Source organism: Actinokineospora sp., from assembly GCF_052390155.1.
In the GTDB taxonomy this organism is placed as follows: Bacteria; Actinomycetota; Actinomycetes; order Mycobacteriales; family Pseudonocardiaceae; genus Actinokineospora.
Map to the genome: position 1 here is coordinate 1 of NZ_JBQTHF010000022.1, position 55,521 is coordinate 55,521.

Sequence of the window (55,521 nt, forward strand, 5' to 3'; positions counted from 1 at the left end):
ATGGGGCATCGGGTCGCGGTGCTGAAGGACGGGTTGTTGCAGCAGTGCGACACTCCGCGTGCGTTGTACGACAGTCCGGCCAACGCGTTCGTCGCGGGTTTCATCGGCAGCCCCGCCATGAACCTGCTGGAGCTGCCGGTCCGAGGCGACGCACTGCGCATCGGCGACGCCGACATCCCGCTGCCGCGCGACACCGTCGCGGCCGTGCGCGCGGGCGGCCTGGACACCGTCACCGCGGGCATCCGCCCCGAGTCGCTGAGCCTGGCCACCGCGGGCACCGAGGGCGGGTTCGACCTGGTGGTCGAGCTGGTCGAGGAACTCGGCGCCGACGCGCTGGTGCACGCCACGATCGCGGGCTCCCCCGGCGAGCGGGTGGTCATGCGCGTCGACGGCCGCACCCCGCCCGCGCTGGCCCAGACCGTCACGGTCACCCTGCGCCACCCCGAGGAGATCCACCTGTTCGACCCGCGCGACGGCGCGCGCCTGGTCTGACCCGTCCGGCCCGGTACCCCCCAGGGGTTCCGGGCCGGATCTCAGTCCGCGGGCCGGGCGGCGCCGGTCGAGCCGCGCACCACCAGCTCCGGCATGAACACGTATTCCGCGTGCGGCGCCGGATTGCCGGTGACCTCCTCCAGCAGCGCGTTCACTGCGGCCTGCCCCATGGCGTCCACCGGCTGACGCAGCGTGGTCAGCGGCGGGTCGGCGAACACGATCAGCGGCGAGTCGTCGAAGCCGACCACCGAGACGTCGCGCGGCACGTGCAGCCCGCGCTGCCTGGCCGCCCGGATCGCGCCGAACGCCATCAGGTCGCTGCCGCAGATGATCGCGGTGCAGCCCTTGTCTATCAACGCGTTCGCCGCCGCCTGCCCACCCTCCACAGTGAACAGCGAGTGCTGCACGAGCTGCTCGGCCTGCTCCGCGGACAGCGGCAGCAGGGTGCGCATGTGCTGCACGAAGCCCTCGATCTTGCGCACCACCGGCACATACCGGCGCGGCCCGACGGCAAGGCCGATCCGCTCGTGGCCCAACTCCACCAGGTGGGTCACCGCGAGCCGCATCGCCGCGCGGTCGTCGGTGGAGACGAACGGCGCCGACACGTGCTCGGTGTAGCCGTTGATCATCACGAACGGGACGCCGCGCCCGGCGAGCTTGACGTAGCGGTCCATGTTCGCCGTCGAGTCCGCGTGCAGCCCGGAGACGTAGATGATCCCGTTGACGCCCCGCTCCACCAGCGTGTTGGTCAGTTCGTCCTCTGTGGACCCGCCGGGACTCTGCGTGCACAGCACGGGGGTGTAGCCGTCGCGGGTCAGCACCTGCTCGATCACCTGCGCGAACGCCGGGAAGATCGGGTTGCTCAGCTCCGGGGTGATCAGCCCGATCAGCCCGGCGCTGCGCGCCTGCAGCCGCGCGGGCCGCTCGTAGCCGAGCAGGTCGAGCGCGGCCAGCACGGTCTGCCGTGTGGTGGTGGAGACCCCCGCCTTGCCGTTGAGCACGCGGCTGACCGTCGCCTCGCTGACGCCCGCCTGGGTCGCGATGTCGCTGAGTCTGGCCGTCGGGCCCATCGGGGTCTGCGCCATCAGGACTCCCACCACACCGCCGTGTCCGTGGGCAGCAGCAGGTCGCCACCGTCCACTTGGTACGCACCGGACGCGAGCAATACCGTGCCCGCGAACGGAATCCGCGCCGCGGCGGGGCCCAGGTTGACCGCGCAGGAGAACCCGGCCCGGTCGAAGCGCAGCACCCGCTCGTCGCCGTCGTGCCAGCCGACCCCGCTGCCCGCGCCGAGCGCGGGGTGCGCGCGGCGCAGCCGGAGTGCGGCGCGGTAGAGCGCCAGCGTCGAGTCCGGGTCGCCGTCCTGCGCCCGCACCGACAGCGCCGCCCACGCGGTCGGCTGCGGCAGCCACGGCGTCGAGCCGTCCGGGCCGAAGCCGAGCGAGCTGCCCGTCGACGTCCAGGGCAGCGGCACCCGGCAGCCGTCCCGGCCGCGGTCGGTGTGCAGCGACCGCTCCCACGTCGGGTCCCGCAACACCTCATCGGGCAGATCCAGCACCTCGGGCAGCCCCAGTTCCTCGCCCTGGTAGAGGTAGACCGAGCCGGGCAGCGCCAGCATCAGCAGGATCGCCGCCCGGGCCCGGCGCAGGCCGGTCTCGCCGTCGCCGTAGCGGGTGACGTGCCGGTGCACGTCGTGGTTGGACAGCACCCAGGTGGCGGGCGCCCGTACCGGCACCATCGCGGCCAGCGACTCGGTGATCACCTCCCGCAGCGCGGCCGCGTCCCACTCGGTGGTCAGGAAGTGGAAGTTGAACGCCTGGTGCAGCTCGTCGGGACGCAGGTAGCGCGCGGTGCGCTCGGCGGTCGGCGTCCACGCCTCGGCCACCGCGATCCGCGGCGGGTCGTAGGTGTCGAGGATCTTGCGCCACTCGCGGTAGATCTCGTGCACGCCCTCTTGGTCGAAGTAGGGCAGCGGCCGGGTCTCCAGCAGCCGGTGCTGGTTGGACTCGCCGACGTCGGGCAGGCCGTCCTGTTTGATCATGCCGTGCGCCACGTCGACCCGGAAGCCGTCGACGCCCAGGTCGAGCCAGAACCGCAGGACGTCGTGGAACTCCTCGCGCACCACCGGGTTGTCCCAGTCGAGGTCCGGCTGGGTCGAGTCGAACAGGTGCAGGTACCACTCGCCGGGGGTGCCGTCGGGATCGGCCGCGCGGGTCCACGCGCCGCCGCCGAAGATCGACTCCCAGTCGTTGGGCGGCAACTCCCCGTGCTCGCCAAGACCGGGTCGGAACAGATAGCGCCCGCGCGCGGGCGTGCCGGGGCCGGCGGCCAGTGCCTCGGCGAACCACTGGTGGGCCGCGGAAGTGTGGTTGGGCACGATGTCGACGATGACCTTGAGCCCCAACCCGTGCGCCTCGTCGACCAGCGCCCGCGCGTCGTCCAGGGTGCCGAACGTCGGGTCGACGTCGCGGTAGTCGGCCACGTCGTAGCCACCGTCGGCCATCGGCGAGGTGTAGAACGGGGTGATCCACAGCGCGTCGACGCCGAGGTCGGCCAGGTAGGGCAGCCGCGAGCGGATGCCGGGCAGGTCGCCGACGCCGTCCCCGTCGCTGTCGGCGAAGCTGCGCACGTACACCTGGTAGATGACGGCATCCCGCCACCACTGGCGTCCGGCGTCCCGAGCCATGGCGACCCCCTCTCCGACCGCGGAATCCCTCGCCTCGACGCTAGCAGCGCTTGTCGGATTGCGGAAAGAGCTTGCAATCACATGATGCCCATCGCCTATGGCCCGAATTCCGCGTCCACTGCCCTGTTTGGCCCCTTGACTAGCGACTGTGAGCCGGATCATGCTCGGCTGCACGTGGTTTCAGTTCTTTGCAGCAATCTTGCGTAGCCGAGCTTCCGAGGAGACACCGTGGTCTCGTCACCCCGCTCCCTGCCCCGACGCCTCGCGGCCGCCGCCGTCGCCGTGCTCGCCGCGGGCGCGAGCCTGTCCGTCGGCACGGTCCCGCGGGCCCAGGCCGCCCCGCCGGGCGCGAAGGACGTCACCGCCACCCTGTTCGAGTGGCGCTTCGACTCCGTGGCCCGGGCGTGCACCGATGTCCTGGGGCCCAAGGGCTACGGCTACGTGGAGATCTCGCCGCCGCAGGAGCACATCCAGGGCCCGCAGTGGTGGACCTCGTACCAGCCGGTCAGCTACCGCATCGCGGGCAGGCTCGGCGACCGCGCGGCGTTGCGGGCCATGGTCGACACCTGCCACGCGGCGGGCGTCAAGGTCATCGCGGACGCCGTCGTCAACCACATGTCGGCGGGCGCGGGCACCGGAACCGGCGGACAGGTCTACACCAAGTACAACTACCCCGGCCACTACCAGGACTGGGACTTCCACTCCTGCCGGGCGCCGGTCACCGACTACGGCAACCGGGACAACGTCCAGAACTGCGAGCTGGTCTACCTCTCGGACCTCAACACCGGCAGCGACTACGTGCGCTCCGAGATCGCCGAGTACCTCAACGACCTGGTCTCCCTCGGCGTCGACGGGTTCCGGGTCGACGGCGCCAAGCACGTCTCGGCGGGCGACCTCGCCGCGATCAAGGCGAAGATGCCCAACCCGAAGTACTGGGTGCAGGAGGTCATCTACGGCGGCGGCGAGGCCGTGCAGCCCGAGGAGTACCTGAACAACGGCGACGTGGACGAGTTCCGCTACGCCTACGGCCTGCGGGCGTCGTTCAGCGGCGGCAAGCTCGCCGACCTGAGCCAGTTCGGCGAGGCGTGGGGTTTCGTCCCCGGCGGCAAGGCGCGGTCCTTTGTGGACAACTGGGACACCGAGCGCAACGGCTCGACGCTGAACCGCACCTACGGGTCGACCTACACCCTGGCCAACGTCTTCATGCTCGCCTGGCCCTACGGCTCGCCGAATGTCTACTCGGGATACACCTTCGGCAACCACGACGAGGGCCCGCCCAACGGCGGCAACGTCACCGCGTGCTTCAGCAACGGTTGGACCTGCCAGCACGCTTGGCGCCAGATCGCGAACATGGTCGGGTTCCGCAACGCCGTCGCGGGCACCGGGGTGACCAACTGGTGGACCAACGGCACCAACGCGATCGCGTTCGGCCGGGGCAGCAAGGGTTATGTTGCGGTCAACCGCGAGACCGGCCCGATCTCCCGCACGTTCCAGACCTCGCTGCCCGCGGGCAACTACTGCGACGTCCAGCACGCCGACCCCGGCAGCGGCTGCGCGGGCAACACCTACACCGTCGCGGCGAACGGCACGTTCACCGCCACCGTCGGCGCGGGCGACACGATCGCTCTCTACGTCGGCGCGCCCGGCAGCCAGGCGGGCCAGTCCGGCGCGTCGTTCGCGGTCAACGCGACGACGGCGTTCGGCCAGAACATCTTCGTCGTCGGCAACACCGCGGCGCTCGGGAACTGGGCGCCGGGCAGCGCCGTGGCGCTGTCGTCGGCGACCTACCCGGTGTGGCGCGGCGCGGTCACCCTGTCGCCGGGGACTCAGTTCCAGTACAAGTACCTGCGCAAGGACAGCGGCGGGGCCGTCACCTGGGAGAGCGGCGCCAACCGCGTCGCGACCGTGCCGTCGTCGGGTCTGGTGACCCTGAACGACACCTGGCGGCCCTGACCCCACCGGCCGCGGGCCGCTCGGCGATCCCCCCGGAGCCGGGCGGCCCGCACCACTGTGGACGGACGAGTTAACTGTTAATCGACCGATCCGGTGCGGCAGTTAAGTGTTAACCGGTCGCGCCCGGGTTCTGTGTCGCGGCACCGATTTAACGTCTTGGTTCCCTGCAGTTCGACAAAGGAGCCAAGGCATGCGATTGCGCAGCAGAGTCGTCTCCGCGGTGTGCGGAACGGCATTGGCGGCGACGGCGCTGGCCGTCACCGTCCACAGTGGTGTGTCCCAAGCCGCCCCGGCGAGCGCCGACGAGCCCGGCGCCCCGGTGGCCGCTGTCCGCGGTCTGGCGCGGGATCTCGGCATCTCGGCCGAGCAGGCGCGAACCCGGCTGCACCAGCAGGACCGGGCGCACCGGGTGCTCAAGACCCTGCCCGCGGCGCTGTCCGGGGCGGTCGCGGGCAAGTGGTTCGACGACCGCACGGGCAAGCTGACCCTCGCGGTCACCAGCCAGGCCGACGCCGAGCGGGCGCGGGCGGCCGGGGCCGAGGCCACCCTGGTCTCCCGCGGTCCAGCCGAACTCGACCGGCTGCTCGCCGCGGTCCGCGCGCTCGCAGGCTCGGGTGTCGCCGGGCTCAACACCTTCGGCGTCGACCAGCGCGGCAACGACATCCTGATCACCGTCAACCGGTCCACAAAGGACGCGTCGACCGAGCGGTTCGTCGCCGCGGCCAACGCATTGGGCGGCGTGCGGGTGCAGGAGTCGGACCGCTCGCCCCGCCAGCAGGCCGGTGACGTCCGGCCGGGCAGCCCGTGGTGGCCGGGCGGCGAGACCAACTGCTCCATCGGCTTCTCGGCGACGGATGCCAACGGCGCCAAGCAGATGCTCACCGCGGGCCACTGCACCAACGACGCCAACCAGGCGGCGTACGGCGGCAGCGGCCAGCAGAACCGGCTGGGCACGTCCAATGTCGGCGGCGCGCACAGCGTCAACGCGCGCGAGGGCGACATGGGCGTCGTCGCGGTCACCGAGTCCGGCTGGAACCTGTCGGCGTCGGTGAACACCTGGGGCGGGCCGCCGGTCACCGTGACCGGCTCGGCCGAGGCGCTGGTCGGCGAGGACGTCTGCCACTCGGGCAACACCTCGAAGTGGCAGTGCGGCAAGGTCACCTACGTCAACGAGACGGTCAACTACGGCGGCGGGCTCGTCGTCGAGGGCCTGACGTTCACCACCGCGTGCTCCAAGGGCGGCGACTCCGGTGGCGCGTGGCTGCGCGGCGACAAGGCCGTCGGCCTGCACGAGGGCGGTCCAGCGCAGTGCGTGACCAACCCCGGCAAGGACGACCAGTCCATCTTCCAGCCGGTCAACGAGGCGCTGCGCAAGTGGAACCTCACCCTGTTCACCGGCGGCGGCGGTGACACCGAGGCACCGACCGTCCCGGCCGCGCCGCGCTCGACCGGGCAGACCGACACCACCGTCGCGCTCGCCTGGGACGCGGCCACCGACAACGTGGGCGTGACCGGGTACGAGGTCTACGCGGGCGCGACCCTCGCGACCACGGTCGCGGGCACGTCGGCCACCGTGTCCGGCCTGACCCCGGACACGGCGTACTCGTTCACCGTCCTGGCGAAGGACGCGGCGGGCAACCGCTCCGCGCCCAGCGCGGCCGTCAGCGCCCGCACCAAGCCCGGCGACACGGGTGGTCGGATCTTCAGCAACAGCACCGACTTCCCGATCCGCGACTTCCAGGTCGCCGTGAGCCCGATCCGCACCACCGCGACGGGCGCGGCGGCCAACCCGGTGCGGGTGTCGGTCACCGCGAGCCACACCTGTCTCCAGGACTTGCAGATCACCGTCGTCGGCCCGTCGGGCAGGCGCTATACCCTGCAGAACTACGGCGGTTTCGTGTGCACGCCGTTCCCCGGCACCAAGGCGTTCTCGTTCGTCCCGAACACCGAGCCCGCCACCGGCACCTGGACCCTGCGCATCGGCGACAACGGACCCGGTGACATCGGCGTCCTCGACACCTGGTCGATCACTGTGTGATCGGTGACCAAGGGTCCGGCCTCGGTGCCGCCGTCGCCGGGGCCGGACCCGTCACATGCCCGTGGCGCCGTCGAGGCGTTCGCGCAGCAGGTCGGCGTGCCCGTTGTGCCGGGCGTACTCGGCGATCATGTGCACCAGGATGCGGCGCAGGGAGATCGGCTCCCCGCTGCGGTTGTGCGTTCCGGTGTCGTCGAGCGACGCCGCGGCGACGATCTCGCGCGCCCGCGCGCATTCGGCCGCCCACACCGCGAACGGCTCGGCCGGGTCGCCGTCGAGGATCTCGAAGTCCTGGTCCGGCTCGTCGTCGGTGTAGTAGAGGTGCGGCAGTTCCTCGCCCGCGAACTGCATCCTGAACCACCAGCGCTCCGTGCCCGCGAGGTGGCGCAGCATGCCGTGCAGGCTGAGCCGCGACGGTGGGATGGCCCGCTCGGACAGTTGTTCGGGGGTTAGTCCCGCGCACTTGAGCCGGAAGGTCTCCCGGTGCCAGTCGAGGAACGCGGTGAGGATCTCGCGATCGTCGCCGACCCGCGGCAGGTCGGCGCGGGTGTCGGCCGCCCAGGTCGGCGAGTAGTTCTCCTCGGGTATCTGGTCCATGGCGCGAGCATGCCGCAGCCCACCGACAAGAGTGATATGACCCACCTCGCATGGCAATCACCCAAACTCCCCACCTTCCGCCCCGTACGTTCCCCGTCGACTCTTCGGCCGGTTCACCGCCTCCAGCAACACCGCCGAGCGTGCCCACTCCACCTCCGACAACTCCAATCCCGTGATCTTCCCCAAGTACCTCCGGGCCATGCGTTGCATCTCCTCCACCGACGGCCCCTCTCCCCAAATGCAGGTCTGCTTCTTGCTCACCCGGTTGTGCCGAAACATCACCACGACCCCACAGTCCATGCTCAGCAGAATCGCCAACCGCCGCAAGGCACTGTTCCGAGCGGACATCGCCGACGCCGTCACGACCGAACCCGGCCCACGGGCACGACGAACAGCGCCACCATCTGCCAGACATCACCGGTGGTCATCACGGTGTCCACAGCGAACTCGCGTGAATCACCAAGCTGGGCGCCCCTGGTTCGCCAGGGGCGGGCAAGTCGACCAGTTCCCGGACGACCTCCACGAGGTCGTTGCCGTCCTTGAACCAGACCACTCCGCCGCCGTACTCCTCAGCCACAAGCCGGATAGCCAGGACATGTTTGCGGTCGAAGACGAACACCGCGTCGGTGTACTGCTCCCGGCTGTAACTGGCGGCAATGCCGATCAGGTCGTCGTTGTCAGTCATGAGGTGGAAGTTCCACCCGGCCTCGCGAATGACGACCAGTTCGGCCAACTCCGGGAAACGGGCACAGGCATCTGCTTCGGAGATCACTTCGTGGCTCACCGCCGAACCAACTTGACATCAGTCGCAGCTCCGTCTTCGTTGTCCCGCAAGGCTGTGACCTCCGCCAGAGCTTGCGCGGCCAACCCGACGAAGCGGGCCAGGCTCTGTTCGTTGAACGCCAACTCGAAGCTGTCGGACCGATCCCCGAACATGAAGTCAACATCGTCATGCTCGTGCACGGTGTACCTGATCTCGCAGTCCCGACCGATGGTGACCCACGCGCCAACGCTGAGTGCTGTCCGCACTGTCATTCGCCTCCGAACGCTCCGGTAGATGCCTCTGGCAAACACCCAGCGCCGCAAGCTGCCCGCACTGCTACGGGGAGCAAGTGCGTTTGCTTGTGGCGCTGGTTGCCTTTGATCACCGAAACACTTGATGGGGGCAGTGGGTTACCCTGTGTGTGACGTTGCCACACCCAACGCCACCAGTTGCACGCGTGGGATGGTCGGGTACGTACTGACTGGAAGTGTGGAAGACGAGGACATGGCACGAGAGCCTGAGGCGATCGCCGAGCTACGCCGGTCACTCGGCGTGCAGCTCGCCACCTTCCGGCTGGCCGCCGAACTCAGGCAAGGTCAACTCGGGAAAGTCGCCATCTGTGATCGCACGACAATCGTGCACATCGAGAAGGGCAGGGGTCGGGCCGACGAGCGGTTCTGGCGAATTGTTGACGACGCCTGCGGTGCCAGTGGCGTACTCCTTGCCGCCTACCTGGAGCTAGAGGCGGCGAAAGCCGAGCACGAGCGACGTGAACGCGACCAGCGGCTTGCGTCAGTTCGGGCGAGGGCCGCCGAACTACGCGGCCAACCTGACCGCAGTGCGGCCAACCTGCCTGCCGAGGTAGTCACCAGCGCGCAGCGCGCGGACGTTCCATTGCTGGACAGTTTGCGTAGCGCAGTCTTGGGCCATCTGAATCGAGTCGACCTCGACGGCGAGAACCGACCTCTAGCGACCGCCCAACAAGTAGACGCAAGCATCGAGGAGGCTCATCGCCTGTACCAAATGGCAGACTATGACAGCGTCGCCCGCATACTTCCGTCAATAGTTCGACGGCTGGAAGAACCATCAGGCGGGATCGACATTTCGACGCATCGCAAAACAATTACGTACCTTGTGGCTGCAAAACTGGCGACCAAACTCGGCGATGCCGGCCTGGCGTGGGTCGCCGCCGACCGCAGTGTGCAGCTCGCCACCGAAACTGACCACCAGGGACTCATCGGAGTTGCGAACTACCAGGTGGCCTGCGCCTTGTTGAGCGGTGGCCATCTGGCTGACGCCGAACAAACCGCAAGTATGGCCGTTGAAAAAATCGCAGCTCGGTCACGGGCACTCAGCCAGAGTGTGCAGGAGGCGTCAGCGCAAGGCGGACTAACGCTGTTGTTGGCCGTTATGACTGCTCGGCGCGGTGACGCCCATGCGGCTCATGCCAACTTGCAAGCAGCCCGTCGACTGGCCGCACATGTCGGACAAGACAGCAATTTTCTGTATACGGCTTTCGGCCCCACCAACGTTGCTATCCATGAGTTAGGTGTTCACGTCGCGCTCGGCGACGCACGAAAAGCGCTCCAATTCGGTGAAGTCATTGACACTGACGTGCTGCCGACCGTACTGCGCGGCCGGCGTTCACAGGTGCACCTGGAACTAGGGAAAGCGTCGGTCGACCAAGGCAACGACAGTATGGCGTTGCTACACCTTCTGGAAGCCGAACGCGTCGCCAAACAAGTCGTCTCTCGTAACGCAACTGCGCGAACACTTATCGCAACATTGCTATCCCGTGAACGCAAGAGCGCCATGCCTGGCTTGCGCGCCTTGGCGTCCAGGGCTGAGGTGCTTGTGTGACAGCATCGGTGCGAGTGCTGTACCTCATTATATGTGCGGCCCCACCAAGTCGCTCAATTGATGAGCTTGTCGACCTGTTGCGGCGACAGGGATGGATAGTATGCGTCATTGCCACGCCCCGCGCCGCCAGTTGGATCGATACGGCGGCGCTTACAACACAAACCGGCTATCCCGTTCGTCATGACTACAAGCTGCCGGACGACCCAGATGCCTTGCCGCGAGCCGATGCAATCGCGGTCGTTCCGGCGACGTTCAACACCATAAACAAATGGGCGGCAGGCATCAGCGATACGTTTGCGCTGGGCCTACTCAACGAAGCAATCGGCCTTCAACTACCCGTTATTGTCGTGCCATACGCTAAGCCCACTTTGGCAGCACATCCGGCGTTTGCCGAGAGCTTGCGCAACCTCGGCGAGTGGGGCGTGACCATCCTGCCCAACGAATGTATTCGTCCACAAAAACCACTGCCGCCCAGTGGCACGTTTGATTGGAAACCGGTACTCGATGCGCTGCAATCTGTGGCAGCTCGATAGCCATCGTAAGCCGCACCGTGCTGTCGTTGGCACTGTCTCGGTACTGCTCAAACGCTAGTCAGGCGGCTTCGAATGGGCGGTCACCGCGTTCACCACACTAGAGCCAGTCCTTGCGGCGGAACATGGCGTACAGGCCCCCCGACAACACCACGATCGCCACGGTCGACGCCCAGACCCCCCACGGCTGCTCGGATCCGGGATAGGGCACGTTCTGCCCGTAGAACCCGGTGACGGCGGTCGGGATCGCGATGATCGCGGCCCACCCGGTGACCTTCTTCATGATCAGGTTCAGCCGGTTGCCCTGGATGTTGAGCTGCGTCTCGCGGATCGTGGTCACCAGCTCCCGCAACGACTCCGTCGACTCCGACGCGTGCGCGACGTGGTCACCGATGTCGGCGAAGTACGGTTCCAGTTCGTGGTCGACCACATGGTGGTCGCGCCGCAGCGCGGTCAGCACCTCGCGCATGGGGAGCACGACCCGGCGCAGCCCGCCGAGGGTGCGGCGCACGCGGACCGTGTGCCGCTGCAGTCCCTCGTCGTCCGGGTGTTCGTCGAACACTCGGTCTTCGAGATCCTCCAGGAGTTCGTCCAGCGTCTCGACGGCGTCGAGGTGGCCGTCCACCACGTCGTCGAGCAGGCCGTGCAGCAGCACGCCGACCCGGTCGCAGCGCAGGTCCCCGGTGTCCCACCGGGTGAGGACCGGGTCCATGTCGAACCCGTCGTGCACCGTGACCAGGGCGCGTTCGGTGACGAACACGCCCAGCTCCGTGGTGTGCAGCGCGCCCGACCCGGGGTCGACCCGGACGGCGTAGGCGGTGAGGAACAGGTGTTCGCGGTAGTGGTCGAGCTTGGGCCGCTGCCTGCGCTGGCGGGCGTCCTCCATGGCGAGCCGGTGCAGGCCGAGCTGATCGCCCACCAGGGTGAGGTCGTCGTCGCCGGGTCCGCGCAGGTCGACCCAGGCGAGCGCGGCCGGGTCCGTGAGCCGGTCGGCCAGTTCGCCGATCGGGAAGTCCTTTTCGGACAGTTCGCCGTCGCGGTAGAGCCGGGTCCTGGTCACCCGGACCGTCGCAAAAGGACGGTGTACAGGGTCAGGCCGGGGCCGAAGGCCAGTGCCATCACCAACTCCCCGGTCTGTACGGCCAGTGTCCGCAGGACGAGCAGCACCGTCGCGGACGAACAGTTGCCGTGCTCGGCCAGCACCGCCCGCGACGGGGCCAGCGCCGCCGCCGACAGGCCGAGTTCGAGCTGCACGGTGTCGAGGATACGGGGCCCGCCCGGGTGCACCGCCCACCCCGCGACGTCGGCGATTCCCGCGCCGTGCCGGGCCAGGGTCTTCTCCACCACCGGCCGCACCCGGGCGGCGAGCGCGTCGGGCACCCGGGCGGACAGGCCCATTCGGAAGCCGTGGTCGGTGATCTGCCAGGTCATCAGCTCGCGGGTGTCGGTGTCGGTGTGCGCGGCCACGTCCAGCACCGTCCAGCCCGCCTGCCCCGGCTCGACCACCACGGCCGCCGCGGCGTCGCTGAACAGCGCGTGCGCCACTATCTGCGCCGGGTCCGCGCACGGCGGCTGCACGTGCAGCGACGTCAGCTCCAGGCACACCAGCGCGGCGGGTTGTCCATGGGCGACAACGAAATCGGCCACCGCGCCGAGGCCGGGCAGCGCGGCGTAGCAGCCCATGTGGCCGATCACCAGCCGCTGCAACTCGGCGGGCAGGCGCAGCGCCGCGGCGAGGGCGATGTCGAGCCCGGGGGTGCCGTAGCCGGTGCACGACACCACGGCGAGCAGGCCGAGCCGGTCGGGGGACAGGTCCGCGTCGTCGAGCGCGGCGGTCAGCGCGCGCAGGGCCAGGGGAGGCGCCTCCTCGGCGTAGCGACGCATGCGGGCGGCGGTGGACCAGCCGGAGATGTCCTCGACGCGCGGGTCGACCACCGTGTGCCGCGTGCGCACGCCCGCGCCCGCGAACACCCGCCTGGCGAGCGCGCTGTCGCCGAAGTGGTTGCTGAAGTGCCCGTCCCACAAGGCATCCTGGCGCACCGAGGGCGGCATCGCCGCGCCGATCCCGGTCACGTGCGCGCCTACCACCGCGGCACCGGGGCGTCGCCGTCCGGGTCGCCGCCGAGCGCGGCCACGCCCAGCCAGTCGGCGCACACGTCCGAGGTGGCGGGCTGCAATGCGCCGCAGCGGGCGTCGCGGAAGATCCGTTCCAGCGGGTGGCCGCGCCGGGTGGCCGAGGTGCCCGCGGCCTCCAACATCGCCCCGGCGACCTCGGCCGCGGTGTCGCCCGCGAGGAGTTTCGCCCGCCACACCCACCGGTTGGTCTCCGGCGTGCCGGGCGCGTCGGTGACCCGGCGCGCCGCCTCGGCGACCACCAGATCGGCCGCCGCCACCGCCGCGTCCGCCCGGCCGACCCTGGCTCGCACGGCGGGCAGCGCGTGCAGGCCGCGCTCGCGCAGGTGCTCGACGGCGGCGTCGATCGCGGCCCGCGCCACGCCGACGTAGACCGCCGCGTACGAGGCGACCAGCCACTGCGGCATCACCTGCGCGATGAGCAGCGCCAGGCCCTCGATCCCGCCCAACAGGGCCGCCGCGGGCACCACGGTGTCGAAGTGCACGTCGTGGCTGCCGGTCGCGCGCATACCCAGCGAGTCCCAAGTGGACTCCACGCGGACACCGTCGCCCGCGGGCACCAGGAAGTAGGAAACCTTTGGCTCGTCGGCACTCGCCGCGTCCCGGGCCGCGACGAGGTAGGCGTCGGCGTGGCCCGCGCCGGACACGAACGCCTTGCTGCCGACGATCCGGTAGCCGCCGTCCACCCGGTGGTAGCCGGTGCGCACCAGGGACAGCCGCGCCCCGATCCCGCGCTCGCTCATCGCCGCCGCGTAGAACGACCCCGCCGCCGCGTCGGCGAGCATCCGGTCGCGGGCGGCGGTGAACCCGTCGCCGAGTTCGCGCACCAGTTCGTCGGGCAGGTGCGCCAGCGCCCCGGTGACCGAGGCGTGCATGTTGAACACCAGCGCGGTCGCCCCCGCGCCCGCGCCGAGCACGGTGGCGACGGCGGCGTAGTCGGCGAACGTCGCCCCACACCCGCCGAGCCGGGCAGGCGTCATCAGCCCGAACAACCCTGCGGCGCGCAGGTCGGCGAAGTCGGCCGCCGGAAAGGACCCGTCGCGATCGTGGTCGGCCGCGCGGGCGGCGAACTCAGGGGCCAGGGCGCGCGCGGTGTCGAGCGCGCCGGTCCGGTCGAGGGTCAGCATCGGCTCTCCTTCACACCGATCCCCTGGAACAGGACGGCGGTCGTCGGGACGGACACCATGCGCACGTCCGCGCGGCGGCGCAGCGCCCAGCGGGCGAGGTCGAGCGCGGCGGGCCGGATTCCGCGCAGCCGCAGCGGCACGCCGCCGCGCGCGCACTCGCGGACCAGCAGGGACCGGTCCACCAGCAGCGCCGGATCGTGCACCCCGCGCGGCACGCCCGGCAGCCGCTCCGCGACGGAGATCGCCAGCACCCGGCTCAACCGGGTGTCGGCGAGCGTGTCGAGTACCAGCAGCCCACCCGGCCGCAACAGCGCACAAGCCTGAGCAACGGTGCGGGCCAGGTCCGGCACGTGCTCCAGGATCTCGCCCGCGACCACCACGTCCGCGCTGCCCGCGCGCAACGGCACCGTTGCGACGTCGCCGCGCACCGCCAGCACCCCGTGGTCGGCCGCCTGCCGCAACGCCGCAGCGGACAGGTCCACCCCGATGTGCCGATATCCCTTGCCGGAGATGTGCGGGGCGAGCAGTCCCGCGCCACACCCGAGGTCCACCAGGACCGCCCCCGGCCGCGCGGCGGGCGGAATGAGCCGCGCCCGAGCCGCCGCGAGCCAATGCAGCATGGCGAAGGCCCCCCGCGGCCGCCACCACTCGTCGGCCAGGTCGTCGTAGAGCGCCGGGTCGTTCGGAACGACCTTCGCGCCACGGGCCATGCTCCGAGGCTGACACACTCCGGCCCACCCGGCATGCCGGCACCCGGACAGCCGGGCGTCGTCCGGCGGGCGCCCGGCCGGGTCCGGCATACTCCGGGCCGTGTGGCAGACGGGTTCGGCGCTCATCCGCACCGCCCACCCCCAGGCCGCGGCGGGGGTCACGGTGGTCGCGGCGGCGCTCTCGGCGAGTCTCGGGCAATCCGCGGCCGGGGTGGTCGCCGTCGTGGTCGCGGTGTTCGCGGGGCAGTTGTCGGTCGGCTGGCTCAACGACCTCGTCGACGCCCCGCGCGACGCGCAGGTCGGTCGGGCGGGCAAACCGCTGGCGGCGGGGGAGATCTCGGCCGGTGTGGTGCGGGCGGCCGTCCTGGTGTCGGCGGTGGTCGCCGTCGGGACCTCGGTCGCCTCGGGTTGGCAGGCGGCGGTCGCGCACACGGTCGCGCTGATCTCGGCGTGGGCCTACGACCTCGGCGTCAAGTCGACCGTCTGCTCGGTGGTCCCGTTCGCGGTCTCGTTCGGCCTGCTGACCGCCTTCGTCACGCTCGGCCTGCCGGTGTCCGCGCTGCCACCGTGGTGGCTGGTGGCCACCGCGGCACTGCTGGGCAGCGCCGCCCACTTCGCCAACGTCCTGCCCGACCTGGACGACGACCGCGCCACCGGCGTCCGTGGCCTGCCGCACCGCCTCGGTGCCACGCGCTCCCGGGCGGCCGCCGCCGTGCTGGTGCTCGCCGCGTCCGGCGCGCTGGTGGCCGGGCTGCCGCGGGGGGCGTTGCCGTTGGGGCTGGCCGGTCTGGTGGTGGCCGCCGTGGTCACTGCCTGCGGTCTGGCACTCGGGCGGCGCCCGGGTTCACGGGCCGCCTTTCACGCGATGCTGCTCGTCGCCGTGCTCGACGCGGCCGTGCTGGTGGCCGCCCGGTTCGGGTGAGCCGGGTCAGGGCAGGCGGGCCAGTTCGCCCGCGTCGAGGTGCAGGTCGGCCGCCTCGGCCGAACTGCGGATGCTCTCCGGGCGGGACGAGCCCGGGATCGGCACCACCTGCGGCGCCTTCGCCAGCAGCCACGCCAGGCACACCTGCTGCGGGCTGACTCCACGCTCGGCCGCGACCTCGGCGAACGGTCGGAACCGGCTGCCCAGCGCGGCCGCGTCGCCGATGCCGCCGAGCGGGCTCCACGGCAGGAACGCGATGTCCAGTTCCGCGCACAGGGTCAATTCCGGCTCACTGCCGCGGAACGCGGGCGAGAACTGGTTCTGCACCGCCGCCAGCCTGCCGCCGAGGATGTCCTGGGCCTGCCGGATCTCCGCCGGGTCGAAGTTCGACACCCCGGCCAGCCGGATCTTGCCCTCGTCCAGCAGCTCCGCCAGCGCGCCAACCGAGTCGGCCACCGGCACCGCCGGGTCGGGCCGGTGGAACTGGTAGAGCCCGATCGCCTCCACGCCGAGCCTGCGCAGCGACGCTTCACACGCCGCGCGCAGGTATTCCGGCCTGCCGTCGAGCGCCCAGCCGCCGCCCGTGGTCCGGGTGTGGCCGCCCTTGGTGGCGACCAGGACGTCGGTGTCGCCCTTGAGCGCCTCGGCGATCAGCTCCTCGTTGTGCCCGAAGTCGGTGTCGTCGAACGAGTAGGCGTCGGCCGTGTCGATCAGCGTCACCCCGGCGTCGACGGCGGCGCGCACGGTGGCCAGCGCGCGCTCGCGATCGGGACGGCCCGCGATGGACAGCGGCATCCCGCCGAGCCCGACCGCGCTGACCTCGACACCGCCGATGAGTCGTGTTCGCATACCGCGATCCTGCCACGGGGCCGCCGAACCGGCCGAGGTCAGAGCTTGCGGGGCCACGCGGCGCGGCGCAGGGCGACCGTCAGGGTGTGCGTCGCGGGCTCCACCTCGGCCAGGTACTCCGGCAGCGCGTCCGGGTCCGCGGTCGAGTCGGCGGCGGGCGCCGGTCCGGCGGTGATCCAGCGCAGGCCCGCCATCGCGGTGGCGACCTGACGCCACCAGTCGTTGATCTCCTTGCCGACCTGCTCCTCGGCCGCCGCCGCGGCCTTGATGTCCTTGTCCGTCCGGGCGACCTCGCCGACGAGTTCGGTCATCCGGCGCCGTTCGTGGTCGGTGTGGCGGCGGGCCGCCTGGTGCGCGGTGTCGAGCAGCGCGCGGTACCGCGCGGCGGGATCGGCGGTCACGGGGCGTCCAGGGCGGTCGAGGTGTCGAACGGGATGAGCACGTCCGGCCTGCTGTGCGTGGTCCGGTCGAAGAACACGGCGCGGTGCGGGCGGGGCGACCAGTCGACCACCTGGCCCGCCGCCAGCGTGATCAACTCGGCGCCCTGCACGTCGAGGGCGATCCACGCGCCGACGTCCTCGGTGCCCGCGAAGCCCAGCGTCTCCTTGAGCCTGCCCACGCCGCGCCACCAGCCGATGGTGTGCACGTGGTGCGCGGGGCCGTTCTTGAGCAGCGACCGCAGCCGGTCCAGGCCGCTGGTCATCGCCGGGGGTTCCTTGCGCTCCAACCAGCGGTGCGCCGCGTCGACGCCGTAGAAGAACACGTAGCGGGGCCGCTCGGCGGTCTCGGCGGTCAGCGCGGCGATGTCCTCGCCGGTGCGCAGATCGACCGAATGTCCAGCGGCGGCAAGGAAATCCGCCAGCCGACGGACCCGGTCGGCCAGTGCGGGCACCGGGCACCACAGGCTGAAATCACATTCGCCCGGGGCGTGCACCCTGGCCAGGGCCAGCGCCGAACTGTCCATTATGGACAACGCATCGGCGGTCGCGGTGCCCAGGACCGCGAGGTTGCGACCCGGCATCGGATGCAGCGCCAGCCCGGCCGACCGGTCGGCGACATCGATGATCTGCCCGAGGATCGGCCCGGTCGGCCGCGCGTAGGCCGCGGCCGAGCGCAGCTCCGGCTGGTGGGCGCCGTCGAACAGCCGCGGCACGGGGGAGGACTGCTCCTCCCACAGCCTGCGCTGCAACGCGTCGAACGTGCCGCGGCTCGACGCGTCCGGGATGTGCGCGGCCTCGTTCCCGTGCGCAACACCGGATTCGTGGTTGAGCACGGCGTGCCAGCGCGGCAGGCTCACCGCCGCGTTGTTCTCGATCGCCAGCACCCGCTTCGCCTTGGGCAACGCGATCCGCAGCGTGCACTGGTCATAGACCGCGGGCTTGCCCCAGAACACCTCGATGCCCGCGACGTCCTGGCTGGCCAGCACCAGGTGGATGCCCTGGGACCGGCCGCGGCGCGCGATGTCCTCCAGCAATGTGGCGGCCTGCTGGGTGATCTGGTCGCGGCCGCCGAACAGCGCCTGGAACTCGTCGATCACCGCGACGATCCGCGGCCAGTGCCCGTGCGGGTCGGCGTCGCGCAGTTCGGCGAGCTTGGTGACCTCCTGGCGCTTGGCCGCGTCCGCGCGCCGGGCCAACTCCTCGGCGAGGAACCGCAGCAGCGCCAGGCCGAACTCCCGGTCGGTGTTGACGTTCACCCCGACCAGCCGCGCCTGCGGCAGCCAGGTCGGGTCCTTGCGGCCGGGGGTGAGCCCGGCGAAGGACACGCCTTCCTTGAAGTCCAACAGGTACAGCTCCAGCTCGGCGGGCGGGTACCGGGCCGCGAGGCCGCCGAGCATGGCGTAGAGCAGGTTCGTCTTGCCCGACCCGCTCGGCCCGGCCACCAGCGCGTGCGGGGTGTTGTCGCCGAGCACGACCTCCACCGGCTCACCTTCGGCGAACCCGACCGGCGTGCGCAGTTCGTCCCGTGAGGACTCCTGGCCGAGCCGCTCGGGCAGCAGGTCGGCGAACGCGCGCGGCCTGCCCCGGCGAGCCACCACGTCGTCGCGGATCGCCGCCGCCGCCGCACTCACCTCGGCGGGCGGCGCGGGCGGGTCGGCCAGCACCACCACGCCGGGTCCGGTCATGCTGCTCGTCGCGTGCTCCGTGTCGAGGAAACCGACTGTCTCCATCGGACTGTCCGCCGACACCGGCACGTCGACCAGCACCAGGTGCACCCCGGCGTCGGGACCGGTACGCGCCACCCGGTTCAGCTCGCGGTGCTGCTCGTCGGCGAGCCGCTCGCCGTTGCCGAACAGCACGGCCACCTGCCACGGCTCGACCCGCCTGCCCGCCGCGACACACGCCTCGCGCAGCGACGTGTGGCCCGCGCGCATCGCGTTGGCGTGCACCTTGCGGATGTGCCCGGCCAGCCGGGCGAGCAGGTCGTCGAGCCGGTCGGGGTCGTGCACCACCATCAGCCCGGCCGCCGTGAGCGGGTGCAGGTTCGGCAGCGGGCCGGTCAGGTGGCCGATGTCCCACAGGTGCAGCCGGACCAGCCCCGGGGTGAACGTGCTGACCATCCGCAGCAGCAGTGACTCCACAATGGAGTCCACGGCCGCGCGGCTGCCGGTGGCCGAGACCAGCCGCAGGTGTCCGGTGTCCAGCAGCGGCACGGCCAGCGGGAACCCGTGCTCCGGCGCCGCGTGCTCGACCAGCGCGGAGCCGATCCGCCACAGCCGCGGCGCGGCGCTGCCCGGGTCGCGGCCGATCCGGCCGAGCCAGTCCGCCCACGGCCGCCCCGCGGGCCCGGGCGCCTCGGCGTCGACCAGCGCGCGCACCGCGGCCAACCCGTCGCGGTTCCAGTCGGCGTAGCTCTCGTCGCGCGCCGCGGTGATCCTGGCCCAGACCTGTTCCAGCGCCGGGTCGCCGAGCCGGTCGAGGATCTCCGGGTCGCGGCCCGCGCGCGCCAGGCCGATCCGTTGCACCCGCTGCTCGAACTCCAGTTGCCGCTTGCCGGTCTCGGCTCGCGTGCGCGCGCCCGCCGCGGCGCCCAGTGCCCGTCCCAGCACGCCGCGCAGGTCGGTGAGGGCCTGCTCGGCGCGCTTGCGGCGCTCGCCCCTGCCCAGCATCCATTGCCTCATCAGGTAGTTCGGCCTGCCGCCCGCCGTGTCGAGCGGGGACGGTCCGGTGACCGCGAGTCCGATCGGGGTACCGGCGCGCTCCGAGATCGTCAGAGCCGGACCGAGTATCCCTCAGCGGCGGTGATGCTCGCGTGGACCGTGGCCTGGGCGGCCGCGAGGGTCTGCAGCGCCTCCGCCAGCAGCCCGTACGCCTGGGCGACATCGGGTTGACCGCTGCCCTGCGTGGCCATCATCAGCGCGCTGCGCGACTCGTCGAGTTGCAGCGCGGCCTGGGTGATCGCGGCGATTCCCGCTTGCGCCTTCTCGGTCGCCACCGCGATCCCGGCACGGATCTCCTCAACGCCAGCCATGGGGGCAGAGGTTAGTGCTGATGATCTCCATCCGCCGCACCGGGTGGGTCCCTCTCAACCGATCGTGTCACCGGCCGAGCTGTGTAGACGAACACGCATGCTCGTGCGGCTTTCGACCATGGACTGTCTCAGGCGCTTCGGATTGACTGGTGCGCATGGACGAGCAGACACCGACACCCGACCCAATCCTGGTGACCGGCGGCACCGGTAAGACCGGCCGCCGCGTCGCCGCCCGACTGACCGCGCGCGGCCTGCCCGTGCGCGTCGGCTCCCGCGCCGCGACCCCACCGTTCGACTGGGCCGAACCGTCGACCTGGGAGCCCGCCGTGCGGGGCGTCGGATCGGCCTACCTCAACTACTACCCGGGCTTCGGCTTCCCCGGCGCCGTCGCGGTCGTGACCGAGTTCTGCGCGGTCGCGGTCGAGGCGGGGGTGCGGCGGCTGGTGCTGCTCTCCGGCCGCGGCGAGGCGGAGTCCCAGGCGGCCGAGCGCGCCGTGCGGGACAGCGGTGCACAGTGGACAGTCGTGCGGGCGAGTTGGTTCAACCAGAACTTCACCGAGGACTTCCTGCTCGACGCCGTGCTGGCGGGCGAGATCGCGTTGCCCGCCGGGGACGTGGTCGAGGCGTTCGTCGACGTCGATGACATCGCCGACGTGGCCGTCGCCGCGCTGACCGAGGACCGGCACGCCCGCGAGGTCTACGAGCTGTCCGGGCCGCGGCTGCTCGGCTTCCACGACGTGGCCGCCGAAATCGCCAAGGCTACCGGCCGTGCGGTGCGGTACGTCCCGCTCTCCACCGGGCAGTACGCCGCCACGCAGCGCGAGATGGGCCTGCCCGCGGACTTCGTGGAGCTGTTCGGCAAGGTCGTCATGACCCTCGACGGCCGCAACGCGAGCCTGACCGACGGCGTTCAGCGGGCGCTGGGCCGCGCGCCGAAGGACTTCTCCGACTTCGCCAGCGAGGCCGCCGAGAGCGGCGCCTGGACCTGATGAGGGGCTTCAGGTCGCCTGCGCGGTGCTCTCGGTCGGCACCCGGTGGCGCAGGTAGTCCTGGGGGCTCATGCCGCGCACCCGCTTGAAGGCGGCGCTGAGCGCGAACGAGCTGCCGTAGCCGACTTTCCTTGCCACGGAACCGATCGTGGCGGCGGGCTCACGCAGCAGGTCGGCGGCCAAGGCCAGGCGCAGGCTGGTGAGGTAGGCCATCGGCGGTTCGCCGACTAGCGCGGTGAACCGGCGGGCCAGCGCGGCCCGGGACACCCCGGTGCGGGTGGCCACGCTCGCCACCGTCCAAGGGTGCGCGGGGTCGTCGTGCAGCATCCGCAGCGCGGCGCCCACCACCGGGTCGTGCTGGGCCCGGTACCACGCGGGGGCGCCCGCGCCGGGGCTGGCCAGCCAGGACCGCAGCACGCTCACCAGGACCAGGTCGAGAATGCGGTCGAGGACCAGCTCCTGGCCGGGCTCGGCCTTGACAATCTCGTTCTCCAGCAAGGAGACCAGCGCACTGTCGCCCGCGTCGACCGGGCGCACCAGCACCGGCGGCAGCGAGTCGAACAGCCGCTGGCCGATCTCGCGCTGGAGCTGGTAGGTGCCGCTCAGCATGATCGTCTCGCCGGAGCTGTCGGCGCCCCAGGTGCGCACGCCGAGGTCTTTGCCGTCGCCGATGTCGCGGCCGTCGACCGTGGTGCAGCGCGGTCCGGGATGGACGATCACCTGCGGCGGCGTGTCCGGTCGGTCCGCGATCGTGTACGGGGTGGGGCCGCGCATGACCGCCACCTCGCCCGGGCGCAGCGGCACCGGCCGACCGTCGTCCGGGATCACCCACGCCTCGCCCCGGGCCATGGTGACCAGCGACAGCGGCGCGCGGTCCTCGATGCGCATGGACCACGGCGGACTCAGGATCGACCGGAGCAGGAAGGCCCCGCGCGCCCGCGGTCCGTCCAGCAGCCCGGCCAGGGTGTCGTCGGCCAGTGTCGGCATACTGCGCAGCGTAGACGTTCGCGCATGGATTCGCGGCGAACAACCATGGACCGTCTGCCCGGCTGTCGGTTTGACTGGTCACCGGATCTCAGGAAGGCGGGGCGGATGACCGAGGTGACGCTGGTGCTCGCGACGATCACGACCGGCTTGATGGCCGGCCTGTTCTTCGCCTATTCCTGCTCGGTGATGCCCGCCCTGCGCGGCGCGGGCGACCGCGAGTTCATCGACGCCATGCGGCGGATCAACCGCGCCATCCAGAACGGTGTCTTCCTGCTGGCGTTCGGCGGCGCGCTGCTGGCAGGCGGCGCCGCCGTGGTGCTGGATCTGCTCGACGGAGCCGGATTCGACCCCCTGACCCCGACCGGCGTCGCGCTGTACGTGGTCACGGTGGCGATCACCTTCGGCATCAACATCCCACTGAACAACCGCCTCGACGCCGCGGGCGACCCGGACCGGATCGCCGACCCGGCGGCGGTCCGGCGTGCCTTCGAGGCGCGGTGGGTGCGGTGGAACACCGTGCGCACGCTCGCCTCCACAGCCGGATTCGCCTGCCTCTGCGCGGCTTTGGCGTCCTAGTCGGGTATAACCCCACGCGATGGCCAAGTGGGATTACCCCGACCGGCCCGGTTCGCGCAGGATTGCCCGTGGGTGAGCACGGACCGCCACAGGAGCCACTCAGTCGATTCCGTGTTCGCCACCGGCCCCGCCACCGTCCAACGCCCTCGGTGGTGGGGTCGGTCGTCGTGTGCGGGTTGAATGGTCGGCATGGACACCGGGGATCTCACCGCCACACCCGAACCGCCGTACTACGCGGTGGTCTTCACCTCCCGCCTCGGCGCAGACGACGAGGGCTACGACGCGGCGGCCGACCGGATGTTCGAGCTGGTCCAGACCACCCCCGGCTTCCTGGGCGCCGACGCGGCGCGCGGGGCGGACCGCGTCGGCATCACCGTCGCCTACTTCCGCGACGAGCCGAGCATCCGCGCCTGGCGCGACGAGCCCGAGCACGCCGCCACCCGGGCTCGTGGCCGGGCGCACTGGTACGACGCGTTCGAGGTACGGGTGGCCAAAGTCGAACGCGCCTACGGTTTCCGCCGTGCTTAGCCGACCGCGGTGAGCAGCCGCTCGACGGTGGGGTCGTCGAGGGACTCGCGGATGCATTGCCACAGCTCCAGATTCGCGGTGGCCCACCGGGAGTAGCTCGCGGCGGCGGCGGGGGAGTAGAAGTAGAACCCGCTGTCGTGCACGCCGCGCTGTTCGCCGACGATCTTGTCCGCCAGTTCGCGCAGACTCACGCCGTTCTCGGCCAGGTACCGGTGGGCCAGCACCACCGGGGTGACCGGCAGCGCCTTGAACAGCGTGTCCGCGTCGCTGAGGGCCTGGGCCTCCAGGGAGATGTCGCGGTGCCTGGTGCGCATCTCCGCCTCGTCCACGAGTGCGTCGACCCAGTCGATCACCGACGGGGTGACGCCAGCGCCCGCGAGGATGGCGCGGCGCAGGCCGCTGCCCTCGGCGGCGGCGGAATTGCGACGCACCAGGTAGTTCACGTCGTGCACCAGGGCCGCGGCCCGCACCACCGACACCTCCGCGCCGTTGCACCGGGCGAACTCGGCGGCCTTGTCCCGGACGAAGCTCACGTGGTGCCACCCGTGGAAGGGCAGCCGCTCGGCGTGGCGCAGGCACAGGGTGCGCACGCGCCCCTCGACCTCGGCCATCGCCTTCGCCGGGACCGCGTCATCGGACGTGGACATGCCGACCCCTCCCGTTCCCCGTGTCTAGAACAGCCGGGTGGGGTGATGGTAATGGCTCTCAGATTCGCCTGGTCAGCTCCTCCAGTCGGGCCTCGACGGGCACGTGCCGGTGCCCGGTGCGGGTGGCGGGGTCGAACGACAGGCTCCACGGGGTGACCGGTCGCGACTTCACCAGAAACGTCATGGTGCCGTCGGCGGCATGGGGGATGCGGTGGAACTCGTCGGCCAGGACCAGCCCGGAGGTACCGACGCCGCACTCCCGGCGCCCGGTGAGGGTGGCCGCGCAGACCAGTCCGGTGTCCCGGTCGACGGTCGCGGTGAACCGCTCGTGCAGGTAGTTCCCGCCCAGGATGACCGTGCAGAAGTGGTAGCGGTGGTTGTGCACCGAGTCGGCGTAGCCGGGCCGCCAGTCGCGCTGCGGTTTGTACTCGTGCAGCCAGAAGGTGAACGGCTCCCGCGCGCGGTCGCGCAGGCACCACGCGAAGTGCGTCGTGGTCTCCCGGGAGCGCTCGACCATCGCGGTGGCCGCCGCCGGGTCCAGGCTCGCCAAGTGCCCGCGCAGCACCGATCTCAGGTCGGGATCGGCCACCCAGGACCCGAAGGTCCGGTGCGCCGCGGCCCAGCGCCGGTCGGCGGTTTCCGTGCCGCGCATCCGGTCGGCTAGCTCGGACAGCGGCGCAACACCGGTTCGCGCGGGCATCAGCTCTCCAGCTCGGCTTTGGTGGAGAATTCCTGTCGGAAGGCGTGAAACTTCGCCTCCAGCGCGTGGAACTGCTCCTCGGACAGGGCGCTGCCGGTCACCTTCGTGAAGTGCGCGAGGAACTCCGCGCGGCTGGTGTCCGGCGTGATCACGAACCGCCGGGCACCGCGCGCGGTGCGCAGGCGGCCGAAGTCGGCGCGCTCCATGGTGTAGATGAACGACCCCGTGGAGAACCGCAGCGTGCGCGGGTAGAGCGACGGCACACCCGCCACGTCGCTGTAGAGGGTGATCCACACGCTGTCGTCGAACATCTCCAGCCGGTCCAGCGGCGGATCGGCGATCACCGTGACGTCGATGGCCGTGCACCGGCCGCGCGCCAGGTACAGCCCGACGAGGCCGATGCGGATCTCCTCGTGCAGGGTGGCCTGGATGCCTTCGTAGTCGGCGTCGACGCCCTGGTTGCGCACCAGGTGCCGGGCCCGGCCGCTGATCGCGGTGCGCTCGCGCGGATCGGCGACGACCGCGCGCACCTCCCACTCCGCGCGCGAGTGCAGCAGCCGCACCGCGGCGTGCCTGCCGGAGAAGCCGCGGAACCAGAACTGCCTGGTGGCACTGAGATCGCGCATCATCAGCGCGTTGAACGCAGGGTCGGGATCGGTGGTCGCCTCGAACACGTGGGTGGGGAAGAACTCCTGGTTCAGCGAGCGGTATTCGTCGGACAGCTCCCGCAGGGCGCGTCTGCTCTCCTCGATCACGGGGCCCACCATCGCCCGCTGTGACGCGCTGGCGGTGATCAGCGTCTGGCCGAACCCGACGACGGCGGACACCATGGTGCCGGTGGCGAGCGCGGTGAGCAGGTTCTTCGCGGTGCCGGGGTCGAGGCCGTCCGCGGCCCACATCGACGAACCCGACACCACGAGCAGGATCAGCAGCAGCAGACCGGTCCGGGTCCAGAACAGCTCCTGGATCGGATGAGTGCGGATGCCCTTGGCGTCCGCGGGCACGGTTGGTCACCTCCTCGGGGCACTCGCTCGGCCGGATGCAAGCAGTGTCCGAGCGGGCGCGCCGAGTTACTTTACGCGCTGTGGTCCCTGCGTGGATTGCGAAATTCGGGTGAGCCCGGGGTCACGGTCGAGCCACGCACGGTGCCGAATAAGCTCGCCGCCATGCGTATTGCGGGGAAGATCACGATCGCGGTGGCGGCGGCGGCGAGCCTGGTCGCGTGCGGCGACTCCGAGCAGGCGGCGCCGAGCGGCGGGGGCGGCGGCACGGCCGTCGAGTGCACCGCCGAGGACATCAAGGTCTCCGGCGGGCTCGACGCCAAGCCGCAGATCACCATGCCCACCACCTGTTCCGCGCCCAAGGCGCTGCTGAGCAAGGATCTCGTCGCGGGCTCCGGCCCCGAGGTCAAGGCGGGCTCGTCGATGCTCACCCACTACGTGCTCGTCACGTGGTCGAACAAGCAGGAGAAGGACTCGTCCTGGAAGCGCGGCGAGCCCTTCCCGCTGGACAACGTCGGCCAGGCCCGGGTGATCGACGGCTGGAACGAGGGCCTCATCGGGATCAAGCAGGGCACCCGCAGGCTGCTGGTCGTCCCGCCGGAGAAGGGCTACGGCCCTGGCGGCAACGGCATCGCGCCCAACGAGACCCTGGTGTTCGTGATCGACGCCGTCGAGGTGACCTGAGCCGGGACGACAGGGATCCACGCGTGACCGACGGTGCGGCGGGCCAGGGCTCGGTCGAGTCCTGGCCGACCGGACGGCTGCTGTCGGTGGCCGCCCGGCTCGTGGAGCACTCCTGGCAGGAGTTTCTCGCCGCCCGCGGGCTCACCCACGCCGGGCTGATCGGGCTGCACCTGCTGGCGGCGGGCCCGCAGTCGCAGCGGGCGTTGGCGCGGGGTGCGAAGGTCACCGACCAGACGATGGGCCGCACGGTGGAACGCCTGGCGCGGGCGGGTTTCGTCCGGCGCGACGCCGACCCGGCCGACCGCAGACGCGTGCTGGTGGCCGTCACCGACGCGGGCCGCGCCCTGCACCAGGAGGTGCTGCGCGCGGAGACCGCCGACCCGGTCCTCGGTGCGCTGCGCGATCACGAGTCGTTCCGGCTCCAGCTTGTCGAGTTGGTCAACGCGCTGGGCGCCGACCGCGCGAACCGGGTCCGGGTGACCGACGTGTTCGACTGACCGTCAGGGCAGCAGCAGCAGTTTCCCGGTGCTGCGTCGGCCTTCCAGGTCCTCGTGCGCCTGCCGGGCCCGCGCCAGCGGATACCGGCCGCCGACCCGGACGTCCAGCGACCCGGCGGCGATCGCGTCGAACAGCTCGCCCGTGCGCCACCGCAGCTCGTCTGGGGTCGCCAGGTGGTCGGCGAGTTTCGGGCGGGTGAGGAACACCGAGCCCGCCTGGTTGAGCCGCTGCGGGTCGACCGGCGGCACCGCGCCGCTCGCCGCGCCGAACAGGGCGAGCGTGCCGCGCCTGCGCAGCACCGACAGACTGGCGTCGAACGTCGTCCTGCCCACGCCGTCGTACACCGCGGCGACGCCCGCGCCGCCGGTCAGCTCGCGGGTGCGGGCCGCGAAGTCCTGCTCGGTGTAGCGGATCACCTCGTCGGCACCCGCCGCGCGCGCCAGCCGCTCTTTGTCCACAGTGGACACCGTGCCGAGCACCCGCGCGCCGTGCGCCTTGGCCAACTGCACCAGCAGCAGCCCGACCCCACCCGCGGCGGCGTGCACCAGCACCGTGTCGCCGACGGCCACCGGATAGGTCGACGTCACCAGGTAGTGCGCGGTGAGCCCCTGCAGCATCGCGGCCGCCGCCGTCTCGTCGGACACCCCGTCGGGCACCGGCACCGCCGAGGACGCCTTGACCACGGCGTACTCCGCGTAGCTGCCCAGCGCGTCCGCCCACGCGACCCGGTCGCCGACCGCCACGTCGGTGACGTCGGCCCCCAGTGCCTCGACCGTGCCCGCGCCCTCCAAGCCGAGCACGACCGGCAGCGGCAGCGGGTAGAGCCCCGTGCGGTGGTAGGTGTCGATGAAGTTCACCCCGGCCGCCGCGACCCGCACCAGCACCTCGCCCGGACCGGGCTCGCGCGGCTCGACGTCGGTGTGGGTCAGGACATCGGGCCCGCCGAGTTCGGACACCAGGACTGCCTTGGGCACGGCACGCTCCAATCTGGACGACACTTCCGCGGTCCCAGCATGCCCCAGTGGGCCCGGTCACGGTCGCACGGTGGGCGGGCGGGCCAGGTTCTAGGATCGTCTGCGTGGCTGACGAGAACACGCAGGTCCCCGCCCCGGCGCTGAAGGCCGCGACCGCCTTCGTGGCGGCCCACGGCAAACCCGCCCGCGCGGTGGTCGAACACCTCGGCCGCGCGGGTGCCCGCGTGGTGCTCGTCGGCGCGGACGGTGCGCTCGGCGACGTGCTCGTGGCCGACCCGGCGACCGGTGCGGCGCTGGTCGAGCGGGTCGAGGGGCTGGAGAAATCCGACTGGGACCGCGAGACGGTGGCCGCGGCCAAGATCGGCGCGGGTCACCGCCGCAGGATGGCCGCCCGCTTCCGGGGCTGAGTCAGGCCGCGAGTGCCCGCTCGGCCTCGGCCGGGACCCGCGGCCGCACGCGCGTGGCGCACCAGAGGTTCGCCGTGGCGACGATCACCGTCATCGCGCCGAGCACGTGCAGCGACACCAGCAGTTCGGGCACACCGGTCCAGTACTGCACGAACCCCAGCGTGCCCTGCCCCAGCACGACCGCGACAAGCACCAGGTAGCGCCGCCACAGGGTCCTGGGTGGCGCCGAGCGCAGCAGGTAGCCGACCGCGAGCAGCATCCCCAGGAAGACGAACAGCACCGCGGCGTGCGCGTGCGCCAGCGTCTGTACCGGCAGGCCGAGCCGCGGGGTCAGCGGGTCGCCCGCGTGCGGACCCGCCCCGGTGACCATCGTGCCGACCAGCAGCAGCGCGCCGAGCACCGCGACCAGGGCCACGAGCAGCCGCGGCAGCGCGTCCGGGCCGACCCGCTCCGCCGGGCCGTCGCCCTCGTCCACCGCGTGGACCAGCAGCACCGCGAGCCAGACCATCACCGCGGACACCAGGAAGTGCACCGCGACGGTCCACCACAGCAGGTCGAGCCGCACGGTGGCGCCGCCGATCAGCGCCTGCAGCGCCACGCCCAGCGGCATCGCCAGCGCGAGGCGCACGTAGTGGCGCCTGCGCGGCCGGTCGAGGTAGGCCAGCGCGAACGCGGCGATGGCGACGAAGCCGACCAGGCCGGTGAGCAGCCGGTTGCCGAACTCGATCCACTGGTTGAGGGCCGCGAACTCGGCGTGGTCGACCGGGATGAGACTGCCGGGGTGGCACTGCGGCCAGGTGGGGCAGCCCAGGCCGGACCCGGTGACCCGGACCACGGACCCGGTCACCGCGATGAGCGCCTGGGTGACTACCACGGCGACGGCCACCGCGCGCTGCGTGCGCACGCCTGCCCCGGGGAGGCGGTCGATCCGGGACTTCAGCGATTCCAACGGCACGCGCCGATCGTAGGCCCGGGCGCTTGGGCCGCTGTTACCGGGCGCGGCCGCTCATCGTGGGCTGTTCAGGGAAAGTGTGGCCATCTTCGCGAACCGCACCCACGCGGCGATCATGGCGCACTACACTTCGCTGTCGGAGGACGAACTCCCCCATCGTCTTCCGCTGAGCTGCCGCCGGACGGGTCGACCCCCCACGATCCGTCCGGCGGTAGCGTTCCCCCACACGGGTGAACCTATCCTTCTCGGGTGGGGGTTTCAACAGTAGTGCAATCGCCCGTACGTGTGCGCGACAAGTGTCGAACGCCCTGGGGAGGGGTGTGATGGACGCCGGGACCACCCTGGCCGACAAGCTCAACCGGCTGGTCGCGACCGTGCATCCGGCGGGCCGCGGCCCGTTCACCAACGAGGAGATCGCCGCCGCGATCCGCGCGGAGCAGGGCGTCGAGGTCACCCACAGCGCGATCTCGGCCTGGCGGCGCGGCACCCGCGACAACCCCACCTTCCGCCACTTGGCCGCGCTGGCGAAGTTCTTCGGCATCCCGATCGGCTACTTCTCCGACGACGCCGAGGCCGCCCGCCTCGACGAACAGCTCGACCTGGTCGCCGCCTGGCGCGACGCCCAGATCCGGGCGATCGCGATGCGCGCGGGGGAGCTGTCCGCGGCAGGCCGCGCCGCGATCCTGGAGATGGCGAACCGGGTGTGCGAGATCGAGCGCGGGGCGGGGAAGCCGCCGGACCGCCGGTGAACAGACCATGAGCGAGCTTGCGAGCGAATCAGTGTTGCAGGGTGTCCGCGTGAGTGCCGCGGACAGACGGGCCTATCGCGCGCTGCGGAAGCGGCTGCGCGGACTGCTCGGCGAGATCGGCGTGCCGCGCCCGTGGGACCTGGCCGAGTTCTGCGACCGGGTGGCGCGCCACCGCGGCCGCCCCATCCACCTGGTGCCTGCCGAACTGCCCCCGGGCGCCCCCGACGGCGCGTGGCTCGCGGGCCCGACCGTCGACGTGATCGTCTATGACGCCGACACCACGATCCTGCGCGCCGAGCACATCGTCTGCCACGAGCTGGGCCACATCCTGCTCGGCCACCGCGGCGCGGGCCTCGGCCCCGAGCTGACCCCCGACGTCTCCCCGGAACTGCTGCACCGCATGGGCGTACTGCACCGCGCGGGCTACGCGGACGCCCAGGAGCAGGAGGCCGAGGTCGCCGCGTCGCTGATCTGGAAGCTGGCGGGCCGCACCCTGGTCGCCCCGCGCCGCGCGCTCGACCCGGCGCAGGCCGAGGTGGTCGACCGGTTCGCCGAACTGCTGGAGCGCGACCGCGATGGCTGAACTCCTGCACTTCGTGGTCATCGGCGTCACCCTGCTCGCCCTCGGTTACAAGAGCGTCGACCTGGTGCGCGCGCCCCGCCCGGGCCTGTGGGCGCTGTGGTCGGCGCTGCTGCTGCTCGCGGTCGCCCTGATCCTGGGGCACGCGCGGGTCGGCGGGCCGATCGACCGCGCCGTCGCGGGCCTGGGCTGGCTTATCCAGCACGAGCTGGTCTTCGGCGGACTGTTCGCCCTGCAAGTGTTCTACGTCTGCTCGACGCACGCGCCGAACCTGGTCCGCCGCGCGGTGCTGGGCCGGGCCGCGGTCGTCGGGGCGGGCGCGGTGCTGCTGCTCGCCGCGTGGGCGGTGAGCCAGGCCGTCGAGGGACCGGACTGGGGGCGCGTCCAGTGGGCGGCGCAACCGTGGGCGGCGGTGGCCAACCTGGCGTTCGTCAGCGGGGTCGCGGTGACCCTCGCGCTCAACGCGCGGCTCACCGCGCACTGGGCGCGGGTGGCCGACCGGCGGTGGCTGCGCCGCGGGCTGCGGCTGGTCACCGTGGGCGGGTGGCTCTCGCTGGGCTGGGCGGCGAGCCGGGCCGCGGTCATCGTGGCCGCCATGGCAGGCGTCCGACTGCCGTGGGACCCGCAGGTGGTCGAGCTGGTGTGGCTGCTGGCCGGGCTGTCCACCGGCCTGGCCGGGATCACGTTGCCCGCGTGGGCGCCCCGCGCGGCCGCGGCCTGGCACTGGCTCGCGCACTACCGGTCCTACCGCAGGCTCGCGCCGCTGTGGCGGGCGCTGCGGGCCGCGACGCCCACCATCGCGCTCGGCTCGCCCGCGCCGTGGTGGCACCTGGAGTACCGGCTCTACCGGCGGGTGATCGAGATCTGGGACGGCCGCGCGGCGCTGCGCGCGCACGTCGACCCCGCGGTGATCGCCCGCGCTGTCCACACTGGTCGCTCGGCAGGTCTCGACGGCGCCGCGCTGGCCGCCGCCGCGGAGGCCGCCGGACTCGTGGATGCCTTGCACGGCAAGCGAATCGGCCGCGCGCCGGTAGCCGAAGCGGCCGGCCGGGCGCGTCGGGGGAGCCGGGTGCTGGCCGACGAGGTGGCGTGGCTGGAGCGGGTCGCGGCGGCAATCCGCTGGCAGCCGGGCCCGGTCGGCGATACGGTCGGCGCCCCAGCCCTCGGTCGAGGAGGATCTCCGTGAATGTCGTCGTGTGGATCGTGCAGGGTGTGCTCGCCGCGGTGTTCCTCGGCGCGGGCGCCATGAAACTCTTCCAGCCCCGGGCCAAGCTGATGGCCGACCCGAAAATGGGCTGGGCGGGCGACTTCTCCGACTCGATGGTCAAGACCATCGGCGCGCTGGAGATTCTGGCCGCGATCGGGCTCGTGCTGCCCTGGCTCACCGGGATCGCAAAGGTGCTCACCCCACTGGCCGCGGTCGGCCTGGTGCTGATGATGATCGGCGCCGTGGTCGTGCACGTGCGGCGCAAGGAGAACGCGGCGGTGCCGCCCGGCGTCGTGCTCGGGCTGCTGGCCGCGTTCGTCGCGTGGGCCCGCTTCGGCGGCGTGGCCTAGGTTTCAGACCAGTTTGGTGGTGCGGGTCGCGAGCAGGCCCGCACCACCGCCCCACGCCAGCAGCGTCACGACCGACTGCCAGGTCGGCGCCGTACCGTCGACGAGCGCGTCGGTCAGTCCCTCGGTCAGCGCCGCGGACGGCAGCAGCCGCACCACGTCGGCCATGCTCGCGGGCAACGAGTCCGCGGCGACGATCACACCGCCCGCGAGCAGCAGCACGAACCACACCACGTTCGCCAGCGCCAGCACCACCTCGGCCTTGAGCGCCCCGCCGAGCAGCACACCCAGCGCGCCGAAGGCCAGCGTGCCCAGCACCACCAGCAGCACCGTCCACAGCAGACCGACCGGCGACGGCGACCAGCCCAGCGGCACCGCCGCGGCGGCCAGCACGAGCACCTGTAGCGCCACCACGACCAGACAACCCAGCACCCGCCCCGCCACCAGCAGCCAGCGGGGGAGCGCGGTCGCGGCGAGGCGCTTGAGGACGCCGTAGCGGCGGTCGAAACCCAGCGCGATCGCCTGCCCGGTGAACGCCGAGGACATCACCGCGAGCGCGAAGATCCGCGGCGTCACCGAGTCGACCCGGGGCTCGGCCATGTCGATGATGTCCAGCAGGCTCAGCCCGACCAGCAGCGTCAGCGGGATGAGCAGGGTCAGCAGCACCTGCTCGCCGTGCCGCAGGGTCAGCGTGGCCTCGGTGCGCGCGTGCGTCAGCAGCATCCGCAGCGGCCTGCCCGGCCCGGGGGCGGGGGTGAAGGTGCCTGGGGCGAACCGCCCGGCGTCGGTCATGGGCGCAGCTCCCGTCCGGTCAGCTCCAGGAACACGTCCTCCAGGCTGCGCCTGCCCACGGTCAGCTCCTCGGCCAGCACCCCCTGCTGCGCGCACCACGCGGTCACCGTCGAGACGACCTGCGGGTCCACCACCCCGGTCACCAGGTACCAGCCCGCGGTCGGCTCGGTCACCTGACAGCCCTCGGGCAGCGCCGCCGCCAGCAGCGCCGTGCCCAGCCCGGCCTTCGCGCGGAACCGGAGCTGCGCCCCGTCCGGCCGCTCGGCGGTCAGCTCGCGCGGGCTGCCCTGGGCCACCACCCGCCCGTGGTCGATGATCACCACCTGGTCGGCCAGCGCCTCGGCCTCGTCCATCAGGTGCGTGGTGAGCAGCACGCTCACCCCGTCCGCGCGCAGGGCGCCGACCAGCTCCCACACCAGCCGCCGGGCCTGCGGGTCCATCCCCGCGGTGGGCTCGTCGAGGAACACCACCTCCGGGCGCCCGATCAGCGCGCAGGCCAGCGAGAGCCGCTGCTGCTGGCCGCCGGAGAGCCGTTTGTACGGGGTGCGGGCCGCGCTCGCCAGGCCGAGTACGTCGATCAGCCACGCCGGGTCGAGCGGATTCGCCGCGCAGGCCGCCACCAGGGTCAGCATCTCGCCCACGCGCACACCGGGGTAGGCGCCGCCGCCCTGGGGCATCACGCCCATCCGGGGCCGCAGCCGCTCGCCGTCGACGGCCGGGTCGATGCCGAGCACGCGCACCTCGCCCGCGTCGCGGCGCAGGAAGCCCTCGCACACCTCGACGGTGGTCGTCTTGCCCGCGCCGTTGGGGCCGAGCAGGGCCAGCACGGACCCGCTCGCCAGGGTGAAGCCGAGACCGTCGACGGCTGTTGTCGACCCGTAACGCTTGACCAGGCCGGACACCTCGACGGCGGGCGCACTCACGACTGGGAAGCCTAGGGCATGGCCTGGGGGGCGCCGCCGGTCACCTTGTCGGCGGGCGCCCGCTCCTCACGCGGCAGGTACCGCCACACCGCCGCGAGCGCGAGCAGGGTGACCGCCGCGGCGCCGATGTAGGTGTAGGGGAGCACGAACACGCGGCCGTCGAAGGTGGCCCCGGTCGGCGCCAGCGCGACCGCCAGCGCGGCGCTGATGAGCATCGCCGCGGTGCGGAACTTCGTGTTGCCCGCCGCCGCGGCCAGTGGCACCGCCGCCCACAGCAGGTACCAGGGCTGCACCGTCGCGCCGAACACGAGCACGGCGCCCAGCGCCACGCCCAGCCCGGTGAGCGGACGCAGCCGCCAGCGGAAGCTGTCCATCAGCAGTTTCGCCGCGATCAGCGGACCGATCACCGCGCCGACCAGCCTGCTGACCGTGATCGCGGCGTCGATGTGGTTGCCGAGGCCGAGCAGGATGCCCATGCCGCCCGCGCCGAAGCCCAGCGCGGTCATCGGCGCCATCCAGCTCTTGATCGTGGCGGCCGTGTTGAGCGTGCTCACCCAGCCGTAGCCCAGCCCACTGCCCAACGACGCCGCGGTGAGCACGACCAGGAACACCACGCCCAGCCCGCCCGCCACGCCGAACAGGTGTTTCCACTTCCCGCCCAGCCTGCGCGCGATCATCACGCCGAGGAACCCCAGCGCCAGCGCGGCCGGGATCTTCACCGCCGCGCCGAGCGTGATCACCGCGGCGCCGATGGCGTACCAGAGCAGCTCACCGCGCTGCCACGGCGGGAACGGCCCGTCCGGGGTCACCCTGGCCATCCTGCTCAGCGCCAGCTCGAAACCGACCAGCATCAGGCCGATCGCCAGCGCCTCGTTGTGCACGCCGACCACCAGGTGGAACAGCACCAGCGGGTTCGCCGCGCCCAGCCACAGCGCGCTCACCGGGCTCACCCCGAACCGCCGCGCCAGCCGGGGCAGCGCCCACACGGCCATCGCCAGCCCGAGCAGTGCCAGCATCCGGTGCGCCGCCACGCCCATCACCACGTGGTCGCCGGTCAGCCAGCTCACCGCCTGGCCCAGGGTGAGGAACAGCGGCCCGTACGGCGACGGGGTCTCCCGCCACATCGTGGGCACGCCCTGGGTCAGCGGGTGGTTGATGCCCAGCGCCTGCGCCGGGCCGACCGTGTACGGGTCCAGCCCGAGCGCCACGATCTCGCTCTGCGCCAGGTAGCTGTAGACGTCGCGGCTGAAGCTCGGCACGGTGAACACCAGCGGCGCGATCCACATGACCAGCGTGCGGGCCATCTGCGGTACCGACACCACCCGCGCGCGACCCGGCCGCGACAGCCTGCCCAGCCCCAGCCAGGCGAGCACGATCATGAACACACCGCTGAACGCGATGGCCAGCGACACCGTGGTCATCCGGCTGAACAGGCCCAGCACCGGGAGCCGGAACACCGGGTTGAACACCGGCGCCGCCCCCGCGCCGAGCGAGCCGACGGCCAGCAGCAGCGCGCCCACCGTGCCGAACCGGCGCACCACGTCGAGCTGTTTGCGCTCGGCGGCGTTCAGTGCCCCCGCCTCGCCGTCGGCCGTGTCCGGCCGCGCCGCGCCGCGCCGTTCCGTCTCTCCCGCCACCACGTTCGGCAGGGTAGTCGTGCGGTTCCCGGGTGAGGGCGGTCACCTCGATCCACCCTGCCTTTGCCGACTCGACCGAAATAAGACACACTTGTGTTGTGAAAAAGACCGCCCCCGCTCCACGCGCCCCGGAGGAGACCCCTGGTCCCTTCGCGGCCGGGCAGCAGGCCGACGGCCGCACCAGACACGGTGTGGCCCGGCTGCTGCTGGAACAGGGACCGGTCAGGGCGACCACGATCGCCGAGGCGCTCCGGCTGAGCCCCACCGCCGTCCGCAGGCACCTGGACGCACTGGTCGCCGACGGGGAGGCGTACACCCGAGACGCCCCCCGCCTCGGCCACCGGGGCCGCGGCCGCCCGGCGAAGCTCTTCCTGCTCACCGAGTCCGGCCGGTCCCGGTTCGGGCACGCCTACGACGACCTCGCGATCTCCGCCCTGCGCTTCCTCGCCGAGAGCGGGGGAGAGCAGGCGGTCCGCGCGTTCGCCGAACGCCGGGTGGCCATCCTGGTCGACCGGCACCGCGGCGCCGTGACCGCACCGGGAAACCCCGCGGCGCGCGCCGAGGCACTTGCCACGGCGCTGTCGCGGGAGGGCTACGCTGCGTCGACGCGCAGTGTCGGCGCGGGGGAGCAGCTCTGCCAGCACCATTGCCCGGTCGCGCACGTGGCCGCGGAGTTCCCCCAGCTCTGCGAGGTCGAGACGGCGGCGTTCGCCGACCTGCTCGGCACCCACGTGCAGCGACTGGCGACCATCGCGCGCGGTGACGCCGCGTGCACGACGCACGTCCCGCTCGCGCCTGCCGGGGACCCCCCGAGTCCGCGTTCCGGCGCCACCGCACCACCCGTTCCGCATGGAGGGAAGGCCCGATGACTGCCGCTGCCGAGCAGCGCACCACCACGTCAGTGCCCCTGTCCCAGGAAGAGACCCTGGACACGTTCGGCCGATACGAATACGGCTGGGCCGACTCGGACACCGCGGGGGCAGGTGCTCAGCGCGGCCTCTCCGAGGCCGTCGTCCGGGACATCTCGGACAAGAAGTCCGAGCCGGAGTGGATGCTGGAGTCCCGGCTCAAGGGGCTGCAGCTCTTCGACCGCAAGCCGATGCCGAGCTGGGGCGCGGACCTGTCGGGGATCGACTTCGACAACATCAAGTACTTCGTGCGGTCCACCGAGAAGCAGGCCCAGTCCTGGGACGACCTGCCGGCGGACATCAAGAACACCTACGACAAGCTGGGCATCCCGGAGGCCGAGAAGGCCCGCCTGGTGTCCGGCGTCGCGGCGCAGTACGAGTGCCTCGCCGGTGACAGTCTCGTGTGGACGGCCAACCGCGGCCAGGTCTACATCAAGGAAATCGAGCCCGGCGACCTGGTCTTCGCCTATGACGAGGATGCTCGACGGTTTGTCGTCGCGCCGGTGAAGGGTGCCGCGCAGACCGACGTCAAGCAGACCTACGCGGTACGGACCACGAGGCGGAGCATTCGGACGACCGACAACCACCCGATGCTCGTGCTCCGAGACGAGCGCAAGCCGGGCAGGCAGCGGGCTCGATTCGTGCGGAGTTGGGTCACCGTCGGAGATCTGCGGCCTGGAGACTTCATCGCTGTTCCCCGTCAGTTGCCCGAGTTCGGCGAAGCGTACGACCTGCCTGAGTTGGTGACCGGCGGCCATCACCTGGAAAGCCCCGTTCATGGCCCGGACAAGTCGACGGTGGACTTGATGTGGTTGCTCGGGTTGTTCATCGGCGATGGAAACCTGCATCTGTCGGCCAAGACCTACCGCGTTCAGTTCGCGATCCCGGCGACGGATGTCGAACTTCGGGCTGAACTCGCCCGAGTGGTGTCGGACTTGTTCGGGCTGTCGGCCATCGAGTCCGACGAGTACCGCGTCGTGGTGAACTCCAAGGCATTGACGGAGTGGATCACCGACCTCGGTTTCGCGGGCCTGGCAATGACCAAACGGGTTCCCGACTGGGTTTACGCCCTTCCGCTCGACCAGCGGCTCGCGTTCCTGGGCGGTTGGGTCGACGCCGACGGGTATGTCGGCCCCCAGCGCAGCGGCTCGGTACTGCTGACGTGCGCGAATCAGGCGCTGATCGAACAAGCCCGGGAACTGGTGGAGTTGTCCGGCTTGCGGGCGGGCGGGCCGTGGTCGTCTACACAGCCATACCGGCACGCACCCGAGCGCATCCAGACGGCGTGGCGGTTGGGAATCAGCGGCGACTTCGAACAACTCGGCTGTCGCAACCCCAAGCGTGTCGAGCGGTTCGGGCGTCGTGTGTATAGCCACAACTCGACCGGCGCGAACGGCACGACGATTCGCGCGCATTGCGACGAATGGCTGGGGTTCGAACGAGTCAAGGCGATCGAGCCGTACGAGATCGAGCCGGTGTACGACATCGAGGTCGACGGCCCGCACAACTTCGTGGCCGAGGGACTTGTGGTGCACAATTCCGAAGTGGTCTATCACCAGATCAACGAGGAACTTGAGAAGCAGGGTGTCATCTTCCTCGACACCGACACCGCGCTCAAGGAGCACCCGGAGCTGTTCGCCGAGTACTACGGATCGGTGATCCCGCACGGGGACAACAAGTTCTCCGCCCTCAACGGCGCGGTCTGGTCCGGCGGCTCGTTCATCTACGTGCCCAAGGGCGTGCACGTGGAGATTCCGCTGCAGGCGTACTTCCGCATCAACACCGAGAACATGGGCCAGTTCGAGCGCACGCTGATCATCGTCGACGAGGGTGCCTACGTGCACTACGTCGAGGGCTGCACCGCGCCGATCTACTCCTCGGACTCGCTGCACTCCGCGGTCGTGGAGATCATCGTCAAGAAGGGCGGCCGCTGCCGCTACACGACCATCCAGAACTGGTCGAACAACGTCTACAACCTGGTCACCAAGCGCGCCAAGGCCGAAGAGGGCGCGACCATGGAGTGGATCGACGGCAACATCGGCTCCAAGGTCACCATGAAGTACCCGGCGGTGTTCCTGATGGGCGAGCACGCGCACGGCGAGGTGCTTTCCATCGCCTTCGCGGGCGAGGGCCAGCACCAGGACGCGGGCGCCAAGATGGTCCACCTCGCGCCGCACACGACCTCGAAGATCGAGTCGAAGTCGGTGGCGCGCGGCGGCGGCCGCACGTCCTACCGCGGCCTGGTCCAGGTCAACAAGCGGGCGCACCACTCGAAGTCCACGGTCAAGTGCGACGCGCTGCTGGTCGACACGATCAGCCGCTCGGACACCTACCCGTACGTCGACATCCGCGAGGACGACGTGCAGATGGGCCACGAGGCCACGGTGTCCAAGGTCAGCGACGACCAACTGTTCTACCTGATGTCGCGCGGCCTGTCCGAGGACGAGGCCATGGCGATGATCGTGCGCGGGTTCATCGAGCCCATCGCGCGCGAGCTGCCCATGGAGTACGCCCTCGAACTGAACCGCCTGATCGAGCTGCAGATGGAAGGGGCCGTCGGCTAAATGACGACAGCACAGCCGATGTCACCTGTCGTGGGATCGCATTCGCACGGTGCCCGCGTTCCCGAGGCGTCTCGCGCCGAGTGGTTCACCTCGTTCGACGTCGCCGCGTTCGAGGTGCCCTCCGGTCGCGAGGAGATCTGGCGCTTCACCCCGATGAAGCGCCTCGCGGGCCTGCACACCGGGGTCGCGGCCACCGGTTCCGTCGCCGTGTCGGTGGACGCCGCGCCCGAGGTCTCCGTGGAGACCGTCGAGCGCGGCGACTCCCGGCTCGGTGTGGCGGGCGTGCCCGCCGACCGGGTCGCGGCCCAGGCGTACAGCTCGTTCACCGAGGCCACCGTGCTGACCGTGGCCAAGGAGGTCCGCGCGTCCGCGCCGACCACGGTCACCGTCACCGGCCCGGGTGCGGGCAAGGTCGCCTACGGGCACCTGCAGGTGCGCGCCGAGCGGTTCGCCGAGGCCGTCGTGGTCCTCGACCACCGCGGGTCCGGCGTCTACGCGGACAATGTGGAGTTCGTCCTCGACGACGGCGCCAAGCTCACCGTGGTGTCCATTCAGGACTGGGCCGACGACGTGGTGCACGTCTCCGCGCACCACGCCAGGATCGGCCGCGACGCGCTGCTGCGGCACACCGTGGTCACCCTCGGCGGCGACCTCGTGCGGGTGTCCCCGACGGTCGCGTTCGCCGAGCGGGGCGGCGAGGTCGACCTGACCGGGCTGTACTTCGCCGACGCGGGCCAGCATTTCGAGCACCGCACGTTCGTCGACCACGCCAAGCCGCACTGCACGTCGAATGTGACGTACAAGGGCGCGCTGCAGGGACAGGACGCGCACACCGTGTGGATCGGCGACGTGCTGATCCGCGCGGCCGCCGAGGGCACCCAGACCTACGAGCTCAACCGGAACCTGGTCCTCACCGACGGCGCCCGCGCCGACTCGGTGCCGAACCTGGAGATCGAGACCGGCGAGATCGCGGGAGCCGGGCACGCCAGCGCTACCGGCCGGTTCGATGACGAGCAGCTTTTCTACCTGCAGGCCCGCGGCATTCCCGAGCGCCAGGCGCGCAGGCTGGTCGTGCGCGGCTTCTTCCACGAGCTGTTGATGAAGATCGAGGTCCCCGCGGTGCGCGAGCGCCTGGAGGCCGCGATCGAGGCCGAGCTGGAAGCTGTCGGAGTATGAGGCCCGCCGGCGAGATGAGCACCGCCGACGTACTTGTCGCCGCGGAGGCGAGATGAGCAGAGCGTGTGCACTGTCCGATCTGGACGACGGCAAGCCGTTCGCCGTCGAGGTCGACGATGTGGCCGTGGTGCTGGTGCGCCAGGGCGATGTCGTGCACGCGCTGCGCGACGAGTGTTCGCACGCCGAACTGTCCCTTTCGGAGGGTGAGCTGACCAGCAGGGGTCTGGAGTGCTGGCTGCACGGGTCGTGTTTCGACCTGCGCACCGGTGCTCCGTCCTCGCCGCCTGCCACGGAACCGGTGGATGTGTTCCCCGTGACGCTGATCGGCGGTGACGTCCACGTGGACGTCTCTGTTTCCACCAACCGCGATACCAAGAACTGACTGCCCAACAGGAGAACGAAGCAGACATGGCCACGCTGGAGATCAAGGACCTGCACGTCTCGGTCAGCACCGACGATGGTCCCAAGGAGATCCTCAAGGGTGTCGACCTGACCGTGCGGGCGGGCGAGACGCACGCGATCATGGGGCCCAACGGGTCCGGCAAGTCCACGCTGTCCTACGCGGTCGCCGGCCACCCCAAGTACGAGGTGACCTCCGGCTCGATCACCCTCGACGGCGAGGACGTGCTGGCGATGGCGGTCGATGAGCGGGCCCGCGCGGGCTTGTTCCTCGCCATGCAGTACCCGGTCGAGGTGCCCGGCGTGTCGATGTCCAACTTCCTGCGCACCGCGGCCACCGCGATCCGCGGCGAGGCCCCGAAGCTGCGGCACTGGGTCAAGGAGGTCAAGGAGTCGATGCGGGAACTCGACATCGATCCCGCCTTCGCCGAGCGCAGCGTCAACGAGGGTTTCTCCGGCGGTGAGAAGAAGCGGCACGAGATCCTGCAGCTCGCCCTGCTTCAGCCGAAGATCGCCATCCTGGACGAGACCGACTCCGGCCTCGATGTCGACGCGCTGCGCGTGGTGTCCGAAGGGGTCAACCGGTTCAAGGAGTCCGGCGAGGTGGGCGTGCTGCTGATCACGCATTACACCCGCATCCTGCGCCACATCACCCCGGATTTCGTGCACGTTTTCGCGGGTGGGCGGATTGTCGAGTCGGGCGGCTCCGAGCTGGCCGACGTGCTGGAGGCCGATGGCTACGTGAAGTACGCCGGTACCCAGGAAGCGGCGGGCATCGCCTGACGTTGTCACTGGTAGAGCGAAGCCAACCCAGACAGGAGGTGCGCGCGTGACCACGGTGACAGCGCCACTGGACGTCGACACGCTGCGGGCCGACTGCGTGATCCTCGGCCGCACGGTGCGCGACGGCAAACGCCTGGTGTACCTGGATTCCGGCGCGACCTCGCAGCGGCCCGGCCAGGTGCTCGACGCCGAGCGGGCGTTCCTGGAGCAGCACAACGCGGCCGTGCACCGCGGCGCGCACCAGCTCGCCGAGGAGGCGACGGACGCCTACGAGGCCGCCCGCGCCCGGATCGCCGGGTTCGTCGGCGTCGCCGCGGACGAGGTGGTGTTCACCAAGAACGCCACCGAGGGCATCAACCTGGTCGCCTACGCCATGGGCAACGCTTCGACCGCTGGCCCCGAGTCGGCGCGGTTCGTGCTCGGCCCCGGCGACGAGATCGTGGTCACCGAGATGGAGCACCACGCGAACCTGGTGCCGTGGCAGCAGCTCGCGCACCGCACCGGCGCCACGCTGCGCTGGTTCGGCGTCACCGACGACGGTCGGCTCGATCTGTCCACTATGGACGAGTTGGTCAACGCCCGGACCAAGGTCGTGGCGTTCACCCATCAGTCCAATGTGCTCGGTACGGTCAACCCGGTCGCGTCGATCGTCGCGCGGGCAAGGGAAGTCGGCGCCCTGACGGTGCTCGACGCGTGCCAGTCGGTCCCGCATTCCGCAGTGGACTTCGCCGCGCTGGGTGTGGACTTCGCGGTGTTCTCCGGCCACAAGATGCTCGGCCCGTCCGGCATCGGCGTGCTCTACGGGCGGCGCGAACTGCTGGGCGCGATGCCGCCGTTCCTCACCGGTGGGTCGATGATCGAGATGGTCGAGATGGCCCGCTCGACGTTCGCCCCGCCGCCGCAGCGGTTCGAGGCCGGGGTACCGATGACGTCGCAGGCGGTCGGCCTCGGCGCGGCGGTGGACTACTTGTCGGTCGTCGGCATCGATCGGATCGCCGAGCACGAGCACGGGCTGACCGTGGCCGCGCTGGCGGGTCTGGCGGAGATCCCGGGTGTCCGGGTGCTCGGGCCGACCCTGGACGCGTCCGGCGAGGTGGCCCAGCGCGGCGGCGCGGTGTCGTTCGTCATCGACGGCGTCCACCCGCACGACGCGGGCCAGGTGCTCGACAACGAGGGCATCGCCGTGCGCGTCGGCCACCACTGCGCGTGGCCGCTGCACCGGCGGCTCGGGGTGCCCGCCAGCATCCGGGCGAGTTTCTATCTGTACAACGACCTCCGCGACGTCGCCGCCCTGCTTGATGGCGTGCGGGAGGCCCGGCGGTTCTTCGGGGTGAGCGGCTGATGCAGTTGCAGCAGATGTACCAGGAGATCATCCTGGACCACTACAAGAACCCGCACGGCCGCGGCCTGCGCGACCCGTACGACGCCGAGTCCTTCCAGGTGAACCCCACCTGCGGCGACGAGGTCACCCTGCGCGTCAAGCTCGACGGCGACTCGGTGGCCGATGTGTCCTATGAGGGGCAGGGCTGCTCGATCAGCCAGGCGTCGACGTCGGTGCTCACCGATCTGGTGGTCGGCCGAACTGTCCACGATGCACTGTCCACTATGGACGCTTTTGTGGCGCTGATCCAGGGCCGCGGCAAGGTCGAGCCGGACGAGGACGTGCTGGAGGACGGCATCGCCTTCGCGGGGGTGGCGAAGTACCCGGCGCGGGTGAAGTGCGCCCTGCTGGGGTGGATGGCTTTCAAGGACGCGGTGGCCCGCGCGAACGGGTCGCCCAACGGAATGGGAACGCGATGAGCGACGAAGCCACCGACGAGATCCAACGCGGCGCCGCGGGCATGCCCGAGTTGGCCCCCAGCGCGGACCTGGCCTCCTTGGACGACCTCGAAGAAGCCATGCGCGACGTGGTCGACCCCGAGTTGGGGATCAACGTGGTCGACCTTGGCCTGGTCTACGACATTCGGGTGGAGGACGGCAACACCGCCATCATCGACATGACCTTGACGTCGGCGGCCTGCCCCCTGACCGATGTCATCGAAGACCAGACCCGAGCGGCCCTCACCGGCGGCGGCCTGGTCCAGGACTTCAGGATCAACTGGGTCTGGATGCCCCCCTGGGGCCCCGAAAAGATCACCGACGACGGTCGGGAGCAGTTGCGCGCCCTGGGCTTCACCGTCTGATCGTCGAACTGATCCCGCGCTGATCCCCAGCGGTGGGCAGCGCCGACTGACCTGATCCAGCCGAACTCCCCGACCACTTCCCGGTCGGGGAGTTCGGCGTTCCCGTGCCTTGTTCTTCCTCTTCTTCAAATTTGGGCCCGATATCCTGCTTTCGCTATCTACTATCAAGATATCGGATAGTTGTCGAAAAGGGAACGACGCACCGTGGAGATACGAGCGAGCAACTACAGAACCGGGGTGGGAACAAGCGCCCGGAGACCGTGGAGCACCACCGTGCCGTATCGGAAGATGCGGCATGCTGCGGCTGATCGCGTGAATCCGGGGCGAGCGCGCCCTACGGCGGTGGCGGCGGTGATCGACTTCTGTTCCCATGGGTGTCGTGCCTCGACCCACGCGTGAGCAACTCGCCGCGGCTCGGGACCGGGCGATCCCCGATGTCCTCGTGCCCGGGCTGGACGTCCTGTTCTGCGGTATCAACCCCGGCCTCTACTCCGGGGCGACCGGCCACCACTTCGCCCGGCCCGGCAACCGGTTCTGGCCCGCCCTGCACCTGGCGGGCTTCACCCCACGCCAACTGCGACCCGAGGAACAGCACCGATTACCAGAGTTCGGGCTCGGCGTGACCAACCTCGTCGCCCGCGCCACCGCCCGGGCCGACGAACTCGACGCCCACGAACTCACCGCGGGCGGCGCGCGGCTGCGGCAAGTGGTGGCCGAGTACGCCCCCCGAACTGTGGCCATCGTCGGGATCACCGCGTATCGGACCGCGTTCGGCGCGCCCAAAGCGGTGGTCGGCCCGCAGCCCGTGCCAATCGGCACCGCCGGAGTGTGGGTGCTGCCCAACCCGAGCGGCCTCAACGCCCACTACCAACTCGACAGCCTCGCCGCCCAGTTCCGAGCTCTCCGCCAGTCCCTGGACCACTCGACCGACTGAGCCCTACCGCGCCGCCACCATCGCCGCGCGGACTCGCCACGGTGCGCGCCGGAACAGCGCGGCCATCGCCGCCGCGGTTCCGCGCACGTCCTCCCGCCCGCTGAGGTACGCCCGCTGCAGATCGTCCGGCAGCGCGAAGAACTCGGCGAAGAACTCCGGCACCCGCTCAGCAGGCAGAGCCAGCAGCGTCCGCAACCCACGTCGCCGCAGTGCGTGCACGGCCCGCGCCGCGGGCGACCACACAGCCGCACGGCCCGCCGCCGACGCGGCGAGCGGGCCGCGGGGGAGTGCGCGGGCGATGGCGTCGGCCACCCGGGGCGCGGTCAGCAGCGCATCGGCCACGCTGTACCCGGTGGCCGGGTGGATCATCCCCGCCGCCACCCCGAACGGCACCGCCCCGCGCCGCCACACCGGGGGCACCGGCACGTCCAAGGCGAACCGCACCCGCTCGACCGTGTCCGCGTCAGCCCGGATACCGGCCGCGGCGAGCCGGGCGATCAGCCGCGACCGCAGCTCGTCCAGCCCGAGACCCGGCCGACGGGCCAGGGACGTCTCCTCCAGCAGGACCCGCCCGCCCGGCAGCGGTACCGCGTAGAGGAACGTCGACCCGCACCACCGCATGAACACCGCCTCACCGGGCGCCACCAGCCCGGCGGCGCTCGCGGCGGGCACCATCAGCCCATACGCGGTCTGCTCCGCCCGGGTCCCACGCGGCGGCCCGCCGGACAGCACCCGCCGGGCGCCGCTCGCGTCGATGACCACCGCGCCCGCCAGGCGTGCGCCCGAGGCGAGCGCCACCGTGGCCCCACGCGGTCCGTACGCCGCCGACACCACCCGATCCATCACGGTCGCAAGTGGACTCCGGGTGAACGCTGACAGCACGGAGTCGTTGTCCAGCACCGCATATCCCCGCGCGAGCGACCTGCCCGCCGCGTGCACGGCCGAGGCAGGCAGCACGGTCGACCCAGGCGGCAGGGCGGCGCACTGGTCGGCCCAGAGTCCGTAGGTCGCGGGCCAGCGCGCGTGCGGGTCCGGGTCGACCAGGGCCGTGTGCAGTCCACGCCGCGCGCACCCATCAGCGACCGCCCACCCGGCAGGCCCAGCCCCGACGACGATCACGTCAACCGATCCCACGCCACGATCCCACCACGCGCGCCCCATCGCGGGTCCCTCCAGGGCCTACTCTCCAGTCCATGTTCGACCACCTCGATGAGCGCGAGTCCCGTCGCGACGCGGCCGCCGGGCCCGCCGACCTCGCCGCCAGCCCGTTCCGTGGCGACCGCGACCGCATCGTCGCCTCGCCGTTCTTCGCGCGGCTCGGCGGTGTCACCCAGGTGGTCAGCGCCAGCGGCTCGGGCCTGCTGCACAACCGGCTCACGCACAGCCTCAAGGTCGCCCAGGTGGGCCGCGCCATCGCGGAGCGCCTGGTGTCCGACCCGGACCTGGCGCGGCTGCTGGACAAGCTGGGCGGCTGCGACCCGGACGTGGTCGAGGCCGCCGCCGTCGCCCACGACCTTGGCCACCCGCCGTTCGGGCACCTCGGCGAGCAGGTGCTCGACCGGCTCGCGCGGCACCGGTTCAGCCTGCCCGACGGCTTCGAGGGCAACGCGCAGAGCTTCCGCATCGTCACCACCACCGACACCCGCGGCCCGCGCGCGGCCGGGCTCGACCTCACCGCCGCCGTGCGCGCCGCGATGCTCAAGTACCCGTGGACGCGGCTGTCGCACCCGGCGCCGCACCCGCGCGCGCTGCCCGACCCGCCGCGCGGCGCGGGTGAGCCGAAGGAGGCGCCGGGCACCGGGTCGAGCAAGTTCTCCGCGTACGTCACCGAACTCGACGACCTGTTCCAGTGCCGCGCGCCGTTCGCGGGCCGCGTCGCCGAGTGGCAGCAGACCGTCGAGGCGTCGGTGATGGACAACGCCGACGACATCGCCTACGCCATCCACGACCTGGAGGACTTCCACCGCATCGGCGTGCTGCAGCACGCGCCGGTGTCGGCCGAGCTCGGCCAGTGGGAGTCCGACCGAGCCGAATTCGCGGCCGAGTCCGAACTCGGCGCGTATCGACGCAGGCCGGGACAGTCGCTGGAGGTGCTCCGCAGGCGCCTGCACGCCCGCGACTCCTGGATCTTCGACGACGACGCGTTCGTCGCCGCGGTGTCGCGGGTGCGCGCCGAACTCGTCGACGACCTGCTGTCGGCGCCGTTCGACGGCTCGGTGGCCGCCGAGCAGGCGTTCGGCCGGTTCTCCGCGGGCTGGACCGCGCGGCTGGTCGCGGGCGTGCACGTGGTGCCCGACCCGCCGACCCGCTCCGGGCACGTGTTGCTCGGCCGCGAGCAGTGGCACGAGGTGCAGGTCCTCAAGTTCGTGCACCGCCGGTTCGTGTTGCTGCGCCCTGATCTCGCCCTCTACCAGCGCGGGCAGGCGCGGCTGCTCACGTCGCTGGTGGAGGCGCTGGACCAGTGGCTCGCCGACCGGTTCGAGGCCGACCGGCTGCCGCGCAGACTGCACGACCTGGTGGAACTTGCCGTCGAGGAGTACGGGTGTCTGGCCAAGAACAGGCCGGACACGCTCATCGGGGCCACGGGTGACGGGCCGGAGGGTTCCGCCGGGGTGCTCGCCCTTGCCCGCGGCCGCGCTGTGATCGACTTCGTCGCTTCACTGACCGACGGCCAAGCCGCGTCCCTGCTGGAGGCCCTGTCCGGCCGCACAGGCCAGTTCTGGTCGGACGCCTTCGTGCTCTGACGCGCTCGGGCGGGGTCCGCGTAGCGTGCGGACATGGGCAAAGCGCGGACGGTCGCGGGCGGCGGGCGGGCCGTCGAGGTGCCGCCGGAGCGGCTGGCGGGCTGGTTCGACCGGTTCGCCGCGCGGCACGGCGGCGTCGTGCGGACCGTGGTCGCCGCCGATTCCGTGCTGGTCGAAGCCGTCGACGGGGCCACGGCGACCACGACGGTGCCGTTCGCCCCGCTGGCCGCCGAGCCGGGGGAGCGGGTCGGGCTGGACGTGACCGCGCTGGCCGACCACCTCGCCGCGCCGCGCCGGGTCGGGCTGCTGCTGGTGCGTCTCGGCGGGCACAGCCTGGGTGTCGCGGAGGCGGGCAAGGTCGTGCTCTCCCGCACCGATCGCCACCTGGTCCACGGCCGCAGCGCCGCGGGCGGCTGGTCGCAACAGCGTTTCGCCCGGCGGCGCGAAGGCCAAGCCCGGCAGGCGCTGGAAGCCGCCGCCCGCGACGTCGCCGACGTGCTCGGCACCCGCGTCGCCGATCTCGACGCCGTCGTCCTCGGCGGCGACCAGCGCGCACTGGACACCCTGCGCGCCGACCGGGGTCTCGCCTCGGTGTTCGCCTTGGCCGAGCCACGCGTGCTCGACGTGCCCGAACCACGCCGCACCGTGCTCGACGACGCCGCGGCGCGCGCTTTCTCGGTCGAGATCGTCGTTCGCGATCCCTGACTCCCAGCTTGCGCACAGCGGGCTCACAGACTCGGGGCGCACAGTCGGGTCATGAGTGACACACCAGTGCCCGGCGACCGCCCGCAGCCGACACAACCGCTGCCCGACGGCGACCAGACAGCTCACGCCGCGGCAGCCCAGCCCGATCCCGCCCACTCGGACCCCGGGGTCGCTCAATCTGATCCCGCTGCCGCCCACTCGAACCGGGGGGAGGCCCAGCCTGATCCCGCGGCCGCGCAAGCAGTTCCCCCGGCGGCCCAGCCGACCCCGGCGGCGGCCCAGTCCGCGCCACCAGGGTCGACCGGCGCCACAGCCGGGACAGTGCGATCAGGACCTCCGGCGGGAGGAAAATCACGGCGCACGGTGAGTCTGCTGGTGGCCGCCCTTGTCGGCGCGGGCCTACTGGTCGGCGGCGGTGTAGCCGGTTACTTCATCGGCGACGCGGGCGACGGCAGACCCGGCCACGCCCGCTACGAGCAGGGCCCGCGCGGTGGCCCACTGATGGACCGCGGCGGCCCCGGCGGCCGACTCGACCGCGGCCCCCGACCCCCGCGCCGCGCCATTCCACAGTCCCCACCGTCGACCTCGCCAACCTCGACCACCCAGCCGACCACGACCCAACCGACCACCACCGGCTGAGCCGACCACCGCCTTGTCGGCCACCCCGAAGTTGTCCACATCCCCCCGAACCATCCACAGAATTTCCCGCACCCCCCGCCCCGACCCCATCGCCGATAGACTGGAGCAGGGCCGACCCCCCGAGGTGGGTGGGGGTCTGCGCGGCGGTGGTTTGAGCGGGCTGAGCGGGTTGAGTAGGCGCGGGTTGAGCGCTGGCCTCGCGGGAACTGGCTCAGCCGAGGGTGCCGGTGGCCAGCAGGCCGCCGTCTATCCGCACCGTCTCACCGGTGATCCAGCTCGCCCCGTCCGACACCAGGAACGCCACCAGACGCGCGACGTCCTCCGGGTTGCCGAGGCGCTTCATCGGGTAGGCGTTGGCCGCCTCCGACTCCCGGTCGGTGTAGAGCGCCTCCGCGAAGCGGGTCTTCACCACCGCCGGGGCGACGGCGTTGACCCGGATGCCGGGGCCGAGCTGCCACGCCAGTTCCTCCGTCAGCCGGATCAGCGCCGCCTTGCTCGCCCCGTACGCGGCGATCACCCCCGACGACCGCAGGCCCGCGACCGACGCGATGTTGACCACCGCGCCGCCGTGTTCGGCCATCCACGCCTTGAACGCGAGCTGCACGAAACCCAGCGCCGCCACCACGTTCGTGTCGAAGATCTTGCGCACGCCTGCCAGGTCGGCGTCCATCAGCGACCCGTAGACCGGGTTGATCCCGGTGTTGTTGACCAGGATGTCGAGCCCGCCAAGTTCGGCCACCGTGCGCTCGACAACCGCGGCCCGGTCGTCGTCGGAGCCGGTGTTCGCCGCGACGGCGAGGACGCGCGCGCCCGGTACGGCGGCGCGGATCTCCGCGGCGGCGGCGTCGAGCGCGTCCTGCTTGCGGGCCGAGATCGTCACGGCCGCGCCGCCGCGGGCCAGTTCGGTGGCGATGGCCAGGCCGATGCCCCGGCTGGCGCCGGTGACGAGGGCGGTCTTTCCGGCGTACTCGGCTGAAGTCATGGGCGGCACTCTAGCTAAGCGCACGCTTAGTTTCGAGTGCGGGCGACGGGTACCGCCGCCGATTGCGTAGACTGGGCGCGTGGTCTTCATCGACTGATGCGCAGGCGGGCTCGCGAGTCACGGCACGCGAGCGGATGACCCCTGCCCACGACCACGCGATCGACGGAGCCTCCACTTGATCACCGCCACTGACCTCGAACTGCGCGCGGGCTCGCGCATCCTGCTCTCCGACACCGCGCTGCGCGTGCAGGCAGGCGACCGGATCGGCCTGGTCGGCCGCAACGGCGCGGGCAAGACGACCACCCTGCGCGTGCTCGCGGGCGAGGGCGAGCCCTACGCGGGTGAGCTGCGCCGCACCGGCGAGCTGGGCTACCTGCCGCAGGACCCGCGTGAGGGCGACCTCTCGGTCACCGCCAAAGACCGGGTGCTCTCCGCGCGCGGCCTCGACGAGCTGCTGCGCGAGATGGAGAAGGCGCAGACGGCGATGGCCGAGCACGTCGACGCGGCCAAGCGGGACGTCGCGGTGCGCAAGTACGGCCGCCTGGAGGAGCGCTTCGCCGACCTCGGGGGCTACGCCGCCGAGAGCGAGGCCGCGCGCATCTGCGCCAACCTCGGCCTGGCCGACCGCGTGCTGCTGCAGCCGCTGCGCACCCTGTCCGGCGGCCAGCGCCGCCGGGTCGAGCTGGCGCGCATCCTGTTCGCCGCCTCCGAGGCGGGCATCGGTGGCGGCGCGGGCACGATCCTGCTGCTCGACGAGCCCACCAACCACCTCGACGCCGACTCGATCACCTGGCTGCGCAGCTTCCTCAAGGGCCACACCGGCGGCCTCATCGTCATCAGCCACGACGTCGAGCTGCTGGCCGACGTGGTCAACAAGGTCTGGTTCCTCGACGCCATGCGCGCCGAGGTCGACCTGTACAACATGGGCTGGCAGCGCTACCTCGACGCCCGCGCGGCCGACGAGAAGCGGCGCAGGCGCGAGCGAGCCAACGCCGAGAAGAAGGCGTCGACGCTGATGGCGCAGGCCGACAAAATGCGCGCCAAGGCCACCAAGGCGGTCGCCGCGCAGAACATGATCAAGCGCGCCGAGAAGCTGGTCGCCGGCCTGGACGAGGTGCGCCAGTCGGACAAGGTCGCCAAGATCCGGTTCCCCGAGCCCGCCCCCTGCGGCAAGACCCCGCTGACAGCCGAGGGGCTGAGCAAGTCCTACGGCTCGCTGGAGATCTTCAGCGGCGTCGACCTGGCCATCGACAAGGGCTCGCGGGTCGTGATCCTCGGTCTCAACGGCGCGGGCAAGACCACGCTGCTGCGCCTGCTCGGCGGCATGGAGAAGGCCGATTCCGGCAGCGTCGTGCCCGGCCACGGGCTGCGGCTGGGCTACTACGCCCAGGAGCACGAGACCCTCGATCACGCGGCCAGCGTGTGGACCAACGTGCGGCACGCCGCGCCGGACACCCCCGAGCAGCAGTTGCGGTCGCTGCTGGGCACGTTCCTGTTCGCGGGCGAGCAACTCGACCAGCTCGCGGGCACGCTGTCCGGTGGCGAGAAGACGCGGCTCGCGTTGGCGGGTCTGGTGTCCAGCGCGGCCAACGTGCTGCTGCTCGACGAGCCCACCAACAACCTCGACCCGGCCAGCCGCGAACAGGTGCTCGACGCGCTGCGCCGCTACAGCGGGGCGGTCGTGCTCGTCACGCACGACCCCGGCGCGGTCGAGGCACTGGAACCCGAGCGGGTGATCCTTCTCCCAGACGGCACCGAGGATCACTGGTCCGCCGAGTACCTGGAACTCGTTCAGCTCGCGTGAAATGGGGCGTTTTCCAGGGATCTTGTATTCAAAGATCACGCTCAGTCCCGAGACCGGTATCTGGTGTGAGCGGGGGAGTTCCGCACCTTTTTCCCATCTCGTCTGGCATTCCGCGCCACCGTGTTCGATCATTGCGGCGGTAGGGGTCATCCGTGGCCCCGCCACTCGCGACGGAAGGCGGACAACGTGGCTGACCTCAAGAAAGGCGCGCGGATCACCGGTGCCACGCGCGACAAGCTTGCCACCGACTTGAAGAAGAAGTACGAGAAGGGCGCCAGCATCCGTGCGCTCGCGGAAAGCACTGGGCGTTCCTATGGATTCGTCCACCGAGTCCTCTCGGAGTCCGGTGTCGCCCTGCGCGGACGGGGTGGGGCGACACGGACCAAGAAGAAGTAGCGGCGCTTGCCCGCCTCAGGGCGAGGGCGGTGGCTCCGGTGCGGTGCCGACATCGGAACCGATCACCGGTCGCGATCCGGTGATCGCACCGGAATCCGGTGTGCCGCTCTCGCTTTCGGGTCGTCGGTCCGCCTCCGCGAAGGCGAGCGCGGCGCCCAGCAAAGCCACGGGATAGACCAGGTAACCCCACCGCGTCGCGGGTGCGAGCGTGATCGCCGCGCCCAGCCCCGTCGCGATGCGCACCGTCGCGGTCGCGGCCGTGCGCGGCGGTCGCAGCACCAGCCAGGCCGTCACCGCGACCGCCGCCAGCGCCAGCAGGATCAGCGCGACGGTGTGTCCGAGCGGGCCGATGCTCGCGATCAGGTGTCCTGGCAACGGACTCGACGCGGGTGAACTCGCCTGGCCCAGCCCGATCGGGAACTTGACCACGTGCTCGACGAAGGCCGCCGGGTCGGCGGCCAGCACCGGCACGACGATCACCGCGCCCACGGCCACCAGCGTGCCGAGGAACACCGCGACGGCGCGACCGCCGCGCCACGCCAGAATCCCGATGCCCAGCACGACGGCGGCGGGCACCGCGGTCAGCTTCATGGTGACCATCACCGCGCAGACGGTGCCTGTCCACAGGGGACCCGCGCGGTAGGCGAGCGCCGCCGCGAGGACGATCAGCGCGAGCACGGCGAGATCGTCGCCCGCGACGGTGAACGTCAGCGCGGTCAGCGGGCTCACCGCGGCCAGGTGCGCGGCCCGCACCGGGATCACCGGCCTGCCGAGCACCCGCCACGCCGCCCACACCGCCGCGCAGGCGCCCAGCAGGAACATCACCCGCGAGTCGGTCAGCGGATGGTCGCCGAGCAGCGCGCGCGGCATGCCGAACACCGTCATCGCCGGGCCGTAGGGCGTGTAGTCGTCGGGGTGCGGCGCGCGGCCGAGCGTCGCCAGGTCGAGATACGGGGTGCCGTCGGCGAACAGCAGGCGCGCGGACCGCTCGATCACCCACACCTCGGGCTGCGCCGGGAACGACCACGGCCACGGCCCCCACACGAACCCGGGCGACCGCTTGAACACCAGGAACAGCAGCGGCGCGACAGTGCCCAGCGCACCCGCGACACCGACCGGCAGCCACCGTGATCCCGCGCCGCGCACCATCAGCCGCAGCGTGAGCGCCGCCGCGGCCAGGTAGCCCGCGCTCGCGAAGTTGCCCCAGACGCGGTAGCCGTAGAACTCCGAGGCGAACGCGGTGAGCAGTGCGAACACCGCGCTGCCCGCGTAGAGCGCGAGGTCGAGCCGCACCGGTTCCCGCCGCATCGCCCCGCCTTCCCATGGCTCCCCGGCCGCAGGCTACCGAGCGCGGGTGTCGGGCGCGCACGGCGGCGTGGGAAGTTCTGGCAGGCGCGCGGCGTTGTACGGGAGTTGGCTCGACGTCAGGGGACTGGAATGGATGGCAATTCGCACCGAGTCATGGCGCGTGCGATGCGGGCGGGCGACGCGCCCAAGGGCTTGGCCAAGGGCACGGTGCGCCGGGTGTTCGCGTTCAGCCGACCGCACCGGGCACGGCTGGTGGTGTTCCTGCTGCTCACCGTGGTGTCCTCGGTCCTCGCGGTCACCTCGCCGCTGCTCGCGGGCCAGGTGGTCAACGCGATCGTCAGCGGCGGTGAGGTGTCCGTGGTGATCTGGCTCGCGCTGGCGATCGCGGGCCTCGCGGTGGTCGGCGCGGCGCTGGGGGTCGCCGAGCGCTGGCAGTCGACCCGGATCGGCGAGGGCCTGATCTACGACCTGCGCCGCGCCGTGTTCGAGCACGTGCAGCGGATGCCGGTGGCGTTCTTCACCCGCACCCGCACGGGCGCGCTGGTGAGCAGGCTCAACAACGACGTCATGGGCGCCCAGCGGGCGTTCACCTCGACGCTGGCGGGCCTGGTCACCAACGTGATCCAGTTGGTGCTCTCGCTCGCGGTGATGCTGACCCTGTCGTGGCAGATCACGCTGTTGGCGCTGGTCATGCTGCCGGTCTTCGTGCTGCCCGCGCGCCGCATGGGCAGGCGGATGGCCGACCTGCAGCGCGAAGCGTCCACGTTGAACGCCTCGATGACCAACCAGATGACCGAGCGGTTCTCCGCGCCCGGCGCCACCCTGGTCAAGCTGTTCGGCCGCCCGCACGCCGAGGCCGACGAGTTCGGCGAGCGCGCGGGCCGGGTACGCGACATCGGCGTCCGCTCCGCGATGGCCACCCGCTGGTTCATGACGAGCCTGCAGTTGGTGTCCGCGCTGGCACAGGCGCTGGTCTACGGCCTCGGCGGCTACCTCGCGCTCAAGGGCGACCTCGCGCCCGGCACGGTCGTGGCACTGGCCCTGCTGCTGACCAGGCTCTACTCGCCGCTGACCGCGCTGGCCAGCGTCCGGGTCGACGTGATGACCGCGCTGGTGTCGTTCGAGCGGGTCTTCGAGGTGCTCGACCTGCCGCCGATGATCACCGAGAAGCCGTCCCCGCGCACGGTGCCCCCTGGCGCGGTCTCCGTGGAGTTCGAGGACGTCCGGTTCGGCTATCCCGCGCCGGACAAGGTGTCGCTGGCGTCGCTGGAGGAGGTCGCCGTGCTCGACCAGCGCGGCGGCCAGGAAGTGCTGCACGGCGTGTCGTTCCGCGCCGAGCCCGGTCGGATGATCGCGCTGGTCGGCTCGTCCGGCGCGGGCAAGTCGACCATCGCCGCCCTGGTGCCCCGGCTCTACGACGTCGAATCCGGTGCCGTGCGACTGTCTGGAGTGGACGTCCGAGACCTCTCGTTCGACGCGCTGCGCGACACCGTCGGCGTGGTGACCCAGGACGGCCACCTGTTCCACGACACCATCCGCGCGAACCTCGCCTACGCCCGCCCCGCGGCCACCGACGACGAGATCCGCGAATCGCTGACCCGCGCCCGGCTCGGCGCGCTGATCGACTCATTGCCCGAGGGGCTGGACACGGTGGTGGGGGAGCGCGGCTACCGGCTCTCGGGCGGCGAACGCCAGCGGCTGACCATCGCCCGGCTGCTGCTCGCCCAACCCCGCGTGGTGATCCTCGACGAGGCCACCGCCCACCTGGACTCCGAGTCGGAGGTGGCCGTACAGGAAGCCCTGGCCGACGCGCTGTCCGGGCGGACCGCGCTGGTGATCGCCCACCGGCTCTCGACCATCCGCGCGGCCGATCAGATCCTGGTGGTCGAGGACGGCCGCATCGTCGAACGCGGCACCCACGACGAACTGTTGGCCGCCGCCGGGCGGTACGCCGACCTCTACCGAACCCAGTTCGCGGAGGCCGCCGCCTAGCGACCCGACCGGGTCCGGTCGGTCTCGCGGGCGATGCGCAGGTCGACCTCGTGCTCGTCCGGGCAGCGGGTGGCGTCGACCGGACAGACGAACTGCGCCTCCGATCGCCACTGCGGGCGAAGCGCGGTGACCTCCTCGACACACATCGTGCAGACCACTTCGGCGGCGGGATTGATCTCCGTGCACTCGGTGCCGCAGAGCGCCACCTGCCAGGACGCGTCGCGGCAGCAGACCAGGTGCACCGTTTCGTCCGGCTTCGCGACCAGCCGGAACTCGCCTGCCGTCATAGCGTCGGAACGGGTCTGGGAGGTGGTGTCCACACGGCACAGGGTACGGTCGGGGTAGTCGCCGAACCACGGAATTTCCTAGATCCAGCCCTCGTTCCAGGTGATCCGGGCGGCGTCGTGGCGGGTGGGGCCCTCAGCCGAGTTGGGGGACCCGGTCGCCGTACTTCGCCAGCAGGGCGGCGTTCGCCGCGTCGCCACCGTCCATATTGGAGCTGCGCCAGAGCGGGAGCGTGGTGCCCTCGGTCGCGGCCTTGTCGTGCACCCGGGCCAGGACCTGGTTCCACAGGTAGGCGTTGCTCAACGTCGACAGCGACGCCGTCACCGGGGCCGACGCCGGGTAGCTCACGTCTCCCGGACCGGTCAGGGTGTCCAGCACGACCGTCGCGTTCACCGCGAGGGTCGTGCCCGCGC

57 protein-coding genes and 2 pseudogenes (1 of these 59 only partly in view) are annotated in these 55,521 nt (G+C 71.5%); 32 read left to right on the forward strand and 27 right to left on the reverse strand.

Annotated elements, in window-relative coordinates; all coding sequences use genetic code 11:
* Positions 1-492, forward strand: a 492-nt coding sequence (locus ACT4N7_RS08100; protein ID WP_444827985.1) for a TOBE domain-containing protein, incomplete at its 5' end; no start/stop codon positions are given.
* 41 nt (positions 493-533) lie between these two features.
* Here the strand turns inward: ACT4N7_RS08100 and ACT4N7_RS08105 are convergent.
* Together ACT4N7_RS08105 and ACT4N7_RS08110 are read right to left on the reverse strand one after the other, a co-directional pair.
* Entirely contained in the window at positions 534-1,577 is a 1,044-nt protein-coding gene (locus ACT4N7_RS08105) for a LacI family DNA-binding transcriptional regulator (RefSeq protein ID WP_444827986.1), read from the reverse strand.
* Positions 1,577-3,178 carry a glycoside hydrolase family 13 protein gene (locus ACT4N7_RS08110; protein WP_444827987.1) on the reverse strand — a complete coding sequence of 534 codons (1,602 nt, stop codon included), beginning with the start codon at positions 3,176-3,178 and terminating at the stop codon, positions 1,577-1,579. Before ACT4N7_RS08110 ends, ACT4N7_RS08105 begins: the two co-directional genes overlap by 1 nt.
* A 228-nt stretch (positions 3,179-3,406) precedes the next feature.
* Between ACT4N7_RS08110 and ACT4N7_RS08115 the strand changes: the two genes are divergently transcribed.
* A complete protein-coding gene (locus ACT4N7_RS08115) occupies positions 3,407-5,131 on the forward strand; it encodes a carbohydrate-binding module family 20 domain-containing protein (protein WP_444827988.1) in 1,725 nt (574 codons plus the stop codon).
* A gap of 190 nt (positions 5,132-5,321) precedes the next feature.
* Complete coding sequence (locus tag ACT4N7_RS08120) at positions 5,322-7,169, forward strand: proprotein convertase P-domain-containing protein (protein ID WP_444827989.1); 1,848 nt, start codon at positions 5,322-5,324, stop codon at positions 7,167-7,169.
* A 51-nt stretch (positions 7,170-7,220) separates the two neighbouring features.
* On the opposite strand, the gene ACT4N7_RS08125 is transcribed toward ACT4N7_RS08120, so the two are convergent.
* The 3 genes from ACT4N7_RS08125 to ACT4N7_RS08135 all read right to left on the reverse strand — a co-directional run bounded on the left by ACT4N7_RS08125 (position 7,221) and on the right by ACT4N7_RS08135 (position 8,726).
* Positions 7,221-7,763, reverse strand: coding sequence for a DinB family protein (locus tag ACT4N7_RS08125; RefSeq protein WP_444827990.1), 543 nt, complete (start codon positions 7,761-7,763; stop codon positions 7,221-7,223).
* Positions 7,764-8,190: 427 nt separating this feature from the next.
* Complete coding sequence (locus ACT4N7_RS08130; RefSeq protein WP_444827991.1) at positions 8,191-8,547, reverse strand: hypothetical protein; 357 nt, start codon at positions 8,545-8,547, stop codon at positions 8,191-8,193.
* Positions 8,544-8,726 (reverse strand): hypothetical protein, encoded by a 183-nt coding sequence (locus ACT4N7_RS08135; protein ID WP_444827992.1) that lies wholly within the window; start codon positions 8,724-8,726, stop codon positions 8,544-8,546. The genes ACT4N7_RS08130 and ACT4N7_RS08135 overlap by 4 nt, the downstream gene beginning before the upstream one ends.
* Before the next feature lie 289 nt (positions 8,727-9,015).
* Here ACT4N7_RS08135 and ACT4N7_RS08140 point away from each other — a divergent pair, with 289 nt between their 5' ends.
* Complete coding sequence (locus ACT4N7_RS08140; protein WP_444827993.1) at positions 9,016-10,386, forward strand: helix-turn-helix domain-containing protein; 1,371 nt, start codon at positions 9,016-9,018, stop codon at positions 10,384-10,386.
* On the forward strand, positions 10,383-10,919 hold the full coding sequence (locus ACT4N7_RS08145; protein ID WP_444827994.1) for a flavoprotein: 537 nt from the start codon (positions 10,383-10,385) through the stop codon (positions 10,917-10,919). The genes ACT4N7_RS08140 and ACT4N7_RS08145 overlap by 4 nt, the downstream gene beginning before the upstream one ends.
* 97 nt (positions 10,920-11,016) lie before the next feature.
* On the opposite strand, the gene ACT4N7_RS08150 is transcribed toward ACT4N7_RS08145, so the two are convergent.
* From ACT4N7_RS08150 to ACT4N7_RS08165, 4 genes are read right to left on the reverse strand one after another with little or no spacing between them, the layout of a single operon-like run.
* Positions 11,017-11,976: a magnesium transporter CorA family protein gene (locus ACT4N7_RS08150; RefSeq protein WP_444827995.1), complete on the reverse strand. Its 960-nt coding sequence runs from the start codon at positions 11,974-11,976 to the stop codon at positions 11,017-11,019.
* Positions 11,973-12,989, reverse strand: a complete 1,017-nt coding sequence (locus ACT4N7_RS08155; RefSeq protein ID WP_444827996.1) for a type III polyketide synthase — start codon at positions 12,987-12,989, stop codon at positions 11,973-11,975. The genes ACT4N7_RS08150 and ACT4N7_RS08155 overlap by 4 nt, the downstream gene beginning before the upstream one ends.
* An 8-nt stretch (positions 12,990-12,997) precedes the next feature.
* Entirely contained in the window at positions 12,998-14,176 is a 1,179-nt protein-coding gene (locus tag ACT4N7_RS08160; protein WP_444827997.1) for an acyl-CoA dehydrogenase family protein, read from the reverse strand.
* Positions 14,170-14,886: a methyltransferase domain-containing protein gene (locus ACT4N7_RS08165; protein ID WP_444827998.1), complete on the reverse strand. Its 717-nt coding sequence runs from the start codon at positions 14,884-14,886 to the stop codon at positions 14,170-14,172. The genes ACT4N7_RS08160 and ACT4N7_RS08165 overlap by 7 nt, the downstream gene beginning before the upstream one ends.
* 100 nt (positions 14,887-14,986) lie before the next feature.
* Between ACT4N7_RS08165 and ACT4N7_RS08170 the strand changes: the two genes are divergently transcribed.
* Entirely contained in the window at positions 14,987-15,808 is an 822-nt protein-coding gene (locus ACT4N7_RS08170) for a UbiA family prenyltransferase (RefSeq protein WP_444827999.1), read from the forward strand.
* A 6-nt stretch (positions 15,809-15,814) separates the two neighbouring features.
* Here the strand turns inward: ACT4N7_RS08170 and ACT4N7_RS08175 are convergent, their stop codons facing one another.
* The 4 genes from ACT4N7_RS08175 to ACT4N7_RS08190 all read right to left on the reverse strand — a co-directional run bounded on the left by ACT4N7_RS08175 (position 15,815) and on the right by ACT4N7_RS08190 (position 20,128).
* Positions 15,815-16,657 (reverse strand): aldo/keto reductase, encoded by an 843-nt coding sequence (locus ACT4N7_RS08175; protein ID WP_444828000.1) that lies wholly within the window; start codon positions 16,655-16,657, stop codon positions 15,815-15,817.
* A gap of 38 nt (positions 16,658-16,695) precedes the next feature.
* Positions 16,696-17,058, reverse strand: a complete 363-nt coding sequence (locus tag ACT4N7_RS08180; protein ID WP_444828001.1) for a hypothetical protein — start codon at positions 17,056-17,058, stop codon at positions 16,696-16,698.
* A complete protein-coding gene (locus ACT4N7_RS08185) occupies positions 17,055-19,766 on the reverse strand; it encodes an FtsK/SpoIIIE domain-containing protein (RefSeq protein ID WP_444828002.1) in 2,712 nt (903 codons plus the stop codon). The genes ACT4N7_RS08180 and ACT4N7_RS08185 overlap by 4 nt, the downstream gene beginning before the upstream one ends.
* Positions 19,767-19,867: 101 nt before the next feature.
* On the reverse strand, positions 19,868-20,128 hold the full coding sequence (locus tag ACT4N7_RS08190) for a hypothetical protein (RefSeq protein ID WP_444828003.1): 261 nt from the start codon (positions 20,126-20,128) through the stop codon (positions 19,868-19,870).
* 155 nt (positions 20,129-20,283) lie between these two features.
* Here ACT4N7_RS08190 and ACT4N7_RS08195 point away from each other — a divergent pair, with 155 nt between their 5' ends.
* Complete coding sequence (locus ACT4N7_RS08195; RefSeq protein ID WP_444828004.1) at positions 20,284-21,117, forward strand: NmrA family NAD(P)-binding protein; 834 nt, start codon at positions 20,284-20,286, stop codon at positions 21,115-21,117.
* 9 nt (positions 21,118-21,126) lie between these two features.
* On the opposite strand, the gene ACT4N7_RS08200 is transcribed toward ACT4N7_RS08195, so the two are convergent.
* Complete coding sequence (locus ACT4N7_RS08200) at positions 21,127-22,104, reverse strand: AraC family transcriptional regulator (RefSeq protein WP_444828005.1); 978 nt, start codon at positions 22,102-22,104, stop codon at positions 21,127-21,129.
* Positions 22,105-22,209: 105 nt separating this feature from the next.
* On the opposite strand from ACT4N7_RS08200, the gene ACT4N7_RS08205 reads away from it, so the two are divergent.
* On the forward strand, positions 22,210-22,680 hold the full coding sequence (locus ACT4N7_RS08205; RefSeq protein ID WP_444828006.1) for an anthrone oxygenase family protein: 471 nt from the start codon (positions 22,210-22,212) through the stop codon (positions 22,678-22,680).
* Positions 22,681-22,869: 189 nt separating this feature from the next.
* Positions 22,870-23,208, forward strand: a complete 339-nt coding sequence (locus ACT4N7_RS08210) for an antibiotic biosynthesis monooxygenase family protein (RefSeq protein ID WP_444828007.1) — start codon at positions 22,870-22,872, stop codon at positions 23,206-23,208.
* Here ACT4N7_RS08210 and ACT4N7_RS08215 read toward each other — a convergent pair.
* Genes ACT4N7_RS08215 through ACT4N7_RS08225 form a run of 3 tightly spaced genes read right to left on the reverse strand, consistent with a single transcriptional unit; the run spans position 23,205 to position 25,559 of the window.
* Positions 23,205-23,855 carry an HD family phosphohydrolase gene (locus tag ACT4N7_RS08215; protein WP_444828008.1) on the reverse strand — a complete coding sequence of 217 codons (651 nt, stop codon included), beginning with the start codon at positions 23,853-23,855 and terminating at the stop codon, positions 23,205-23,207. The genes ACT4N7_RS08210 and ACT4N7_RS08215 overlap by 4 nt on opposite strands.
* Before the next feature lie 58 nt (positions 23,856-23,913).
* Positions 23,914-24,555 (reverse strand): hypothetical protein, encoded by a 642-nt coding sequence (locus ACT4N7_RS08220; protein ID WP_444828009.1) that lies wholly within the window; start codon positions 24,553-24,555, stop codon positions 23,914-23,916.
* Positions 24,555-25,559, reverse strand: coding sequence for a hypothetical protein (locus tag ACT4N7_RS08225; protein ID WP_444828010.1), 1,005 nt, complete (start codon positions 25,557-25,559; stop codon positions 24,555-24,557). The genes ACT4N7_RS08220 and ACT4N7_RS08225 overlap by 1 nt, the downstream gene beginning before the upstream one ends.
* 162 nt (positions 25,560-25,721) lie before the next feature.
* On the opposite strand from ACT4N7_RS08225, the gene ACT4N7_RS08230 reads away from it, so the two are divergent.
* Both ACT4N7_RS08230 and ACT4N7_RS08235 read left to right on the forward strand, forming a co-directional pair.
* The gene (locus ACT4N7_RS08230; RefSeq protein WP_444828011.1) at positions 25,722-26,240 is read left to right on the forward strand and encodes an FKBP-type peptidyl-prolyl cis-trans isomerase; all 519 of its coding nucleotides are present in this window, start codon (positions 25,722-25,724) and stop codon (positions 26,238-26,240) included.
* A gap of 23 nt (positions 26,241-26,263) precedes the next feature.
* Positions 26,264-26,737 (forward strand): MarR family winged helix-turn-helix transcriptional regulator, encoded by a 474-nt coding sequence (locus tag ACT4N7_RS08235; RefSeq protein WP_444828012.1) that lies wholly within the window; start codon positions 26,264-26,266, stop codon positions 26,735-26,737.
* Positions 26,738-26,740: 3 nt separating this feature from the next.
* Here ACT4N7_RS08235 and ACT4N7_RS08240 read toward each other — a convergent pair whose 3' ends face one another.
* Positions 26,741-27,712, reverse strand: coding sequence for a quinone oxidoreductase family protein (locus tag ACT4N7_RS08240; RefSeq protein WP_444828013.1), 972 nt, complete (start codon positions 27,710-27,712; stop codon positions 26,741-26,743).
* Positions 27,713-27,816: 104 nt separating this feature from the next.
* On the opposite strand from ACT4N7_RS08240, the gene ACT4N7_RS08245 reads away from it, so the two are divergent.
* On the forward strand, positions 27,817-28,119 hold the full coding sequence (locus tag ACT4N7_RS08245) for a hypothetical protein (protein ID WP_444828014.1): 303 nt from the start codon (positions 27,817-27,819) through the stop codon (positions 28,117-28,119).
* A gap of 1 nt (position 28,120) precedes the next feature.
* Here the strand turns inward: ACT4N7_RS08245 and ACT4N7_RS08250 are convergent, their stop codons facing one another.
* Positions 28,121-29,074 carry a COX15/CtaA family protein gene (locus ACT4N7_RS08250; protein WP_444828015.1) on the reverse strand — a complete coding sequence of 318 codons (954 nt, stop codon included), beginning with the start codon at positions 29,072-29,074 and terminating at the stop codon, positions 28,121-28,123.
* A gap of 320 nt (positions 29,075-29,394) precedes the next feature.
* On the opposite strand from ACT4N7_RS08250, the gene ACT4N7_RS08255 reads away from it, so the two are divergent.
* Genes ACT4N7_RS08255 through ACT4N7_RS08270 form a run of 4 tightly spaced genes read left to right on the forward strand, consistent with a single transcriptional unit; the run spans position 29,395 to position 31,957 of the window.
* A complete protein-coding gene (locus ACT4N7_RS08255) occupies positions 29,395-29,820 on the forward strand; it encodes a helix-turn-helix domain-containing protein (RefSeq protein WP_444828016.1) in 426 nt (141 codons plus the stop codon).
* Between the two features lie 49 nt (positions 29,821-29,869).
* On the forward strand, positions 29,870-30,403 hold the full coding sequence (locus ACT4N7_RS08260) for a hypothetical protein (protein WP_444828017.1): 534 nt from the start codon (positions 29,870-29,872) through the stop codon (positions 30,401-30,403).
* Positions 30,396-31,586, forward strand: coding sequence for an MAB_1171c family putative transporter (locus ACT4N7_RS08265; protein WP_444828018.1), 1,191 nt, complete (start codon positions 30,396-30,398; stop codon positions 31,584-31,586). The genes ACT4N7_RS08260 and ACT4N7_RS08265 overlap by 8 nt, the downstream gene beginning before the upstream one ends.
* On the forward strand, positions 31,583-31,957 hold the full coding sequence (locus tag ACT4N7_RS08270; protein WP_444828019.1) for a DoxX family protein: 375 nt from the start codon (positions 31,583-31,585) through the stop codon (positions 31,955-31,957). The genes ACT4N7_RS08265 and ACT4N7_RS08270 overlap by 4 nt, the downstream gene beginning before the upstream one ends.
* Positions 31,958-31,960: 3 nt before the next feature.
* On the opposite strand, the gene ACT4N7_RS08275 is transcribed toward ACT4N7_RS08270, so the two are convergent.
* Genes ACT4N7_RS08275 through mptB form a run of 3 tightly spaced genes read right to left on the reverse strand, consistent with a single transcriptional unit; the run spans position 31,961 to position 35,309 of the window.
* Entirely contained in the window at positions 31,961-32,746 is a 786-nt protein-coding gene (locus tag ACT4N7_RS08275) for an ABC transporter permease (protein WP_444828020.1), read from the reverse strand.
* On the reverse strand, positions 32,743-33,669 hold the full coding sequence (locus ACT4N7_RS08280) for an ABC transporter ATP-binding protein (RefSeq protein WP_444828021.1): 927 nt from the start codon (positions 33,667-33,669) through the stop codon (positions 32,743-32,745). The genes ACT4N7_RS08275 and ACT4N7_RS08280 overlap by 4 nt, the downstream gene beginning before the upstream one ends.
* A gap of 11 nt (positions 33,670-33,680) precedes the next feature.
* A complete protein-coding gene (gene mptB, locus ACT4N7_RS08285) occupies positions 33,681-35,309 on the reverse strand; it encodes a polyprenol phosphomannose-dependent alpha 1,6 mannosyltransferase MptB (protein ID WP_444828022.1) in 1,629 nt (542 codons plus the stop codon).
* A 95-nt stretch (positions 35,310-35,404) separates the two neighbouring features.
* Between mptB and ACT4N7_RS08290 the strand changes: the two genes are divergently transcribed.
* From ACT4N7_RS08290 to mug, 10 genes and pseudogenes are all read left to right on the forward strand, one after another.
* Complete coding sequence (locus ACT4N7_RS08290; protein ID WP_444828023.1) at positions 35,405-36,175, forward strand: helix-turn-helix transcriptional regulator; 771 nt, start codon at positions 35,405-35,407, stop codon at positions 36,173-36,175.
* Positions 36,172-37,749, forward strand: a pseudogene (locus tag ACT4N7_RS08295) (LAGLIDADG family homing endonuclease); the annotation flags it as partial. The gene ACT4N7_RS08290 and the pseudogene ACT4N7_RS08295, both read left to right, overlap by 4 nt.
* Positions 37,750-38,778, forward strand: a pseudogene (sufB, locus tag ACT4N7_RS08300) (Fe-S cluster assembly protein SufB); the annotation flags it as partial. It abuts the pseudogene before it with no gap.
* Between the two features lie 30 nt (positions 38,779-38,808).
* Positions 38,809-39,954: a Fe-S cluster assembly protein SufD gene (gene sufD / locus ACT4N7_RS08305; protein ID WP_444828024.1), complete on the forward strand. Its 1,146-nt coding sequence runs from the start codon at positions 38,809-38,811 to the stop codon at positions 39,952-39,954.
* Between the two features lie 52 nt (positions 39,955-40,006).
* Positions 40,007-40,336 (forward strand): non-heme iron oxygenase ferredoxin subunit, encoded by a 330-nt coding sequence (locus ACT4N7_RS08310; RefSeq protein WP_444828025.1) that lies wholly within the window; start codon positions 40,007-40,009, stop codon positions 40,334-40,336.
* 26 nt (positions 40,337-40,362) lie between these two features.
* A complete protein-coding gene (gene sufC, locus ACT4N7_RS08315) occupies positions 40,363-41,136 on the forward strand; it encodes a Fe-S cluster assembly ATPase SufC (RefSeq protein WP_444828026.1) in 774 nt (257 codons plus the stop codon).
* A gap of 46 nt (positions 41,137-41,182) precedes the next feature.
* Positions 41,183-42,478, forward strand: coding sequence for a cysteine desulfurase (locus tag ACT4N7_RS08320; protein ID WP_444828027.1), 1,296 nt, complete (start codon positions 41,183-41,185; stop codon positions 42,476-42,478).
* Positions 42,478-42,936, forward strand: a complete 459-nt coding sequence (gene sufU, locus ACT4N7_RS08325) for a Fe-S cluster assembly sulfur transfer protein SufU (RefSeq protein WP_444828028.1) — start codon at positions 42,478-42,480, stop codon at positions 42,934-42,936. The genes ACT4N7_RS08320 and sufU overlap by 1 nt, the downstream gene beginning before the upstream one ends.
* Entirely contained in the window at positions 42,933-43,319 is a 387-nt protein-coding gene (locus tag ACT4N7_RS08330; RefSeq protein WP_444828029.1) for a metal-sulfur cluster assembly factor, read from the forward strand. Before sufU ends, ACT4N7_RS08330 begins: the two co-directional genes overlap by 4 nt.
* A gap of 370 nt (positions 43,320-43,689) precedes the next feature.
* Positions 43,690-44,253 carry a G/U mismatch-specific DNA glycosylase gene (gene mug / locus ACT4N7_RS08335; protein WP_444828030.1) on the forward strand — a complete coding sequence of 188 codons (564 nt, stop codon included), beginning with the start codon at positions 43,690-43,692 and terminating at the stop codon, positions 44,251-44,253.
* Positions 44,254-44,256: 3 nt separating this feature from the next.
* On the opposite strand, the gene ACT4N7_RS08340 is transcribed toward mug, so the two are convergent.
* Positions 44,257-45,387, reverse strand: coding sequence for a lycopene cyclase family protein (locus tag ACT4N7_RS08340; protein ID WP_444828031.1), 1,131 nt, complete (start codon positions 45,385-45,387; stop codon positions 44,257-44,259).
* Positions 45,388-45,446: 59 nt separating this feature from the next.
* Here ACT4N7_RS08340 and ACT4N7_RS08345 point away from each other — a divergent pair, with 59 nt between their 5' ends.
* The 3 genes from ACT4N7_RS08345 (at position 45,447) to ACT4N7_RS08355 (ending at position 48,341) form a co-directional block, all read left to right on the forward strand.
* Positions 45,447-46,997: a deoxyguanosinetriphosphate triphosphohydrolase family protein gene (locus ACT4N7_RS08345; RefSeq protein WP_444828032.1), complete on the forward strand. Its 1,551-nt coding sequence runs from the start codon at positions 45,447-45,449 to the stop codon at positions 46,995-46,997.
* A 33-nt stretch (positions 46,998-47,030) separates the two neighbouring features.
* Positions 47,031-47,702, forward strand: a complete 672-nt coding sequence (locus ACT4N7_RS08350; RefSeq protein WP_444828033.1) for an acVLRF1 family peptidyl-tRNA hydrolase — start codon at positions 47,031-47,033, stop codon at positions 47,700-47,702.
* Between the two features lie 363 nt (positions 47,703-48,065).
* A complete protein-coding gene (locus ACT4N7_RS08355) occupies positions 48,066-48,341 on the forward strand; it encodes a hypothetical protein (protein WP_444828034.1) in 276 nt (91 codons plus the stop codon).
* 211 nt (positions 48,342-48,552) lie between these two features.
* On the opposite strand, the gene ACT4N7_RS08360 is transcribed toward ACT4N7_RS08355, so the two are convergent.
* Positions 48,553-49,323, reverse strand: a complete 771-nt coding sequence (locus ACT4N7_RS08360) for an SDR family oxidoreductase (RefSeq protein ID WP_444828035.1) — start codon at positions 49,321-49,323, stop codon at positions 48,553-48,555.
* A gap of 175 nt (positions 49,324-49,498) precedes the next feature.
* On the opposite strand from ACT4N7_RS08360, the gene ACT4N7_RS08365 reads away from it, so the two are divergent.
* Positions 49,499-51,127 carry an ABC-F family ATP-binding cassette domain-containing protein gene (locus ACT4N7_RS08365; RefSeq protein ID WP_444828036.1) on the forward strand — a complete coding sequence of 543 codons (1,629 nt, stop codon included), beginning with the start codon at positions 49,499-49,501 and terminating at the stop codon, positions 51,125-51,127.
* 186 nt (positions 51,128-51,313) lie between these two features.
* On the forward strand, positions 51,314-51,523 hold the full coding sequence (locus ACT4N7_RS08370) for a helix-turn-helix domain-containing protein (protein WP_444828037.1): 210 nt from the start codon (positions 51,314-51,316) through the stop codon (positions 51,521-51,523).
* Between the two features lie 15 nt (positions 51,524-51,538).
* Here the strand turns inward: ACT4N7_RS08370 and ACT4N7_RS08375 are convergent, their stop codons facing one another.
* The gene (locus ACT4N7_RS08375; RefSeq protein ID WP_444828038.1) at positions 51,539-52,831 is read right to left on the reverse strand and encodes a glycosyltransferase 87 family protein; all 1,293 of its coding nucleotides are present in this window, start codon (positions 52,829-52,831) and stop codon (positions 51,539-51,541) included.
* A 153-nt stretch (positions 52,832-52,984) separates the two neighbouring features.
* Here ACT4N7_RS08375 and ACT4N7_RS08380 point away from each other — a divergent pair, with 153 nt between their 5' ends.
* Positions 52,985-54,823, forward strand: a complete 1,839-nt coding sequence (locus ACT4N7_RS08380; protein WP_444828039.1) for an ABC transporter ATP-binding protein — start codon at positions 52,985-52,987, stop codon at positions 54,821-54,823.
* Here the strand turns inward: ACT4N7_RS08380 and ACT4N7_RS08385 are convergent.
* Entirely contained in the window at positions 54,820-55,143 is a 324-nt protein-coding gene (locus ACT4N7_RS08385; protein WP_444828040.1) for a hypothetical protein, read from the reverse strand. The genes ACT4N7_RS08380 and ACT4N7_RS08385 overlap by 4 nt on opposite strands.
* A 100-nt stretch (positions 55,144-55,243) precedes the next feature.
* Positions 55,244-55,521 carry the final stretch of a sugar isomerase domain-containing protein gene (locus ACT4N7_RS08390; protein WP_444828041.1) on the reverse strand. The gene runs 448 nt beyond the window's last position, so the window shows 278 of its 726 coding nt (coding positions 449-726); its start codon lies off the right edge, out of view — the gene reads right to left on this strand; its stop codon occupies positions 55,244-55,246.

Bases quoted from the DNA above. Each gene is read 5' to 3' on its own strand.
- ACT4N7_RS08105 (WP_444827986.1), bottom strand. From the start codon at position 1,577: ATGGCGCAGACCCCGATGGGCCCGACGGCCAGACTCAGCGACATCGCG.
- ACT4N7_RS08110 (WP_444827987.1), bottom strand. From the start codon at position 3,178: ATGGCTCGGGACGCCGGACGCCAGTGGTGGCGGGATGCCGTCATCTAC.
- ACT4N7_RS08120 (WP_444827989.1), top strand. From the start codon at position 5,322: ATGCGATTGCGCAGCAGAGTCGTCTCCGCGGTGTGCGGAACGGCATTG.
- ACT4N7_RS08125 (WP_444827990.1), bottom strand. From the start codon at position 7,763: ATGGACCAGATACCCGAGGAGAACTACTCGCCGACCTGGGCGGCCGAC.
- ACT4N7_RS08160 (WP_444827997.1), bottom strand. From the start codon at position 14,176: ATGCTGACCCTCGACCGGACCGGCGCGCTCGACACCGCGCGCGCCCTG.
- ACT4N7_RS08165 (WP_444827998.1), bottom strand. From the start codon at position 14,886: ATGGCCCGTGGCGCGAAGGTCGTTCCGAACGACCCGGCGCTCTACGAC.
- ACT4N7_RS08175 (WP_444828000.1), bottom strand. From the start codon at position 16,657: ATGCGAACACGACTCATCGGCGGTGTCGAGGTCAGCGCGGTCGGGCTC.
- ACT4N7_RS08185 (WP_444828002.1), bottom strand. From the start codon at position 19,766: ATGCTGGGCAGGGGCGAGCGCCGCAAGCGCGCCGAGCAGGCCCTCACC.
- ACT4N7_RS08190 (WP_444828003.1), bottom strand. From the start codon at position 20,128: ATGGCTGGCGTTGAGGAGATCCGTGCCGGGATCGCGGTGGCGACCGAG.
- ACT4N7_RS08195 (WP_444828004.1), top strand. From the start codon at position 20,284: ATGGACGAGCAGACACCGACACCCGACCCAATCCTGGTGACCGGCGGC.
- ACT4N7_RS08200 (WP_444828005.1), bottom strand. From the start codon at position 22,104: ATGCCGACACTGGCCGACGACACCCTGGCCGGGCTGCTGGACGGACCG.
- ACT4N7_RS08205 (WP_444828006.1), top strand. From the start codon at position 22,210: ATGACCGAGGTGACGCTGGTGCTCGCGACGATCACGACCGGCTTGATG.
- ACT4N7_RS08210 (WP_444828007.1), top strand. From the start codon at position 22,870: ATGGACACCGGGGATCTCACCGCCACACCCGAACCGCCGTACTACGCG.
- ACT4N7_RS08215 (WP_444828008.1), bottom strand. From the start codon at position 23,855: ATGTCCACGTCCGATGACGCGGTCCCGGCGAAGGCGATGGCCGAGGTC.
- ACT4N7_RS08220 (WP_444828009.1), bottom strand. From the start codon at position 24,555: ATGCCCGCGCGAACCGGTGTTGCGCCGCTGTCCGAGCTAGCCGACCGG.
- ACT4N7_RS08230 (WP_444828011.1), top strand. From the start codon at position 25,722: ATGCGTATTGCGGGGAAGATCACGATCGCGGTGGCGGCGGCGGCGAGC.
- ACT4N7_RS08255 (WP_444828016.1), top strand. From the start codon at position 29,395: ATGGACGCCGGGACCACCCTGGCCGACAAGCTCAACCGGCTGGTCGCG.
- ACT4N7_RS08265 (WP_444828018.1), top strand. From the start codon at position 30,396: ATGGCTGAACTCCTGCACTTCGTGGTCATCGGCGTCACCCTGCTCGCC.
- ACT4N7_RS08275 (WP_444828020.1), bottom strand. From the start codon at position 32,746: ATGACCGACGCCGGGCGGTTCGCCCCAGGCACCTTCACCCCCGCCCCC.
- ACT4N7_RS08310 (WP_444828025.1), top strand. From the start codon at position 40,007: ATGAGCAGAGCGTGTGCACTGTCCGATCTGGACGACGGCAAGCCGTTC.
- sufC (WP_444828026.1), top strand. From the start codon at position 40,363: ATGGCCACGCTGGAGATCAAGGACCTGCACGTCTCGGTCAGCACCGAC.
- sufU (WP_444828028.1), top strand. From the start codon at position 42,478: ATGCAGTTGCAGCAGATGTACCAGGAGATCATCCTGGACCACTACAAG.
- ACT4N7_RS08330 (WP_444828029.1), top strand. From the start codon at position 42,933: ATGAGCGACGAAGCCACCGACGAGATCCAACGCGGCGCCGCGGGCATG.
- mug (WP_444828030.1), top strand. From the start codon at position 43,690: ATGGGTGTCGTGCCTCGACCCACGCGTGAGCAACTCGCCGCGGCTCGG.
- ACT4N7_RS08345 (WP_444828032.1), top strand. From the start codon at position 45,447: ATGTTCGACCACCTCGATGAGCGCGAGTCCCGTCGCGACGCGGCCGCC.
- ACT4N7_RS08350 (WP_444828033.1), top strand. From the start codon at position 47,031: ATGGGCAAAGCGCGGACGGTCGCGGGCGGCGGGCGGGCCGTCGAGGTG.
- ACT4N7_RS08360 (WP_444828035.1), bottom strand. From the start codon at position 49,323: ATGACTTCAGCCGAGTACGCCGGAAAGACCGCCCTCGTCACCGGCGCC.
- ACT4N7_RS08375 (WP_444828038.1), bottom strand. From the start codon at position 52,831: ATGCGGCGGGAACCGGTGCGGCTCGACCTCGCGCTCTACGCGGGCAGC.
- ACT4N7_RS08380 (WP_444828039.1), top strand. From the start codon at position 52,985: ATGGCGCGTGCGATGCGGGCGGGCGACGCGCCCAAGGGCTTGGCCAAG.